Raw genomic sequence first — 57,440 nt, 5'->3', positions numbered from 1 at the left:
TTGATCGAGTGGTTCACCAACAATCACGATGAACTGGGCGTCGACGCACTCGATCAGGGAGTTGGCGTCAACGAGATCAAATCAGCTTGGGCCACATCGGATTACGAGCTCGTTCGAGTGTCGGCGGTACCGACTGCTTGGGTCATGTCCGGGGTGCTGGTCCGACTTCTTCGCCAGCTTCCCCCGGCCCTCTCGCGCATTCGACGATACGTCCAGCGCTTTCCCTGACTCGAGGTCGGAGCCGACTATCTTCAATCGAGCGAGGCGGTCCTGACAGTCGTGCCTGTTTCTGCTGCAACCTGATCGATAGGGATTCCCAAGCTTGCCGTGCCACCGAACTGTGCGAGTGCAAGGTTGGCCTCGGTGCAATCCGGTGCGCCGCCACTGTTGGAGCCGCTGGTGATTCCCAGAGCGAGCGTCCCGGTCACGATGGCGCCACCACTGTCACCCGCGAGAGTGCATGCGGTACTTGCGAAGCCGCGCACGGTCCGGCTGGTGCCGTCTTCCATGAACAGTTGGGTCTCGACGCGGTCTGCGGCAACTACCCCACAGGTGAACGAAGACGACTGACCGGACTTGCAAACGGGAGCTCCGACGACGGGGGAGGCAGTGCCGGTGATGGTCACCGTGCTGCCGTTGGCTCCGCGGACGGTCGGCTTGTCGAGACCGGAGGAGGTGCCGTTGTCGTTCAGCGAGATGACCGACCAGTCGAGTGCGCTGGGGGATCCGAGGCTGGACTCGGCGAAGGTGCCGATCTGGGTGCTCTCGTGCACGTTGGCCGGGTTGGGCAGGTAGACGGGTGCGCCGCCTGCGCCGGTGGCAGCATTCGGATTGCAATGCCCTGCACTGAGATTGACCGACTCGCCGGAGCCCGATGTGGCGTTGAATCCGAAGGAACAGACGCTGATGTCGGTGGGCGCGGTGTCCTTGATGGGGCCCGAGGTGGTGACGTAGGTGTCTCCACCCATCGGTGTTGGATCGGTGGGCTTGGGTCCACCCGGCGACAAATTGACCTTCAGGTTCGCCAGCAGTGTCGGAAGGTTCAGCGCGCTGCCGATGGGACTGTTCGCGAGGTCGATGACGATCTGATTGTCCAAAACGTCGATCGAAGTGCCGTTGACCTGACTGGCGACCTCGCGGGGCAAGGTGGAGATCCAGTTGTTCAGGTCCGAGAGGGACCGCTCCAGCCCGTCTGCTGAGACGGGGGCCTGCGCGGAGTCGTAGCCGTCTTGTGCCACGGCATGGGCGGCGTCCTGAGATGTCACTGCGACGACTGCCTTGCCGTCGGGACCTATCCAGGCACCGGCGAAGTCGCCTGGTCGGTTGGCGCGGAAGTCCGTTGCGTAAGTGGACAACTCCTGCGCACGGGCTGCGCGATCGAGGTACTCCTGGGGAGAGATTTTCAGATCGCGTTCTACAGCCTCTGCGAGTTCACGCGGCAACTGATCTGCGGCAGACTGGTCGACTCCGCTGTCGGGCTCGGCCGAGGCCGGTGCAGAGAAGGTACCGAAGAGTAAAAACGCCGTCGAACAAACCACCGCTGCGCGCAGTGCCCCCGTGTTACGCATGAAATCCCTTCATCAGGTGCTGACCGTCAGCGCCCCACCTTAGGCCATAGATCACAGAAAATTATGAACGGTATGGTCAGCGGCCCGGAAGGGAAAGATCGGGAAACGTGAAGTCGGGAAAAGTCAGCCGTGGTGGCAGCGTTTTCGTCGGCAGGAGTGGTAGTGAGGGTTCCACCGGTTCGGGCTCGACGGTCTCCGGAGCGGGCGGGGGGAGCGGCTGCGCCGGAATCGACTCGACGATCGGCGGCGCAGGGTTCGGCGGCGCCGGGGTCGGCACCGATTCAGGGCTCGGCAATTCGCTGGGTGGGGCGCCGAAGGTCGGGATCGGCACAGCAGCGGCGGGGACAGGTGTCGGCGACGGTTCGGTTGTCGGTGTGGAGCCCGCATCGGTGATCGTCGGTGGAACGACGTCGGTTCCGTCGCTGAAGGCGCCCATGGCCGAGGCGATACCGATCGAGACGAGAACGAGCGCGGCGGCGGCCGCTGTCATGATGGCGATGGGGCGCTTGGAGTTCGGTGATTCCGTCGACTGTGGGCTTTCGGGCGACGGCGGAACCTGCACCGGGATCGCCTCGGAGAATGCCAAGGCGGGCGCGGGAGTGACGACGGGCAGTGCGTCGGTATCGGCCGAATCTGCGGGAACCGGGTACATGGCTTCGACGATTCCCAAAGCGCCGCGGGTGACGGTGACCTGATCGAGGTCACCGGAGCTCGATCGAAAAAATTCCCGTGCAGCGGCCTCGTCCGAGATCAGCGTGACCTGCTCGAGGGCGATGCGGTCGAGGGCGTCCCGCACCGAGTCGATGGCGTGTGAACTCCACGTGTTCGGGTGGGTCAGGACTGCGTGCGGCACGGTGCCATGGTGCTCGGCGGTCACCGCGTTCACGAGGCAGAAGGCGGCGGTCGCGACGAGATCTTCGGCGCGGAACTCTTGACCGCTGTCCTCGGGCTCGTCGACACGGCCGAAGAATCCGACGAGGGGCGTCGAGTCCGCCGACGCATCGGCTCCGAGTCGCGCGGCGCCGTCGCCGGAGTAGGTCAGTACGGTGTCGGTGACGAACACCGACGGGTGCTCGCTTCGGTTACGTCGATGGACTGCCACCGACACCCCGTCGGCGATCGTCATCGCCAGGTATCCGGTCATGGTGTCGGCTTCAGCATGGTGTTGTCCTGCTGGCTTTCCGGGGTGGTGTCGCCGGGCTCCGTCGGCTTCTCCTCATCGATTGGATCGGTCGGCTTCTCCGGACTCGGCACGGCCACCTCCGGCTTGTCGACGTCCGGCTCCACGGTCTTCGGTGTGGTCGTTTCCGGCTCGGTTTCGACCGAGGTCTGCGGGGCGGGCTCGGTCGTCGGAGGCGTGATGACGACGTCCGAGGGCCGAGGCGGTTCCGGGGGCGTAGTGGTGGGCGCAGGGGTCGGGGCAACGATCTGTTCGGTCGATGGTTCGAGGAACGGTACGACCGTGGGGAACGGAATCTGCGAACTCGGACGGACGATCGGAACGGTGGCCTCGGCGATCTGCGCGCTGTCGATTTCTGGAATCGACGGCCCGGAAGTGTCCTGAATCAACAGTGCCGTCAGGCCGGCGCCGAGCGTCAGCAGGGCTGCGAACGCGGCCGCCGCAAGGATGGGGGTGCGTGTCCATAGGGGGCGCACCGGTGTTCGCAGCGGTATTTCCTCGGTCACGGCCTCGATCGGGAACTCGGCGGCGAGCACTGCAGCGCCACGTGCGGCTGCGATACCGGAATCCGATCCGGCCCACCGGACGTCGAGTCCGCCCGCCCAGGCGGCGCGCGCCTCGGTCTCGGAGACGAGTGCGACGTGGTCGAGACCGACGCGGCTCATAGCCATCCGCACTGCCGAGACCTGCTCCGCCGTCCACCGAGCTGGGAATGTCGCCGCAGCTGCGAGCGTGTCCACCGGGGTACCGATGGACTGGGCGACGTCGGCGAGAAGGCACCGAAGTGCCATCGCGACGAGATCGCCGGGGGCATGATCGCTCGATGCTTCTTCACCGATCGCGTCGACGAATCCGGTGAACTCGACCGCATCGGGGTCGTCGGTTCGACCGAGCGAGGCCGAACCGTCGGCATGGACGTAGAGAACAGTGTCGTGCAGGGAGGCGACGTGCAGTGAAGGACTCGAACGCGCCGCTCGCGATACCGCTGCGATTGCGCGCTGATCGTCGATGTACATGCCGACGTCGGGTAATGCCTGTGCGGGCGGATGGGCCTGCGCCGGCTCGGCGGACCGATTGATCATCGCTACTGCTACCTCGTCGTCTACATATGCCTTGTGGGCGGAGTACTGAGATAGATGTCGTGTGCAGGACCGCAGAAGTTACACAACCCGCGCACCACTACACAGTAGTTCCGTAACCCATCCCACGCAGCATCGACAGCAGTTCCGAGCGTGAGCCTGCACCGAGGCGCCGCTTGATGCGCGCGACGTGGTGTTCAACGGTCTTGGCAGAGATGTAGAGCCGATTGCCTGCCTCGCGGTAGGTGATGCCGAGGACCAGCATTTCCGCGACGTCTGCCTCGCGTGCGCTGAGCGCACCTTTCGGTTCTGCGGTTTCCGCGGTCGGTGACGCGACGGGCTGGCGAAGTGATCGAGCCACCTGGAGCAATGTGGTCGCGGCTCGGGTGTCGGCGACGCGCAGTGCGGCTTCGCCGGCGAGGCGGGCGCCGTCCCACGGCAATCCGAACTGGGTGAGCGAGTGGGCCGCGGCTTCGACGTCGGACACGTTCGGATGGCCTTGCAGTACGCCCAACCAGGCGCGACCGGCGGATGCGAGGGTGGCGCTGTACCGGTTCGATTCGGCTGCCGAGGCGAGTGCCCGCGCATGCGGAACCAGTTCGGTGGGGTTCTCGGCAGCGATAGCGGCCTGAACTCCGTACCAATGAAATGCCGACGCCCAGGCGCTCGGCTCCTCCAGCCCTGCGAGTACGGAATCGACCTGCGCAAGCAAATGCGTCATGCGGTCGGGTTGACCCACCCGCACGGACCCGAGCCAGAGTTCGCCGATCGGTAGCAGCGAGAACAAGTCGGCCGAGTATTCGGCGATGACGTCCTGCGCATCCTCCCACGCATTGATCAGTGCCCCTCGGTCCCCGGACCGGCGGGCCAACCCGACTCCGATCGCATGGAAGAAGAGTCGATTTCGACTGTGCGAAGACGGGATTCGCATCGTCTCGATGCGGGCTGCTGCTGCCGCCGTATCACCGGACAACATGCTCGCCCAGGTGTGGAGCAATGCAATTCTGGTGCCGCTCGGATGCTGCATAGGTGCGGTGGACCGCGACACCAGCGATTCGACGCGCGCGAGATCACCACAGTGGAGCGCGAACAGGATGGCGGTTGCCGACGCAGTCTCGGGGGCCGATCGCCTGACGTCGGCGCCGGACAGTGACACCGCGCGCATCAGTGTGTTCGTCGCAGCAGTGGTCTCGGCCGTCGACTCCGCAGTGATGGACTGCCGTAGTCCACCGGCCAGCAGGGTCAGCGCAGCAGTCGCCGACGTGGGCGGTGCTGTGGTCGCAGCCGTACCGGTAGGCACGACGCCTGCCACCGAGGCGACGACGGCGGCCAGTGGGGCGTCCGTGCCGGCGCGGTCGGGGCCGAGCCACTCGTAGAGTTGACGTCCACGCTCGGTCATGCCCCGCTCGGCAGCGACGGTCGCCGATGTCCTTATCGCTGTTCGCAATTCGCCCGCAGTCACCGAGTCGCTGTGCTCGAGAATGTGATCACCGAAATGCTCGGCTGCATCGAGATCGCCGAGCACCGCTGCTACATCGGCCCTTCGCGCAGCCAAGGAAAGTGGTTCGGCGCCCGCGTCGACGGCACACGAATACAGCGTCGCTGCCGATTCGGGCTCTGCGCGATCAGCTTCGACGGTGAGGAAGTGCGCCAACTGCGGATGTCGAACTCCTGCACCGGCGATGGACACTGCCATGTCGGTGTCGAGAGTGTCTGTCTTGCAACGATATTCGAGCAGTGCGGTAAGTATCTCGGAAAGTCGAGGCGCGCCGAGTGTAGCGAGTAATGCCTCGGTGACACCGGACAGTGAGGGAGGTTCCTGCGCCAATACGCCTGCTGCTACTGCACTCTCGCGCACTACTGCCGGATCGGCTGCTCCTTCGGTTGGTTCGCTCAGCACCTCGGTGTCGGATTCGGCGCCGAAATGAGCCAGCGCGACCACACTCTGCTCGGCGCGGGTCAACGCAGCGAGGTACGCCACTCGATGAGCATGGACAGCGTCGACGACGACCTTGGTGACCGACATGTCCGCGTCGACGCGTCTGCTGGCCTCCAGTGCGACGTCGACGGCATTCTCACATCCACCGGTGGCGGTCAGGATGGTCCCGGCCAGCGCACGAGAGATCGGTCTCCCAGCATCGGTTGCCCGGGCGGCGATGTCGGACTTGGTCAGCACGAAAGATGCTACTTGTTGCCGAGCAACGGGGGCACGAGTCCGACGATGCCGCCGACGGCATCGCCCGTGCCCTGAACGACACCACCGACGCCCTGACCCACACCTTGAAGCACGTTTCCTGCAGCACCTCCGGCGTCGGACAGTCCTGGACCGGTGTACGTGGGCGGTGTGTAGGCGGGCGGGGTGTATCCCGGGAGCTGCGGATTCGGTGCGGGCACATTCGGCGCAGGCACATTCGGCGCAGGGACGCCCGGTGCTGGGGCAGGGGCGCTGGGTGCGCCGACTTCGGCGGCCGGAACGGCGGATCCAGGAGCGGAGACGATCGAGCCGTCAGCGGCGATAGCCGTTCCCGGCGCCGGGATCAGGGTGCCGTCGACGGCGACGGTCGGAGCAGGTAGACCGTTTGCGGGCGTGCCCATTTCGGCGACAGTGGCGGCCGTTGCCGCCGACGGACTGGCACCTGTGCTGTTCTCCGACACCGAATCGACCGGCGCATCCTTGGTGGTCAATGCAGTTCCTACCGACAATCCGCCACCGGCGATGACCACGAGCGCGGCAACGGAAGCGAAGACGATACCGACCTTCCTGCGGCCGGATGTTCCGGTCGATTCGGTAGCGGACGCGGCGGCGGACGATGCGAACGCCGGGCGCGGCGCGGGCCGGGTGAGCGCGACGGCAGCGGCGACAGGGGCGTCGAGGACGGCCGCGCGGGCAATCTCGTTGGCGAGCAATGCTGCGCCGATGGCGGGGATGCGGTCGGGATGCGGCCCGGTGACCACCGGAACACGCATGTGCGAGGAAACAAGTTCGGCGACAAGGGGAATGCTGGAGCTGCCCCCGATGAGGAGGACCTGAGTCACATCGGAGACATCGAGGCCGGAGGTGTGCAGTACGTCGCGAATCAGCTCGATGGAATCGAGGACCGGGCGGCGGATCAAGTCTTCCAGTTCGCCACGGACGAGACGGGTCTCGGTGTGCACAGAAGGAAGGTCGATGGTCAGCGTCGTCGCCGTCTCGGAAGAGAGTTCTTCCTTCGCCTCACTGCAGCGTGCGCGAAGTTCGACGAGGGCGCCGACAGTATCGGGATCGAACGGGTCGAATTCGAACGAGGCACTACTGGCCGCGGTGTCGAGGACGTGCTCGGTGATCAGGTGATCGAACTGTGCTCCGCCGAAGTCGGTGGAGTTGGCTCCGGCTCCGATGGTTCCGGATTCGGCGCCGGTGCGCATCAGGGTGATATCGAGGGAGGAGGCGCCGAGGTCGTAGATGACGACGAGGCCGTCGCTCGCTGCACCGCGTGAACCCTCGAGCCAGCGCATCGCCGCCGCCGAGTCGGGGACGAGCGTCGCGTCGGGAACGCCTGCACGTTCCAAAGCGCCGCGGAGCACGTCGGTCGTATAGGTCGACCACCGGTCGGGATAGGTGACGACGACGGTGGGATCACAGGCGGCGCCCGCGCACGCTTCGGCAACAAGGGCCCGCGTGGCAGTGGCGAAGAGGTCCTCGGCCTGATGCGATCGTCCGTCCTCGTCGATGACGGGAACGGGGTCTCCGACGCGGTCGGCGAATCCGCTGATCAGATAGCGGTTCTGGCGATCCTGGCGCCCGGCGAGGCTGGGAGCGGCACCGGGGCGAAGGTCCAGAGCGGACCGGCGAGTGACGGTGAGCATTGCCTCATCGGTGGCGAAGTCGCGGGGCGCGTGGGGATCCTCGGAAGTATCGAGGGCAGCCACCGAGGCAGCTGTTCCAATCCGTATGCCGAGCCCTGCGCTCATATTCATCTCCGGCTTCTTGTTCGATCCGCACGTCCTATTCGATCTTGTGTCGGAAGCATCGCAACTTTCGTTACGTCTCACAGCAGGTGAAACGGTTTTGGCGGGGAAATCCCCTAACAGCTCCGAATCCCCTAACGGCTCACCCCTGGGCCTGCTGGTCCGACTAGGGGGATCGGCCCCGTTCTGCCGGGGATCGGCGGCACATAGCTTTGTGATCAACCACGAAAGACCGAGCAAAAGAATGGAGCCACTTCACATGGCCACCAACGCAGTACTCGACTTCATCCTCAGCCTGCTTCGCGACGACAAGGCAGCTGCCGCATACTGCGCCAACCCGGATATCGCGCTGGCCACGGCAGGGTTGGGCGATGTGTGCCACGCCGACATCGTCGCGGTTGCCCCCCTGGTAGCCGAGTCAGGGCTGTTCGCAGGAGCAAGCTCGCAGCTCTCGGCCATCCTCGGTGCGGGCGCATCGGGAGGCATCGAAGGCGGCCTGGCCGGTGGTGGCGCAATCGGCGGCGGTATCGGCGGTGGACTATCGACCGGCCTTGGACTGACAGCCGGTGCCGTCGCAGGCGGAGGGCTTGCAGGTGGCGGACTCATCGGAGGCGACATCGGTGGTGGTGTAGGTGGCAGCGTGGGCGGAGAGGTCGATCTGGCCGGTGACATCGCGGTCCAGATCGGTGCCTCGCTCAGTGCAGCTCTCGCCGCAGGCGGACACATCGGAGCCGACCTCGGCGCAGCATTCGGCGCCGCACTCGAAGTTGCCATCGGCGCAGGTGGATCGATCGACCTCGGTGGCGCGGCAGATATCGGCGGCGCCCTGACCGGACTCATCGGTGGCGGAATCGAGCTCGGCGGCGAGATCACCGGAGCGTTCGACGCAGCGCTCGATGCCGCATTCGGTGCAGTCGGCAGCATCGATCTCGACGTCCTTGCCGGTGTGGACGGTGCCCTGAGCGCTGCACTCGGCACAGTGTTCGGCGTCGGCGGAACCATCGGAGCCGATCTCGGCGCTGCGCTCGGTGACGTCTTCGGCGCCGTGATCGGTGAGGCCGCACTCGATCTCTCCGGCGATCTCGGTGTGGCATTGAGCGCCGGCCTCGGACTCGGAAGCGACATCGCGGTCGGCCTGGGCTCGGCACTCGACGCGGCGTTCAGTGCAGGCGGGGGAATCGGCGTCGAACTAGGCGGAGCTCTGGAGGGTGTCCTCGCCGTCGACGGTGACCTCGGCGGCACCCTGGGCGCAGTGCTCGGTGCCGTACTGGACGCCGGCGCATTGGCAGACCTCGATCTCACCGCAATCGCGAACGCCGACATCGGTGTCCTCGTCGGCGGCGCCCTCGGTACTGCCCTCGATCTGGACATCAGCGTCGTCGGCAGCCTGACCGCTGCGCTGAACACTGCGATCGACGCTTCGGGCGAGGCAAGTGTTGCGACCACACTCGAAGGTGTTCTCGGCGGTGCATTCAGCGTGGGCGGCGAGGCGGGGGCAGGCCTCGGAGCGGCCTTCGACGCTGTTCTCGACACGAGCGGTGCACTGGATCTGAGCGCAGTCCTCGGTGGCGGTACCGAACTCGAAGCAACCCTCGACGGTGCTCTCGGATCAGCTCTCGGCGCCGCAGGGGGCGTCGCAGGATCCGGCGATCTCGACCTCAGTGGTCTTACCGGTGCAGGCGTCACCGGTGGAATCGACAGCAGCATCGACGCCGTCGGCGAAGCAGGCGCGGGGGTCTCCGGTGGATTGTCCGGGCTTGCCGGGCTGGGCGGCGGCCTTGCCGGTGGGCTCGGCAGCGCGGGCAGTGAGCTGGGTGGCTCGCTGACCGGTGCGCTCGACGGCGCAGCAGCGGGTGCAGTGGACATCGGCGGCGGCGTAGCCGGAACCATCGACGCCGGCGCATCCGCTGGTGCCGACGCGGCTGTCTCCACGGGCGCAGAGGTAGCAGGCGCACTCGGTGGTGGGCTCGGTTCGGTTGTGGATCTGTCCGCCGATCTATCCGGTGCCGCTGCCGGTGGAAGCGACATGGTCGGTGCAGTCACCGGCGACATCACGAGCGGCGCGTCCGGATCGTTCGATTCGACTTCGGCCTTCGATTCGAGCGCCTGGTCCGGTGTGGATTCGAGCATCTTCGGACAAGCACAGTCCGACGCGGGTCTGCACTCGGACGCCGGTCTGCACGGAGACTTCGACAGCTCGGCACAGTCGGTCGCCGACCTGTCGACCGGTGATCACCACACCGATCTGCTCGACCCGTAACCATGCGGTTGTAGGTGGCCCCGGGCGGTTCGGTTCGCCCGGGGCGGCTCTGTCGATAGAGTTCACCCGAACGCTCGAGAAGGAACGTGTATCGGAAAGAAGGCTATGGACGGGCAATCGAAGCAGCTGGCCGATTTGCTCGATCGCACTGCGGAAGTGGCGCAGCGCGTCGGTCGGTCCGATCTCGTGTCGAGGGTGGAACTCGCGAAGGAGCGAGTGCTCGATCCCAGAAGGCGCATCGTCGTCGTCGGGCCTCTGAAACAGGGAAAAAGCCAATTCGTCAACTCGTTGCTCAACCTCGACGTCTGTTCGGTCGGTGACGACGAAACGACCGCCATCCCCACCGTCGTGCAGAACTCCGAACGTCCGTATGCAGAACTGGTGCTTGCCGATCCGGGCAACGAGGCCGTTCGGGTCGAAGTACCGCTCGAAGAACTACAGACCATCACCCCCGCGGATCCTCGAGCGCAATCCCGCGAGGTCCTTCGACTCGAGGTCAACGTACCGAGTCCGCTACTGGCCGACGGGCTCGTGCTCGTCGATACTCCCGGCGTGGGTGGCCATGGAAACCCGCATGCGGCAGGCACACTCGGGTTGATACCGTCCGCAGACGCGGTACTGGTCGTCTCCGATGCCAGTCGCGAGCTCACCGAGCCCGAAGTGTCTTTTCTCCGACAGGTTCTCGGCCTCTGCCCTTCGGTGGCCTTGTTGGTCACCAAGACCGATCTCTATCCGCACTGGCGGCAGATCGTCGACGCCAACCTCGCTCACCTGGCGCGTGAAGGCCTCGATGTGCCGATCATCGCGCTGTCCTCCTTGCTGCGATCACACGCACTTCGGCTCAGTGACGAAGAGTTGAACAGCGAGTCGGGATTTCCCGAGCTCTACACCTTCCTCCGCGAGAACGTCCTCTCGCGCGCCGATGCGACGACGCGAGCTGCCGTCTCGCTCGACATCAGGTCGGTCACCGAGCATCTCGCGCTGGCAATGGGGAGCGAGCTTGCGGCACTACGTGATCCGCAGCGAGCCGAGGCAGCTGTTGCCGGACTGCAACGGGCGAAAGCGGCGGCCGAGGAGCTGCACAAGAAGACCTCGCAGTGGCAGCACACCCTCTCCGACGGCATCGCCGACCTCGCCGCGGATATCGACCACGACCTGCGTGATCGACTGCGTCGAGTGACACGCGAGGCGGAGGAGACAGTGGACGGCGGGGACCCGAGTTCGGACTGGCTCGAGCTCGGGGACTGGCTCGAAGAGCAGATCGCGGCATCGGTGGGTGACAACTTCGTGTGGGCACACGACCGTGCGCTGTGGTTGTCCGAGCTCGTCGCGGAGCACTTCGCGGCCGCCGGTGCGGTCGCGCTGCCCGATCTCGATCTCGGCGATCTCGACGACATTCTCGAACCCGTTGCCTCGCTTGCCGATCTGGAGACGGGGAAGACCGGGATCACTCAGAAAGTCCTCGTCGGAATGCGTGGATCGTATGGAGGGGTGCTGATGTTCGGGCTCATCACCACCTTCGTCGGGCTCAGTCTCCTCAATCCGATTTCCATCGGTGCCGGCGTGCTGCTGGGCACCAAGGCTTACAAGGAAGACAAAGAAAATCAGGTCCGGGCTCGTCGTTCGGAAGCCAAGATCGCGATTCGCCGCTTCACCGATGACGTCAGCTTTCAGGTCGGTAAGGAATCGAAGGATCGTTTGCGTCTGATTCAGCGGGTGCTACGCGATCACTTCACCTCCATCGCCGAGCAGACGCTGCGATCGCTCAACGATTCGCTGCGCGCAGCGCAGGAAGCAGCAACAGTCGAAACAGCCGAAAGATCGACGAGGATAGGGCATTTGGACCGGGAGATGAAGGTCGTCGCGGAGCTCAACGAGCGTGCTTCCGCTCTAGTGCCGAACGGCCGGGCACAGTGACACCGCTCGCCGATGCCCGTGAGCTGATCTCCGCCGCACGCGCTGCCTATTCGATCGACACCTACGCCGCTGCCTCACTGACCCAGGTACTGGATCGGCTGGGTCAGCCGCTGCGCGTCGCGCTCGCCGGGTCGCTCAAGGCAGGTAAGTCGACACTGCTCAATTCTCTTGTCGGGCAGGACATAGCGCCGACCGACGCCACCGAGTGCACCAAGGTCGTCACCTGGTATCGCAACGGGGCCAGTCCGAACGTCACAGCCTGGTACGACGGAGACAAGTCCACACACGTGCCGGTGCAGCGCCGCGACGGACGCTTGGCGTTCGACCTCGGCGACCTGACCGCGTCCGATGTCGATCGTCTCGAAGTCGAGTGGCCTGCGCGCGCCCTGACACACAGCACCATCATCGATACGCCTGGCACCTCCTCTCTCTCCCGAGACGTCTCGGCTCGCACCCTGTCGATGCTGGCGCCGGGGAACTCTTCTTCCGGGGCCGACGCAGTCGTATATCTGATGCGAACACTCAACGCTACCGACGTGAGCTTTCTCAGCCAGATCGGTGCTCATGTCGGCGGTGAGTCGGGACCGCTCGGTGTGATCGGAGTTCTCTCACGTGCGGACGAAGTCGGGGCAGGCCGGATGGACGCGATGATGTCCGCGCACGAGGTCGCGGCCCGGTTCGCTGCGGAGTTGGAATCGACAGGACTGTGCCAGGCCGTCGTACCCGTTGCGGGGTTGCTCGCGCTGGCCGCTGGAACATTGCGGCAATCGGAGTTCGCGGCCTTCGAAACCCTGGCAGGTGTGCCCGACGAAGATCTGGCGTTGGCGATGCTGTCGGCCGACAGGTTCTCCCGACCCGGGCTGCTGCCGGTCGATGCGGATCTGCGGGCGTCGATCGTCGATCGCTTCGGCATGTTCGGAATCAGGATGGCGATCACTCTGATCAAACTCGGCGTCCGTGATTCGCCGACATTGGCAGCGGAATTGGTCGAACGTAGCGGGTTGAGCGAACTACGATCGGTGATCGACGTGCAGTTCGGTCAACGCGCGGACCAGCTGAAACTACATTCGGCACTCGTTGCGCTGCAGCGCATTCTAGAATCTCGGCCGATTGCACAGTCCGCAGTCTTTCGAGCCGAAGCGGGCCGGATGCTGGCCGACGTGCATGGCTTTCAAGAACTACGGCTGCTCGGACGGCTACGATCCACCGTCCCGAAACTGCCCGACGGCGATCTCGCGGAACTGCAGCGGATCATCGGCGGATACGGCATCGACACCGCCGTCCGACTTGGCTTGGATCCGGACTCCGGACCGGCCGAGCGCCGCGACAGGGCGCTCGACGCGATCTCGAAGTGGCGCAGACTTTCCGAGCATCCACTGCTCGATCAGTTCACCTCGCGCGCCTGCGCTATTGCGGCGCGCAGCGCGGAAGGTGTTGTCGCCGTGACGCGTTGATCCGTGCTTCAGCGCAGAATGACCGGCACCCCCTGGTATGGGGCGAGGGTCATCGGGAAGCTGTTGAGCTCGTCGACTACGCCGAGTTCCGAGTCCTCGAACATGTCGAAGACGCCCGCGCCGGGAGTCAGGAACTTGGACTGGATGGTGGCCGCTACCTCGTCCGAGGAGAAGTTGATGACCGTTGCCTGAATGGTGCCCTGACCCAGTTCGTGCACCATCACCAACAGGCCCTTGTGCGAGACGGTCGGTACATCGAGTTGCTGCGCGGTGGCGATGCCGAACCTGTTGCGAATCTCGATGATTCGTCCGAGCTGGCTGGCGAACGAGTTCGGATCCTTCAGCTGTGCAGGCAATGCACCATAGAGGCTGCGGCCACGGGGTATGCCCGATTCCGAGCGGACCGCGTCGGGGAAACTGTCCATCAGATCGTGGGCGCCACGGTTGATCCAGCGGGTGTCGCCTTCGCGAATCAACTCGGCTACGTCCTCGGCGTCGATAGGGAGCACACCGAGCAGGTCCCAGCCCGACAACGCGAACACGCCCGGCTGCAGGGCGTTGAACATCGCGAGCATCAGATGAACGGTTCTGACGGTGTCGATATCGGACTCGTCCATCCGATCGAGATCGCGGATACCGAGTGAAGCGGTGATGACACTGGCTGTGGTGCAGGCGATTCCGTTGGTGGTGAAGGTTCGGTTGTACGGTGCCCAACGTCCGGTGAGTCGATCGGTGAGATCGGACCGAATCAGATCGCCGAGATCCGAACCCTTCACGACGTCGCCGCAGTAGTGGAACTCGTCCTCCGCGTGCAGTGTTGCGAAGTGGATGAGCTCGAAGGTCAGCTCATCGTGGTTCTGTAGGGCGTGCACCAGCGAGGCCGGGTCGACGCCGTGGTCACGGCACAGTGTCATGGTGAGCCGGAGGAATTCGGTATTCCCCATGACGAGCGCGTGATGGTAGGCGGGCCGGTTGATGAAGTCGTACGACAGGTCGGCGCCGTTCTCGCTCATGGCCTTGATGTCGTCGATCGTCAGATTCAACTCCTGGAAGGTGAATCCGCCCATCTTGCGCACCACACTGGCGATCAGATGATTCGCAGCCTCCGACAGGGGGTGCCCCTCCGACCAGCCAGGGCCTTCCGCGCGGCGCTCGACACCGAGGAAGCCATTGGCGTCCAAGCGCAGCGCACCGGCGCCGAGGTCGGCAATGGAGTGGCATGCGTCGCCGATCACCAGGCGCATCCCGGCGAACGACGGGTCGAGCCAGTTGATCGACGGCTGCCCGGCCTTGAAGTAGTGCAGGTACACCCAGCGACGCTCGATACCGTCGATGCCGACGACGGGAGCTGTTGCGCTCCAGTTGGTTTCCTTCACTCCGAGCTCGTAGAAGATGACGCGTTGGAGCTGGCCGATGATGTAGCCGGCGCGCGCGAGATTGGCTTCGGCTTCGGCGTCGATGTTCTGCGAGTCGGCACCGGCACGGACACGCGGTAGTAGATGCCAGTCCTCCGGCTCGATCTCCACCATGTGGTAGATCCCCGGGTAGTCGGCGACCGCCATTTCGGCGAGGCGGAAATCCGCTCCCTTGCCGGTGTGCCCCGGGACGATGTCGTCGATGACGATGCCGTCGTATGCGGCGGCGACGACGCACAGGCGACGAAACTCTTCCTCCGAGCCGAACGCGGGATCGATCTGCATCCCGATGCGATCGAAGTGACCGTCTACCGAAGGCGTCGGCTTCCAACCGTGGATACCGCCGGCGACCTTGACCGGTCCGGTGTGGACGGCGGTGATGCCGATATCGGAGAAGGCCTGCCAGAGCTCTTCGCTGCCCAGGGTGTGTAGAAAGCTGGTCTGCGGAGCGTTGATCACCGAGATCGGGTAGGCGGTGAACCAGACGGGCGCGCGCTCGACGGCCCCCCGTGGGTTGGGGTCGGCATAGGGGTTCTGCCACATACTGCCTTTGCCGGAGAGCTGTTCGGCGATGAGTTTGGCGTCCCGCAGCATCGACTGCTCGGTCAGCCATTCGACGTATTCGCCATTGGCGGCGGACGGATCGCTGTCCTGGGAGGAGTTGCCGATCCGGTTGGCCCGACGGACGGAGGGGCGAAGCGGTCGAGGTCTGGCCGGGTAGAACTTCTCGTCGTAGGTGATCTCGCTTGGTTCGTGCTGCACTTCGGGATCCATGTGCCTCCGTAGCCTCGCTTTTCCTCAAACCCTACGTAGGGAACGGAAGGTCCGCAGTCTGGTACATCCCCGGTCGGGGCGCAGGCGAAACCCGGTGCCCAGTGTTCGGCCCGAGAATTACATCGATGTTGTTCCAAGACAACGTGATCGACCGGTAAGCAAAGCGTCACTCAATCGAGACCGCCTGGTATGGAATGTCTGGTTCGCATAGGTAATAGTCAATCTGGCAACAACAACATCAACTGCAACACCAACCTCATCTGTAACAGGAGATCCTCATGCGTCACATCGCCCGCGCCACCGTCCTGGCCTCGACAGCCGCTCTTGCCGCCGCCATGGGTGCGGTCGTCCTGGCGCCCATCGCCTCCGCGGAGCCCGAAGCACCCGCAAGCCCCTTCGGTTCCTCGGTCGCCGAATCACCCGACCTCGTCGTCACGATCGGAACGGCATGCGTGGCGAAAGACGGCAAGAAGCCGGAGGGGGAGAGGGTCGGCGCGCTGGAGATCTCGGTCGAGAACGTCGGCAAGGGTGCCGCATCCGCGGTGTCCGTCAACTATGCGGTGCTGCCCGATGTCAACGGTGCCGCCACCGTCGAGAAGATCGATCCGGGTAAGACGGAAAAGGTGATCGTGCCGAGTGGGGCAACCGAGTGGGTCTCGCGCCCGGGCGGCGTGGCGGTGTTCTCACCGCAGCTCGACGCCAACTACACGAACAACGTCGCTGTCGGCCTGCTCACTGTCGATTGCGCACCGGAGCCCGCCGACACCGAGGAGTAGTAGCGGAAGGTTTCACCTCGATCCTGCGCCGTGACGGCACTGCCGTCACGGCGCATCCGTGTGAGTGGGACTGCCCCGGGAACAAATCCCGTGAATCCTCCGTTAACCCTTTCGACAGCCTTGAGTGGATGAGGCTCAACTCCAGCTTGACGAATCAAAAGATGTCTTGCAGACTTGAGTGCAGTTCACTCAGCTAGGCATTTTCCACAGCAACAACAGGAGGAAACATTATGGCTCGTGCGGTCGGTATCGACCTCGGGACCACCAACTCGGTTGTGTCCGTCCTAGAGGGCGGCGAGCCGGTTGTGGTCGCCAACGCCGAGGGATCACGCACCACACCGTCGGTCGTCGCCTTCGCCAAGAATGGTGAAGTGCTCGTCGGCCAGCCCGCGAAGAACCAGGCGGTCACCAACGTCGACCGCACGATTCGTTCCGTGAAGCGTCACATCGGCACGGACTGGAACGTGGAGATCGACGGTAAGAAGTACACGCCACAGGAGATCAGCGCGCGCACGCTGCAGAAGCTGAAGCGCGACGCCGAGGCCTACCTGGGCGAGGAAATCACCGACGCGGTCATCACCGTGCCCGCTTACTTCGAGGACGCGCAGCGTCAGGCAACCAAGGAAGCCGGCCAGATCGCCGGCCTCAACGTCCTGCGCATCGTCAACGAGCCCACCGCGGCTGCACTCGCATACGGCCTGGACAAGGGCGACAGCGAGCAGACCATTCTGGTGTTCGACCTCGGTGGCGGCACGTTCGACGTCTCCCTGCTCGATATCGGCGACGGTGTCGTCGAGGTCCGTGCAACCTCGGGCGACAACCACCTCGGTGGCGACGACTGGGACGAGCGGATCGTCACCTGGCTCGTCGACAAGTTCAAGGCTCAGAACGGCATCGATCTGACCAAGGACAAGATGGCCCTGCAGCGTCTGCGTGAAGCTGCAGAGAAGGCGAAGATCGAACTGTCCTCCGGGCAGAGCACGTCGATCAACCTTCCGTACATCACGGTCGACGCGGACAAGAACCCGTTGTTCCTCGACGAGCAGCTCAGCCGCTCGGAGTTCCAGAAGATCACCTCCGACCTGCTCGATCGCACTCGTGCGCCGTTCCAGGCAGTGGTCAAGGACTCCGGCATCGCCGTCAAGGACATCGACCACGTCGTACTCGTCGGTGGTTCGACGCGTATGCCTGCGGTCTCCGAGCTGGTCAAGGAACTCTCCGGTGGACGCGAGCCCAACAAGGGCGTCAACCCGGACGAGGTCGTGGCCGTCGGTGCTGCATTGCAGGCGGGCGTGCTCAAGGGTGAGGTCAAGGACGTTCTGCTCCTCGACGTCACACCGCTGTCCCTCGGCATCGAGACCAAGGGTGGCGTGATGACCAAGCTCATCGAGCGCAACACCACCATCCCGACCAAGAGGTCCGAGACCTTCACCACCGCTGACGACAATCAGCCTTCGGTGCAGATCCAGGTCTTCCAGGGTGAGCGCGAGATCGCTTCGCACAACAAGCTCCTCGGCTCCTTCGAGCTGACGGATCTGCCACCTGCTCCTCGCGGAGTGCCCCAGATCGAGGTCACGTTCGACATCGATGCCAACGGCATCGTGCACGTCACGGCCAAGGACAAGGGCACCGGCAAGGAAAATACGATCAAGATCCAGGACGGCTCCGGCTTGTCCAAGGAAGAGATCGACCGCATGGTCGCCGACGCGGAAGCTCACGCAGACGAGGACAAGGCTCGTCGCGAAGAGGCCGAGGTCCGCAACCAGGCCGAGTCCCTCGTCCACCAGACGGAGAAGTTCGTCAAGGACAACGAGGACAAGGTCGACGCCGAGCTCAAGGGCCGTGTCGAGTCGGCAATCGAAGAGGCCAAATCGGCTCTCGCCGGTAGCGACATCTCGGCGGTCAAGTCCGCCGTGGAGAAGCTGTCCACCGAGTCGCAGGCACTCGGCACCGCCATCTACGAGGCTCAGGCCAACGAGCAGGGCGGCGCAGAGGGCGGGGCTCAGGCTGCTGACGACGGTGTCGTCGACGCCGAGGTCGTGGACGAGCCCGTCGACACGGACAAGAAGTGACGTCCGGAAACACCGAGCAGGAACCGGTTACTTTCGTGGACAAGCGAAAGATCGATCCCGAAACCGGTGAAGTTCGGGAAGGTGACGCAGTTCCGGAGCCCCTCGTGGGCACCGGGGCTGCGCCCCAGCCCGACTCGGTGGACGAAGGGGATGTCGAGGCAGAGGTGGTGGAAGATGTGCGCGATACAAAGATCGCGGAACTGACTGCCGATCTGCAGCGGGTGTCGGCAGAGTATGCCAACTACCGTCGTCGGACCGACCGCGAGAAGCAGACGGGAGCGGAGAACGCGAAAGCGTCTGTCGTCTCTCAGCTACTCCCGGTCCTCGACGATCTCGAGCGAGCTCGACAGCACGGAGACCTCGAGACGGGTCCACTGAAGGCGCTCTCGGACAAGCTCGCCAGTGTGTTCGACAACATCGGACTAGCCGCGTTCGGCGCCATCGGTGACACGTTCGATCCGTCGGTTCACGAAGCCGTCTCCCATGAGGGTGACGGTAACGAACCAGTGATCGGAACGCTGATGCGTCCTGGTTACAAGCTCGGAGATCGTGTCCTACGGACTGCGATGGTCGGTGTGGTCGATGATGCATCACAAGATTCGGGAGCCGATGCTCCCGAGGGGCAGTAAACAAAAATAGCGCGAGAGGAGGAAACGCCCGGTGAGCCAGCGGGAGTGGATCGAGAAGGACTTCTACAAGGAACTGGGCGTTTCCTCCAACGCGTCCACAGACGAGATAAACAAGGCGTACCGGAAGCTGGCCAAGGACAACCATCCTGATGCCAATCCCGGAAACGCCGAGGCCGAGCGCCGATTCAAGGCGGTCAGCGAGGCCAAGTCGGTTCTCATCGATCCGGCGAAACGTAAGGAGTACGACGAGGCACGTCGACTCTTCGCGTCCGGTGGATTCGGTCAGGGCGGAGGCGGCTTCAGCCCCAGTTCGGGCGGATTCGGTGGAGGCGGCGGCGGAGGCCAGACCTTCGACGTCGGCGACATCTTCGGTCAGGCCGGTGGTGGCGGCGACGGCGGAATCGGCGACATCTTCGGTGGACTGTTCAACCGCGGTGGGACGCAGCAGCGCCCCGCGGGCAACCGTCCACGACGGGGCAGCGACGTCGAGACCGAGACCACTCTCGGTTTCCGTGAAGCCACCCAAGGCGTCACCGTTCCGCTGCGACTCACCAGCCCGTCCTCGTGCACCACGTGTCACGGCAGCGGTGCGAAACCAGGAACCAGCCCGCGCGTGTGCCCCAGGTGCAACGGCGCAGGCGTGGTCAACCGCAACCAAGGCGCGTTCGGGTTCAGTGAGCCGTGCGACGACTGCCGCGGAACCGGTTCGATCATCGACGATCCGTGCCAGGACTGCCGCGGTACCGGAGTGCAGAATCGCACGCGCACCATCACCGTGCGTGTCCCGCCCGGAGTGTCCGACGGCCAGAAGATCAGATTGGCAGGCCAGGGTGAGGCCGGACTGCGCGGGGCGCCGTCGGGCGATCTGTACGTCACCGTCCGAGTTCGGCCCGACAAGGTTTTCGGCCGCAACGGCGACGATCTCACCGTGACGGTGCCGGTCAGTTACGGCGAACTGGTCCTCGGAGCCACGTTGTCGATCCCGACCCTCGACGGCCGAGTCGGCGTCAAAGTTCCACCGGGCACCGTCGACGGACGTGTGCTGCGTGTTCGTGGACGAGGAGTTCCCAAGAAGACGGGCACTGCAGGTGACCTGATGGTCACCGTCAAGGTCGCGGTGCCGCAGAAACTCGACGATCCTGCCATCGAGGCACTGCACGCTTATCTGGAAGCCGAGAAGGCCAGCGGATTCGACCCGCGGGCCGGGTGGGCAGGTGCGTAGTGACCGGTCACGCTGACCCCGATGCACAGGTGTTCGTCATCTCGGTCGCAGCCCAACTCGCAGGAATGCACGCGCAAACCCTGCGTACGTACGACCGCTTGGGGTTGGTGACGCCGCACCGCACTACCGGTGGGGGACGGCGTTACTCCCCGCGCGATGTGGCACTGCTGCGCGAAGTGCAGCGGCTCTCGCAGAACGAGGGCGTGAACCTGGCAGGCATCAAGCGGATCATCGAGCTGACCAATCAGGTCGAGGCTTTGCAGGCACGTGTCACCGAACTCGCCCACGAGTTGGCGAACGTGCACGCGAGCTACCGACGCGATCTCGTTCCCGTACAACGCAGTGCATTGGTCGTCTGGAAACCGCGACACCAACGCTGAGCATCCTTGTCGAAGACCGGAAGCCATCGGCTGATCGCGCACAGGCGGTGAGACCGCTTATCCTTGACGCCATGCAGACGTGGAACGCAAAAGTGGTCCAGTACAACCGACTACGCAACGACTTGGCTGTCGTCCGCCTCGTCGGGGACGCCGTTCCATTTCGAGCCGGACAGTCGATCGAGGTCGTGGTGCCGCAGAACGCAACACTGTCTCGACGGTATTCCTCGGCGCTTCCGCCGTCGGCGGACGGCAAACTCGAATTTCATGTTCGAGCAGTCCCGGCGGGCTGGGTCAGCGGGTCGATCGTCAACGAGACCCGCCCGGGTGACGTGTGGCAACTCCGCAATCCGGGCGGCAACTTTCACATCGACAACTCCGGTCGAGATGTCGTCATGATCGCCGGAGGAACCGGGCTGGCGCCGATGCGTTCGCTCATCCTGGACCTGACGCGTCGACCGTCGCCACCGCGAGTGACGTTGTACTTCGGTGGTCGATCGCCCAGCGATCTGTATGCCGCGGATCTGTTGTGGATCCTTGCGTCCGAACTGCCCTGGCTGAAAGTCGTGCCGGTGGTGGATCAATTGGCGGACCCATGGGCGCCGGACAGGTGGCACGAGGCCATCAATGCACACGTAGCGGACCCTGACGCGAAGTTCGGGGCGAAGCACTGCTGGGAAGGCAGTCTCGCCGACGTCATCGCCGTTCAGGAGCCCTTCGACCGTCATCAGGTGCTGGTGTGTGGTTCACCGGGCATGGAAGCTGCGACGCTGTCGGCGCTGGTCGACAATGGCACGCCGATGGAGGCGGTCCAGCGCTGAAGCGCTACCGCCCCTCGAACACCGGGGCCCGCTTCTCGGCGAATGCCCGGGGCCCTTCCTTGGCATCGTGGCTCTTGAATACCGCTACTCCGAGTTCGGCGTCGATCTTGAACGCCTCTTCCTCGTGGAGTCCCTCGGTGTCTCGAATGGTCTTGAGTATCGCCTGCACGGCGAGCGGGCCGTTCGCGGCGATGAGTTCGGCGAGTTCGAGGGCCTTCTCCAGCGCCTGGCCGTCGGGGACCACGTGGCCGATCAGCCCGATCTCCTTGGCTTCGGCAGCGCGAATATGCCTGCCGGTCAACAGAATGTCGGCCGCGATCGTGTACGGGATCTGCCGGACGAGCCGCACTGCGGATCCGCCGAGTGGAAAGAGCCCCCATTTTGCTTCGGAGACACCGAACTTGGCGCTTTCGCCTGCGACGCGAATATCGGTGCCCTGAAGAATCTCGGTACCGCCGGCAATAGCGGGGCCCTCGACCGCTGCGATGAGCGGCTTGGTCAGCCTGCGGCCTTTCAGCAGGGCCTCGATCTTCGACAGGTCCCACCCGCCGCCGCTGAAACTGTCACCTGGGTGAGTGCTGGTCATTGCTTTGAGGTCGGCGCCTGCGCAGAATGCGCCGCCGGCGCCGGTCAGGATGGCGACCCGAATATCGGGGTCGGCATCGACGCGATCCCAGGCGTCGCGCATGATGGCCATCATCTCGCCGCTCAGTGCATTGCGCGCTTCGGGTCGGTTCATCGTCACGATGAGGACTTGGCCGCGCTTCTCCACGAGTGCGTGCGGTGATTCCGTTCCGACTTCCGGCGCGCTCGACGTCACTGTGGCTACCTCATTCTTGTGATCTAGGTCTCAGATTGGCTATTGCCAGAAACGATAACACGTTCTACTTTTAACGCGTGGCCCTAAATATCGCAGACCTTGTCGAGCATGCAATCGACCTTGTTCCCGACCGAATTGCCCTGGTGTCGGGAGACCGAGAGATCACCTACGCGCAGATGGAAGACAGAACCAACCGGCTAGCGCACTACCTGCAGAAACAAGGCGTCAAGCCGGGCGACAAGGTCGGCGTGTACAGCCGCAATGGCATCGAAGCGATCGAGTCGATGGTCGCTGTCTTCAAGATTCGCGCAGTCGTGGTCAACGTGAACTACCGCTACATCGAGAACGAGTTGCAGTACATCTTCGAGAATTCGGACATGGTCGCACTCGTCCACGAAGCTCGCTACTCCGACAAGGTCGCTGCTGTCCTACCGACGTGTCCCCTGCTGAAGACGATCGTCGTGATCGACGGCGACGAGGGTCAGGTCTCCTACGAAGACGCGTTGGAGAGTTCTTCCCCCGAACGTGACTTCGAGGAACGCACAAAAGACGACATCTACATGCTCTACACCGGTGGGACCACCGGCAGTCCCAAGGGCGTCATGTGGACGCACGAGGATATCTGGCGTGTGCTCGGCGGTGGTATCAACTTCATGACCGGCGAGTACGTCGAAGACGAGTGGGACATGGCCAAATTGGGTGCCGAGAATCCGCCGATGACGAGAATGCCGATTCCACCGATGATCCACGGCGGGGCACAGTGGGCCACGTTCCAGAGCCTCTTCGGTGGTGGAAAGACTGTGCTGCACCCTGATTTCGAGGGCCATGCCATGTGGCAACAGGTCGACAAGTACGGGGTCAACCTCATTTTCATCACCGGCGATGCGATGGCACGACCGATGCTCGACGCGCTCATCGAGGGCGGCCCGGATGGCAAGCCCTACGACTTGTCTTCGCTTTTCCTGATAGCCAGCAGCGCAGCATTGTTCTCACCCAGCATCAAGGAGCAGCTCCTCGAACTACTCCCCAACCGCATGATCACCGACTCGATCGGATCTTCCGAGACCGGCTTCGGCGGACTGTCCGTCGTCGCCAAGGGCGCTGAACACACCGGTGGACCGCGGGTGAAGATCGACGCGTCGACGATCGTGCTCGGTGAAGACGGCCGTCCCGTCGAGGCAGGCTCGGGAGTCAAGGGACTACTGGCGCGGAGCGGGCACATCCCGGTCGGGTACTACAAGGACGAGGTCAAGACGGCCGAGACGTTCAAGGAGATCAACGGCGTCCGCTACTCGATTCCCGGCGACTACGCCAGGGTCGAAGCCGACGGCAGCGTCACGATGCTCGGTCGCGGCTCGGTCTCGATCAATACCGGTGGTGAAAAAGTGTTCCCCGAAGAGGTCGAAGGTGCGCTCAAATCGCACCCCGACGTGTTCGACGCCATCGTCGTCGGCGTACCGGACGAGCGGCTCGGCCACAAGGTTGCTGCCGTCGTACAGGCCCGAGGCACACATCGTCCTACACTCGCAGACCTCGATACCGCAGCACGCAAAGAGATTGCAGGATACAAGATTCCGCGTGCGGTGTGGTTCGTCGACGAGATCAAGCGTTCGCCGGCCGGCAAGCCCGACTACCGGTGGGCAGTGAGTCAGACCGAACAGCGCCCGGCCGACGAGACCTCCGTGTCGCGTCTCGCCAGCGCAGAGAGCTAGGCAATCATGCACACCGATCTGTCGGAGAAGTTCGGAATAGAATTTCCGATCTTCGGCTTCACTCCGTCCGAACATGTCGCTGCGGCGATCAGCCGAGCCGGCGGACTCGGTGTGCTCGGCTGCGTGCGGTTCAACGACGCCGAAGAGCTCGACGCGGTGCTGACCTGGATGGATGAGAACACCGACGGTAAGCCGTACGGTGTCGACATCGTCATGCCGGCGAAGATCCCCACCGAAGGTGCTTCGGTGGACTTGAACGAATTGATTCCGGCCGAGCATCGAGCGTTCATCGATCGGACGCTCGACCAGCTCGGTGTGCCGCCGCTCGACGACGATGCGGCACGTAACGAAGGCGTGCTCGGCTGGCTGCATTCGGTGGCCCGCTCGCACGTCGACGTCGCGCTGAAACACCCGATCAAGTTGATCGCCAATGCGCTGGGCTCGCCGCCGAACGACGTGATCGTGCAGGCACACGAACACGGCGTACCGGTCGCAGCGCTGGCAGGTACGGCGGAACACGCGCGAAGACACATCGAGAACGGTGTCGATATCGTCATCGCTCAGGGGTATGAAGCTGGGGGTCATACCGGTGAGATCGCTTCGATGGTGCTGCTACCCGAGGTCGTCGAGGCGTTGGGCGACTCGGGCGCAGTACTCGCAGCAGGCGGAATCGGCAGTGGACGGCAGGTAGCGGCCGCGTTGGCGCTCGGAGCCCAAGGTGTCTGGATGGGATCGATGTGGCTGACAGCGGCCGAGTACCGCCTCGGTGCACGTGTGGAGGGCAAGCCGTCGGCGATGCAGGAAGCGTTGTTGACGGCGACGTCGAGCGACACGGTTCGAACTCGCATCTACTCGGGTAAACCCGCGCGCTTGCTCAAGACGAAGTGGACCGAGGCGTGGAACAGCGCCGAGGCCCCGGAGCCGCTACCGATGCCGTTGCAGAACATCTTGGTCAGTGAAGCGCACCAACGAATCAACAACGCCGACAACCCCGACGTGGTGGCCATGCCGGTGGGACAGATCGTGGGCAGGATGAACGAGATTCGGGCGGTCGCGGACATCATCGCCGATTTGGTGGGCGGGTTCGAGGAAGCAGTCAGCAGGCTCGACAAGATTCGCTAGATGATTCGGCGGGCTCGCACGATCACGGGCGAGTCCGCCGAGTTATCTTGCGGGGGAGTGTGTGTCGAGGCAGATAAGTACCGTTGCGGCCGGGTGGGGGCGCTCGAGGCAAGCAACAGGTTCCGAGCCCACTAGGGTTGAGTCACACACGAATGAACGAACCGAATGGAGACTCGTAGTGGCTTCCGCGATCGCAGCAGGCGACCTGGTCCAGGCGAACGGGCACGCCGGCCCGTGGAAAGTGCTCGAGATTCGACAGGGTCTCGCACTTTTGGAACATCACGGCGGCCATCGACTCTCGGTGCGAACCACCACACTGTCGGTGGTCCGTAAGGGTTCTCCCGGGGGAGAGTCGCAGCCCGCGGGCTCCACGGCGGCCGTGGTCGACGAGGAGCCGTCACCTACTCTTTTCGACTGACTGATCGTTGGAGAGGCTGCCCGAAAATCACTGCGGGGCAGGCATTCTCGGTGTCGCCCGACCTGGCGATTACCAGGTCGGGCGAATAAGCCCGAATCAGGCAGGCACGTCGGCGAGAGCGGAACCTAGACGTCGTAGCTGAGCGGTGGCATGTCCGTAGGCGAACTCCGCACGCTTGGCGACGAGGAAGTATCGGTGCACCGGGTGATCGCGATCGAGCCCGACTCCACCGTGAATGTGCACCAGCGTGTGCGCGACGCGGTGGCCTGCGTCCGCTGCCCAGAACTTCGCGACCGCAACATCTTCGTCACCGTTGTTGCCGGCGGAGAGGCTCCACGCTGCCTTCCAGAGCGTCAACCGGGCACCCTTGACGTCGATGTACCCGTCGGCCAACCGCTGTGCGACGGCCTGGAAGCTGCCGATCGGCTTACCGAACTGAACCCGTTCACGGGCGTACTCGGCGGTGAGCCGAAGCGATTCCTCCAGGACCCCGACCTGGTATGCGCAGGTTCCGAGCGTGACGCGTGCCAGAACCCAGCGCGTGACGTCCGGATCTGCGAGCAACCGTGTCGAGTCGACCTGCACCGAGTTCAATTCGAGAACTCCGATGCTGCGGTTGTCGACGCCCTGCTGGGGTAGGACCGTGACGCCGGCGTCGTCCGCGCGAACGAGGAACGCGCCTGCGGCCGTCGTGACGAGGAAGCCGTCGGCAACGGGTGCACTGTCGACGCCGATCTTGGAGCCGGTCAAAGTCCAGCCGGTGTCGGTGCGGTCTGCTCGGGTCGACGGGTCGAGCGGCTCGCCGTGTTCTTCATCGATTGCCAACGTCAGGATCGAGCTGCCGGCAATGGCTGGGGCTGCCCACTCGGTCCGCTGCTCGTCCGAGCCGAACCGAGCGATCGCCGCGGCGACTGTCGTACTTGCCACGAACGGGACGGCGGCAAGGCCTCTGCCGAGTTCGATGGCGATCGACGAAGCTTCCAGTTCGCCGTAACCGTCGCCGCCGATGGACTCGGGCGCGGTAGCCGACAGAAGTCCGCCGGAGGTCAGCGCGTCCCAAAGGGCGCGGTCGATGGTGTCCGGGTTGGAATCCAGCTGTCGCTGAACGTCGTTCGTGCTGTATTTGGTAACGATGTCATGGGTGAGCCCGGCGAGATCGCGCTGAGCCTCGGTGGTGGTGAAGTCCATTTCATTCTCTCCCGAAAAGTCAGCGTGCAGATGCGGGCAGGCCGAGCGCGGTCATGCCGATGATGTCGCGTTGCACCTCGTTGGTGCCGCCGCCGAAGGTGAGGATCAACGAAGAGCGATGCAGCCGTTCGAGTCGACCCTGTAGTTGGGCGCCAGGCGAGCCGCGCCGGAACGTGGCGGATGGTCCGAGGATTTCCATCATCGTGCGGTATGCCTCGGTTGCCAGTTCGGTGCCGTACACCTTGTTCGCCGACGCGTCGGCCGGGCCGGGGGTGGAGCTCGCGGCGGTGATTTCCCAGTTGAGCAGTTCGAGGTAGGACGCCTTCGCGTGGACCCGAGCGAGTGCAATCTGCACCCATTCCTGATCGATGATCCGAGTGCCGTCCGGCTTCTTGGTGTTCTGCGCCCACGCACGGACCTCACGGAGAGAAGCGACGAGGGGACCGGCGGAGGTGAGAGCGACACGCTCGTGGTTGAGCTGGTTGGTGATCAGCGACCAGCCGCGGTTCTCTTCGCCCACGAGTGCGGTCTTGGGTACTCGCACATCCTGGTAGTAGGTCGCGCTGGTGTCGGGGCCTGCCATCGTGTGCACCGGAGTGGTGGAGAAGCCTTCGGCGTCGGTGGGAACGATCAGCATGCTGATTCCGCGGTGTTTGCGAGCCTCGGGATCGGTACGGCACGCGAGCCACACGTAGTCGGCGTACTTGATGAGCGAGGTCCACATCTTCTGGCCGTTGATGACGTAGTCGTCGCCGTCGTGCACTGCAGTGGTGCGCAGCGCTGCCAGGTCGGTGCCTGCTTCCGGTTCGGAGTAGCCGATCGAGAAGTGCAGATCGCCTGCCGAAATACGCGGAAGGAAGTACGCCTTCTGCTCGGGGGTGCCGAATGCCATGAGGGTCGGCGCGACGCTGTTGATGGTCAGGAACGGAACCGGAGCCCCCGCAGTGGCGGCTTCGTCGGTGAAGATGAGCTGGTCCATGGCCGAACGTGCCTGGCCACCGAACTCGGTAGGCCAGCCGAGCGCGAGCCAACCGTCGGTACCCATCTGCTTGACTACATCGCGATAAACGGTGCCCTCACCGTATTCACCGGACGTCGAGCTCAGTGCCTCGCGGCGCTCGGGAGTGATCAGGGTGGCGAAGTAGGCGCGTAATTCGGCGCGCAACTCGGCCTGTTCCTCCGTGTACATGATCCGCATATCAGTGGTCCTCTCGTGCCCGGAATCTGCAACAAGTTCACAGTGAGTCGACGTCGGAATCCTTCCGCCACCCTCAGATAAGTCGAATCATTGCACACGGGGTGGAACAGGTTCTAGTCTTGAGGGATAAGCGGCCCGTCGGCTGGGTGCGCGGCCCTCAACCGGGGACCGACCGCGATGTACCGGCGCCGACGCGGCTTCATCACTAATGAAGGTGGGTATCGACAGTGCTCGAGGTTGATTTCGATCGGTGTGAAGCGAACGGCGTGTGTGTAGGCGTAGCACCCCAGGTGTTCGACCTTGACGACGACGACCAACTGGTGGTGTCCGATGCCGCAGACCTGCCCGAGAACAAGGCGGACGTGGACGAGGCGATAGCGGGTTGCCCGCGAGCCGCACTGCGGTGGAAGGGATAGCTTGCTTGCCACAAACATAGAACACGTTCTACAGTCCGGAACGTGAACGACGAAGAGGTACGACTCGACGGCAGAGTAGCGCTCGTAACCGGTGCTGCGTCCGGACTCGGCCGCGCGGAGGCCATCGGCCTCGCGCAGGCGGGTGCTGACATAGTGCTCGGCGACATCGCGTCGGGACCCGCCGCGGACGAGACGATCGCGGCGATCGAGGCGACTGGCCGTCGGGTGGTCTTCGTGCCGGGCGACGTCAGTGAACGTTCCACTGCCGACGCCATGTTCGCGGCCGCACAGGACAAGTTCGGCCGCGTCGACATCGTCGTCAACAATGCTGGAATCGTCCGAGACCGCATGCTGTTCAACATGTCCGACGACGACTGGGACGCTGTCGTTCGAGTTCATCTGCGCGGGCACTTTCTGCTCACGCGCAATGCAGGCGCTTACTGGCGAGCCGAATCGAAGAAGTCCGGTGCCCCGGTGTACGGCAGAATCGTCAACACCTCTTCCGAAGCAGGTCTGCTCGGGCCGGAAGGGCAGGCCAACTACGGCGCAGCCAAGGCAGGAATCACTGCGTTGACGCTGTCGGCATCGCGGGCGTTGTCACGGTACGGGGTTCGCGCCAATGCGATCTGCCCACGGGCCCGTACGACGATGACCGAGGCTGTCTTCGGTGACGCCCCCACCGACGGGGTCGATCCGTTGGCGCCGGAGCACGTATCGACGTTGGTGACCTACCTGTCCTCACCCGCCTCGGACGCCGTCAACGGCCAGGTCTTCATCGTCTACGGGCCGATGGTGGCTCTCATGGCTGCCCCCGTCGTCGAGCAGCGGTTCGATGCAACTTCGGGTGCGTGGACGCCGCTGTCTCTCGGGGCCGAGCTGAGTACGTACTTCGACGGACGTGATCCTTCCAAGACCTTCTCCGCCGGCGCGGCTCTCGATCTGGACGCGCCGGAGGTCACGGCCGGTCCGTAGCTTTTCGATTTCGGTCACATAACCGACCATGTCGGGTGAAGATGATGCGGGCACGTAGGTTCCGATGTGGCGGGTGTAAAACTAGAACTTGATCTAGTTTTACACCCGTTTCTACACGGTGAACCCTCCGCTCGCAGTGGCTGAGTGGCCTCCTCGGATGTAGCGACATTCGAGTATGCGAAACCAAAACTCTTTTCCTGCAATGTAAGTGAACAGAAGGGCCGTACGCGATGTGTACGACACTCACGCGTGATTCGAACCGCCCAACATCGAGATCGGTCGATTCTTTGACTACTGAACGTGTTCTAGTTAACATGAACTGGACGGCCATGACCTGGATCACAGTGCCGCATGTATCGAGGGAGGTTTCATGAACGACGTTCTACTCGTGCCCCTTCGTGCAGTAGGCGCCTTCTTCGACATGTCGTGGTACACCTTGCGTTCGGTGTTCCGCCGGCCGTTCCAGCGTCAAGAGTTCATCGACCAGGCGTGGTTCGTCGCCCGTGTGTCGATGGTCCCGACCGTTCTGGTTGCCGTGCCTTTCACCGTGTTGGTCAGCTTCACCATCAACATCCTTCTCCGTGAGATCGGTGCAGCCGACCTCAGTGGGGCGGGCGCTGCCCTGGGCGCTGTCACGCAGGTCGGACCGATCGTCACAGTGCTCATCGTCGCAGGGGCGGGCGCGACGGCCATCTGCGCCGACCTTGCCGCACGCACCATCCGTGAGGAGATCGACGCGATGCGGGTGCTCGGCATCAACCCGATCCACCGTCTCGTCGTCCCACGGGTACTCGCCTCGACGGTCGTTGCGTTACTGCTCAACGGCTTGGTATGCACCATCGGCATTATCGGTGGCTTCGTGTTCTCCGTATTTCTCCAGGGGGTCAACCCGGGATCTTTCGTCAACGGCATCACGCTGTTGACTGGGTTCGGCGAACTCATCACCTCGCAGGTCAAGGCTGGTTTGTTCGGGATGATCGCCGGCCTTGTCGCATGTTTTCTCGGGCTGAATGTACGTGGTGGAGCCAAAAGCGTGGGCGATGCAGTGAATCAGACCGTAGTCTTCGCATTCATGGCATTGTTCGTCGTCAATGTCGTGGTCACCGCCGTCGGTATCAAATTGACAGCCGGATGAGGGGGATCTAGAAATGGCCCTCGCTGCAGCCGGCCGTTTTACGATGGTGCGCAAGCGGATCAGTCGCACTTCAGGGGCGGTGGACCGCCTAGGAGAACAGGCGATCTTCTATCTTCGTGCGCTCGCATCGATTCCGCGCGCCGCGGTCAATTACAAGAAAGAGACCCTGCGACTCGTCGCCGAGATCAGTATGGGATCCGGCGCGCTCGCCGTCATCGGTGGAACGGTGGTCATCGTCGGATTTCTGACGCTGTTCGGCGGTGGGACCGTTGCCTTGCAAGGATTTACCTCACTGGGGAACATCGGTGTAGAAGCTCTCACCGGCTTCTTTGCCGCCTTCATCAACGTGCGGATTATCGCGCCGGTCATCGCGGGCATCGGTCTTGCGGCCACCATCGGAGCAGGTTCTACGGCGCAGCTGGGTGCTATGAGGGTATCCGAAGAGATCGACGCACTGGAGTCGATGGCAATTCCGTCGATACCGTATCTGGTCAGCACTCGTGTGCTCGCCGGCATGGTTGCCATCGTTCCGCTCTACTCGCTGGCGGTCATCGCCTCGTTCATCGCGAGTCGTTTCGCCACGGTGGTGCTCTTCGGGCAGTCCGCAGGCGTCTACGACCACTACTTCGACACATTCTTGATACCGACGGACATTCTGTGGTCCTTCGCCCAGGCCATAATCATGGCGCTCGCGGTAATGCTGATCCACACGTACCACGGCTTCACTGCCAGCGGTGGTCCGGTCGGCGTCGGCGTGGCGGTCGGAAACGCAGTGCGCTCGTCGCTCATAGCGGTCGTCACCGTTACTTTGTTGATCTCGCTGGCCATCTACGGCAGCTCCGGCAACTTCAACCTGTCGGGATAACGGAACATGGACAATTCGATTACCAAGAAACTGGCCGCTGCTGGACTGGTGCTCGGCCTGGTCGCCATCGCCGCGTTCTCACTGATCACGTTCGCTGGTGGATTCACCAGCACGGTTCCCGTCACTGTCACCTCGGCACGCGCCGGACTGGTGTTGGATCCGCAGGCCAAGGTCAAACTACGCGGCGTTCAGGTTGGCCGCGTCGGGTCGATCTCGCAGGAGGACGGCATGGCCAGACTCGATCTGGATCTCGATCCGTCGACGCTCTCGCTGATTCCGTCCAATGTGGCGGTAGAGATCAGGTCCACGACGGTATTCGGCGCCAAGTACGTCAATTTCGTCGTCCCGGCAGCCCCGTCGAATCAGAGCATCGAGGCCGGTGCCGTCATCCCCGCGGACAGTGTCACCGTCGAGTTCAACACGCTGTTCCAGCATCTGTCCGAAGTTCTTCAAAAGCTCGAGCCCGAGAAGCTCAACGCCACCCTCGGCGCCGTGTCCTCGGCTCTCCGCGGTCGCGGTGAACAACTCGGGTCCTTGCTCGAGGACACCGACTCCTACCTGAAGACGGTGAATCCGAGTCTTCCAGCGCTGCAACGAGATCTGGCCGCGGCGGCAGTGGTCACCAACGTCTACGCCGACGCGACGCCGGACCTCATGCGGGTACTCGACAACGCGAGCGACACGGGAAAGACCATCGTCGAGGAACAAGCGAACCTCGACCTGCTGCTGATGAACGTGACCGGTCTGGCCGATACTGCAACGCAGGTGCTGACCGAGAACCAGCAGCCACTCGAGACCGCGCTGTCGACGCTGACCGACACCACTACGCTTCTCGACGAATATTCACCCGAGATCACGTGCTTCCTGGTGGGGCTCAACAAGGGGCGGAAAGCATTCGGGCCGATGGCAGGGGCGGGAGACAGCGCATCGATCAAACTCAGTACGAGCTTCGTGCTGGGAGATCCGGCCTACACGGTAGAGAAGGACCTACCCAAGGTTGCGGCCAGCGGTGGTCCCAACTGCTACGGACTTCCCGACTTCGATCCGAAGCAGGCCCATGCGCCGTTCGTTGTCGCGGATACCGCTGACGCGCCGTACGTGCCCGAGACGCAGCCCTCCATCAATGTGCCTACGGTGTTCCAATTTCTGTTTGCGGGGGCGTGGCCATGAGAAGCAATACGATCAAGCTCTCGATTTTCGCGTTGGTGATGGTGCTGATCTTCGGTGCATTGGCATTGGTGTTCAGCCAGTACCGGTTCGGTAGCGCCGACTCCTACCGTGTCGAATTCAGCGATGCGTCAGGTCTCAAATCTGGCGACAAGGTTCGGATCGCGGGGGTTCCTGTCGGAGCAGTGAAGGGTGTGGACGTCGGTGACGAGGACCTCGCGGAGGTCGAGTTCGACGTCGATTCGAAGTATCGACTGCTGACGAGTACGGCAGCGACCGTCCGATACGAGAACCTCGTAGGTGATCGGTACCTCGAGCTACTCGAAGGACCCGGCGGGATCGAGGAACTCGACAGCGGTGGCACGATTCCAGTGAATCAGTCCTCACCCGCGCTCGATCTCGACCTGTTGCTCGGTGGGTTCAAGCCACTGCTTCGAGGGTTGGATCCGCAGCAGATCAACGATTTGTCCGCTGCGTTGCTCGGGGTCCTGCAAGGACAGGGCGGAACTCTTGTCTCGCTTCTCGGTAACACGAGCTCGTTCACCAACACTCTCGCTGACCGCGACCAGTTGATCGGCGATGTCATCACCAATCTCAACGCGACTCTCGGCACGATCGATCGACAAGGAACCCAGTTCGAGACCACCATCGACTCCTTGCAGCAACTCGTCAGTGGACTTGCGCAGGATCGAGACCCGATTGGCGACGCTATCCCGCGTATTGCGGGGGCAACAGGAGACCTGGCCGGGCTTCTCGAGGCGACGCGTCCGGATCTGCAGTCGATGATCGCTGCCGCGAACCGGACCGCAACCCAGCTGGACCTCGGAAAAGACAACATCGATCAGGTGCTCACCCGGCTCCCGAGCGACTACAAGAAGCTGATCAGAACCGGATCGTACGGCAGCTTCTTCCAGTTCTACCTCTGCTCCAACACATTCAAGATCTCGGGCCCTGAGGGGTCACCGACACTGCTCGTCCCGACGGCGGTTCAGGATACGGGGAGGTGCGCAAACATCAATGATGTCAACTAAACCGGATAAATCGCCCAACTTCATCCACGTCGGGGTCATCGGTATCGTGTTGGCCGTCTGCATCGTGATTGCGACGCTGCAGTACGACCGCCTGCCGTTCCTGAACGGCGGCATCAACTACTCGGCAAACTTCACCGATGCAGGCGGGTTGATGGTCGGTGACGACGTCACAGTCTCCGGCGTCAACGTCGGCAAGGTCGAGCAAATCGCTCTCGCCGACCAGGAAGTCCGCGTCGAGTTCACGGTGCGCGAAAACATCGAGCTCGGCGAGGCGACTGCCGCGGCGATCAAGACCAACACGATCCTGGGCCGCAAGTCGCTGAAGGTGACACCCGATGGACCCGGTTCCATCGACGTCCACGACACCATTCCGTCCTCTCGCACCAACTCCCCGTATTCGCTGACCGACGCACTGGGTGACCTGAGCACCACCATCTCCGACCTCGACACCCAGCAGTTGGGTGACGCAATGAACGTGGTCTCGGATACGTTGTCCGACACTCCGCCGGAGTTGCGCACCGCCCTCGACGGCATCAGCAGGCTTTCCCAAAGCATCAACTCGCGCGACGAGAGCCTGCAACAGTTGCTCGAACGTGCCGAGAGCGTGACCGGAATCCTCGCCACCCGCAGCGATCAGATCAACCAGTTGATTCTCGACGGCAACGAGCTGTTCGGTGAACTCGATCGCAGGCGCACTGCGATCAGCCAGTTGATCACCAATATTTCCTCGGTGTCTCGCCAACTCACCGGTTTGGTCCAGGAGAATGCGGCGCAGATGGGTCCGACATTGGAGAAGCTCAACTCGGTGGTGGCGGTACTGCAGAAGAACAATGACAACATTGCCGGCGCGCTCGACGGCCTGGGGCCGTACATCAGCGCGCTCGGTGAAGCGGTTGCCAGCGGGCCGTTCTTCAACGCTTATATCCAGAACATCCTCCCGAGCTCGTGGTGGAAGACGATCGTGGACGGCGTCGTTGCTCCGGATCAATTGCCTGGCACTCTGCAGGACCTGATTCCGAAGAATTCGCCACCCATCCTGAAACCCCCGGGGCAATGACATGAAGAAGAAGCTGCTGTATCTCGGTGCCACCGTGCTGGCAATTGTGTTGGTCGTGGTCGGTTACAAGGTCGTCATCGGTCTGACCCAGAAGTCTGTGGTCGCTCAATTCTCCTCTACGACAGGGCTGTACGAAGGCGACGACGTCAGAGTGCTCGGCGTGACCGTGGGTAAGGTGAAGAAGATCGAACCTCAGGGTGACGATGCCCGGGTGAGTATGCAGGTTTCCTTGGACGTCTCGATCCCGGCGGATGCCAAGGCCGTGATCATCGCGCAGAGCCTGGTGTCCGCGCGGTTCGTGCAACTCACTCCGGTGTTCGCCGGCGGACCCGAATTAGCAGACGGGGAAACGATTCCCCTCGAACGCACGGCGGTACCTGTCGAATGGGACCAGATCAAAACCGAATTGACAAAACTATCGACATCGTTGGGACCGGAGGGAGTCGACGATCAAGGCCCAGTGGGTCGGTTGATCGACACCGCTGCCGACAACCTCGACGGAAACGGTGACTCGCTGCGCTCGACACTGCGGGAGCTGTCCGAGACCATGCGAATACTGTCCGACGGCCGAACAGACCTCTTTTCGACCGTCCGCAACCTGCAGGTGTTCGTCGGTGCACTGTCCAACAGCAACGATCAAATCGTGCAGTTCGGCGGCCGACTCGCGTCGGTGTCGGAGATGCTTGCCCAAAGCTCCGACGAATTCGGTACTGCCATGACCGATCTCAATGTCGCGCTCGGTGAAGTTCAACGGTTCATCGCCGATAATCAGGCAGGATTGGTCGAGGGAGTCGGCCGGTTGGCTGATGCGACCCGCGTCCTGACCGACAAGCGCCCGGAGATCGAGCGCATCCTGCATTCAGGACCGAATGCACTCGCCAACTTCAACAACATCTACCAACCGGCGCAGGGTTCGCTGACCGGTGCCATCTCGCTGAACAACTTCGGCAACCCGATCAACTTCATCTGCGGTGCGGTGGCGGGTGTGGAGAACGCTACGTCTGAGCGAAGCGCCGAACTGTGTAAGCAGTACCTCGGTCCAGTCCTTAGCTCGCTGGTCTTCAATTACCCTGCTTTTCTTGCCAATCCGACAACCGGAGCGGCTGCGAATCCGGATCAGATCGTCTACACCGAGCCCGGTCTCGAACAAGCGCAGACGCCTGCGTCCGCTCCGAAGTCCGAGCCTATGGCCGATATGCCGACCGTCCAGGTGCCAAGCCTCGGCGACCTGCTAGGAGGCGGACGATGAGAACTCGTGCACGCGCCGTTGTGAAGGTGGGCATCCTTGCCTGCGCCATGTCGATCACACTGGCAGGGTGTGAATGGGGTGGCTTGAATTCCCTGCCACTGCCCGGCACCGAAGGTCGGGGAGACGGGGCCTATCAGGTGAAAATCGAAATGCCCAACGTGACCACACTGTCGCAGAACTCACCGGTGACCGTCGACGACGTCACCATCGGAACTGTCGATACAATCACGGTTCAGAACTGGCACGCTCTGGTCACCGTGTCGCTGAACGAGGGCGTCGCGTTGCCCGAGAATGTCACTGCCAAGATCGGTCAGACCTCGCTGCTCGGATCGCAGCACCTCGCGCTGGTGCCGCCGCCCGATCCCGAGGGAAGGTTGCAGAACGGCGACGTGATTCCGCTGGATCGAGCCGGGGCATACCCGACGACCGAGCAGACCTTGTCCTCTCTGTCCGTGGTGCTCAATGGTGGTGGCCTGGCTCAAATTCAGGACATCACCACCGAACTGAACAATGCCATCGGTGGCCGTGAAGACTCGATCCGCGATCTGTTGCCGCGGCTGGACGAATTGGTCGGCAGTCTGGATGATCAGCGTGGTGACATCATTGCCGCACTGGACGGAATCGATCGGCTGGCCGTCAACGTCGAGAATCAGAGCGCCACGCTCACAAAGGCATTGAACGAACTGCCGCCGGCGCTCGACGTTCTGATCAAGCAACGTCCGAACATCACCGGAGCCTTCGTGTCGCTGGGTCAGCTCAGCAATGTCGTGTCGCAATTGGTCGAGACCAGTGGTGCAGATCTGCAGACCAATATCGAAAGCATCACGCCAGTTCTCAACGCGTTGGCCGATTCCGGTAGTGCGCTGACCGAAGTGTTGTCGGTTCTGTTGACCTATCCGTTCCCGCAGGAGGGCATCGACAACGTGATCCGCGGAGACTACGCAAACCTGGGGATGGTCATCGACTTGTCTCTCCCGAGGTTCGACTCCAATTTCCTCACCGGAACACCTCTCGCGGGCCGTATTGCTGGTCTCGAAGGCGCTCTCGGTCAACAGGCCGCGCCCACTGCGGTGACAGCGGGCGACCCACTGCGTGGACCGGTCGGCGCACCGACGCTACAAATCCCAGGACTGCCTGCAATTCCATTGCCCACCATTCCTGGACTCGGGGTGCCCGCACCATGATGCTCACCAAATTCGTCCGCGTTCAGCTGATCATCTTCTCGATCCTCACCGTCATCGGACTCGTGGTGATGGCCACTCAATATGTCGGAGTGCCGGCACTCGTCGGGATCGGTCGCTACGCGGTCACGGTGAAACTGCCGACGACCGGCGGCCTGTACCCCTACGCAAACGTGACGTATCGAGGTACCACTGTCGGTGAGGTGCGCTCTGTCGAGCTCACACCCGACGGCGTTGACGCCAACATGTCGATCGACAGCGACTTCTCGATTCCCGCAGATGTCGACGCACAGGTCAAAAGTGTTTCTGCCATCGGCGAGCAGTATGTCGATCTGATCCCGCGGAGTTCGGACGGACCCGCCCTGTCGAATGGCGATGTCATTCCGGAGGACCGGTCGTCGGTGCCGCAGGACGTCGGGCCGATGCTGGACCAGGCGGACACACTACTGAAAAGTATTTCCGATACTCGGCTGCGGACCGTCGTCGACGAGTCGTTCAAGGCGTTCAACGGGGCTGGACCGGACCTGCAGAAGCTCATCGATTCGACCCGGTTGTTCGTGCAGGAAGCGAATGCCAACTCCGGAGAAACCATCCAATTATTGGATCAGCTCGGCCCGTTGCTGGACGGGCAGGTCGTCAGCAGCGACGCTATTCGTTCCTGGACAAGTAATCTCGCTACCTTCACCGATCAGCTTCGTGCCAGCGATCCGGATCTGCGTGCCATTCTCGAGAAGGGGCCGAACGCGGCAGCGACAGCCAACAAGTTGTTCCAGGATCTACAGCCGACGCTGCCGATTCTGCTCGCCAACCTGGTCAGCATCGGTGAAGTCGGCGTCATCTACAACGCCGGCATCGAGCAGATCCTGGTGTTGTACCCGCCGATCACTGCAGCTTTGATGACCGCCGCGGGCGCCGGGCCCGCTGACGAGGGCGCCCTCGTGAACTTCCAACTCGAAGTCAACGACCCGCCCTCGTGCACAACAGGATTCCTTCCTGCCGATCAGCGACGCGATCCTAATGAAATGTCCGTTCCGGATACACCGGCTGACCTGTTCTGCAAGGTCGATCAGTCCGAGAGCACCGCGGTCCGCGGCTCGAGGAACCTGCCGTGTATGGAGGTGCCCGGTCGACGCGCACCCACGCCGGAAATCTGTCGCAGCGCGGAGGGGTATGTGCCGCTGGGCAACAACCCGCCTTGGGGCCCGGTCGAGCAGGGGGAGCCGTCGTACACCGAAATCCCCAGTGGTGAAAGCAGTGTCACTCCGGCAGTGGCAGCACGCCCGTACGATCCGCAGACCGGAATGTATGTCGCACCCGGTGGCGTCGCCTACGCCCAGCCGGGACTCAACGGCGGTGTCAACGATCTCCAGGGCCTCATGTCGGTCCAGCAGGGCACTGGTTAACAGATTGCCCTTCGAGTCCACTCCACCGCAGATGCGGCGGAGTGGACTCCGTAGGGAATCGGCTTCAGAGGTTGCGGGCAGCGAAGGCCACAGCGAGATCCAGGATCGCTTTGCCTTCCGGAAGTCCACTGGCCATGACGGGGAACGCGTGCACCTGCCCCCTCCACACATGCGTTTCGACGGTTCGGCCGGCGACGCCGAGCTTCCGGGTCATCGATTCGACGTCGGGTCGCATGATTTCGTTCTCCGCCGTCGAGAGGAACACCGGTGGAAAGATCGACGGGTCGGCATCGACGGGCGAAGCAGCGCCGGGGATCGTGTCTGGTCCGGCAAGCCAGCGTTCTTCGAGTGCCAGAACCTGCTTCATTGGAAGGTACGCATCCTTATTCATGAACTTCCGCGGATGACTCTTCAAATTCAGATTGAGCAAAGGGGAGAACCCCAACACCGCGGCGGGCGGCGTGAGACCTTCCAGTACAGCAAGTTCGGCGACCTTCATCGCGAGATATCCACCGGCAGAATCACCTGCGACGATGATCTTGGACGGATCGGCAACGGTGTCCAACGCAGCGCGGTAGGAGCGCATCGCGTCGGCGATGGACGTACCGATTCCGCCGTCGGGGATCTGTCGGTATTCGACGGAGTACACGGGCACACCTGCGCGAGCGGACATTGTGGCGCAGGCGCTCCGGTGGGTGGCCAAACCGCAGAATACGAAACCGCCACCGTGGAAGTAGAGGATGGTTGCATCGGCAAGAGATCCCGTCGCGACCCGCGGATGCGTCGTCTTCTCGCACGGCACCCCGCCGAGGGCAACCTGCTCGATCGTGACGCGCTTGGGCTTGGGGAGTCGGTCGACGGCACGGTCGAGGTGGCCGATCGCTCGGATACCGTTGTCGGTGAGTGGCCAGAGACTGAACGCCGGTTTCAGCGTCATCCGCATGGCATAGGCCAGTACCCGCGCCTGCCGGCTGACGTCGTCGTGCCACGTGAGCGTGTGAGCCATAGGGAGTGGTCCTCTCGCAATCAACAAGACAAGTGAGAGTATCAGCCTGGTGAACCAGTTCTAGTTCTCGACCGTTCTGTTACCCGCAGCGTGCACAATGTGAATGAGATGTAGGTCGATACCCGTTCTAGTCGGCACGACCACTGGACGCAACGAGGAAGGTTTTTATGGCAGACGACGAGGGCACGGCGCCGAGGCGCCCACGCCGTCGGGCAGTACGACCGGCAGGGCCTATTGCGGGCGAGACGACGTCGAAGGACACAGTCGAAGTACCGGCAACCGCACAGGACTCACCCGTCGACACCCCGGACCTGAAGAAAGAGGAGCCCACACCCTCCCTCGTCAAGGCTGACGCCGAGCAGAAGCCGACAGAGCCGACGAAAGAAGAGGCTCTGCTGGAGGAAGAAAAGCCCGAGCAGGACGTGGATGTCTCGCATCGGAAAACGAACCGGCTCGACCTAGTGCTGACGTCGTTGTTCGTGGTCGTGGTTCTCGCCCTCCTCGCTGGAGGCGTCTACCTGTTCCTGGCCAATCGAGCGACGAGCGCCGAAGACGCGCAAGCCGAGCGATTCGTACAGACCGCCCGACAGACCGTCTTGAATCTGACGACGATTCATCCCGATTCGGCGCAAGAGGACGTGGACCGGTTGCTGGCCGGTGCCAGTGGAGATTTCAAGGCCGAGTTCGAGGGCCGTGAAGGTCCGTTCGTCGACGTCGTCAAGCAGGCCCGTGTCGATTCGAACGGTGAGATCATCGAAGCTGGAATCGAGAACAGCAGCGACGATACGGCGGATGTCCTCGTGGCTGCACGGGCGATGGTGAAGAACTCCGATGCCGAAGAACCCCAGCCGCGCGACTTCCGGTTGCGCGTAACAGTCGCTGACGACGGTGACGTGATGACCGCGTCGAGAGTGGAGTTCGTGCCGTGATGAAATCTGGAATTCTTTTGCGCAGCTTGGCCGTTGTCATCGTGTTGGCGCTTGCCGCCGGTGTCGGGGTGCTGTTCTATCAGTATCGGCAGAACGAGCAGACCGAGCAGGCACGTACCGATGCCGTCGCAGCTGCTTCGGCGCAGGCGATCTCGATGCTGGCCTACGACTTCGACAATGTCGATCAGCAATTAGCTTCTGCTGCAGACGGTTTGACCGGAGACTTCAAGGACGACTACACCAAGTTGGTGACCGAAGTGATCGCTCCCAGTGCCAAGGAAAAGTCGCTCACCGTTCAGGTGACCGTGCAGGGCACCGCTGTCGTTTCGGCCGATCCGGACGATGCAACGATACTGTTGTTCCTCAATCAGATCACCACCAGCACCGATGCACCCGACGCTGCCAGCAGCGGAAGTCGGGTTCGGATGACGATGGAAAAAGTCGACGGGCGTTGGCTCGCAAGCGAGTTGGCTCCGATCTGAGCACTGTCCACTGGAGGCTGGGCGCCTCCAGTGGACAATCGGTCGAATCAGCGCTGAGTTGTCGCTTGACCGTCCTGCGGCGGATTCGACAGCGCGTCGAGGAAGGACCTGGCCCATCGGTCGACGTCGTGTGCGAGCACCTGCCTACGCATGGCGCGCATACGCCGACGGCCGTCCTCGGGCGCCTGCTCGAGCGCATCGATGATGGCGTCCTTGACGCTGTCGAGATCGTGCGGGTTGCACAGGTATGCCTGACGGAGTTCGGCAGCGGCACCGGTGAATTCGCTCAACACGAGCGAACCACCGAGGTCGCTACGGCACGCGACGTACTCCTTCGCGACGAGATTCATCCCGTCGCGTAGGGGAGTGACCAGCATGACGTCTGCTGCGACGAAGTAAGCGATGAGGTCGTCCCGTGGGATCGGTCGATGCAGATAATGCACGACGGGGTGGCCGACCTGGCCGTATTCACCGTTGATGCGGCCGACCTGCTGTTCGATCTCACCGCGCATCGCCTTGTAGCTTTCGACGCGTTCGCGACTCGGTGTGGCGAGCTGGACGATGATGTTCTCGGCCGGATCGACACGGTCCTCTTCGAGAAGCTCACGGAATGCGTTGAGCCGGACGTCGATTCCCTTGGTGTAGTCCAGACGGTCGACCCCGAGCATGATGCGCTTCGGGTTACCCAGATCCTTACGGATCTGCTTGGCACGATCACGGACTGCCTTGCGCCGTGACTTCTCGTCGAGATCCCCCGAATCGATGGAGATCGGGAACGCGCCGACGCGTACCGTCCGGAAGCCGACCTGGACGGATCCGAGCTTGGACCGCACCCCGACGGATCCGCGGGAGGTGACCTGACCGGCGAGTCTGCGGGCGAGGTACAGGAAGTTCTGTGCGCCGCCCGCGAGATGGAATCCGATGAGATCGGCCCCGAGTAGCCCTTCGACGATTTCGGTCCGCCACGGCATCTGCATGAACAACTCGACCGGCGGGAAGGGGATGTGCAGAAAGAACCCGATGGTCAGATCCGGGCGCAGCATCCGCAGCATCTTCGGGACCAGCTGGAGCTGGTAGTCCTGAATCCACACCGTCGCACCCTCGGCTGCCGCAGCAGACGTCGTCTCGGCGAACCGACGGTTGACCTCGACGTAGGCATTCCACCAGGAACGGTCGTAGATCGGTTTGACGATGACGTCGTGATAGAGCGGCCACAGGGTGCCGTTGGAGAAGCCCTCGTAGTAGTCGGCTACTTCTCGCTCGCTCAACGTGACGGGACACAGTTCGAGCTCGTCCTCGATGAACGGCTCGACCTCGACATCAGGGACGCCCGGCCAGCCCACCCAGGCGCCGTTGTTGGCTCGAAGGATCGGTTCGAGTGCCGTGACCAGCCCGCCGGGGCTTCGCTTCCATCGCGTACTTCCATCGGGAAGCGTCTCCAAGTCCACGGGCAACCTGTTGGCCACGACGACGAAATTGGAACCCTGCGAGGCGTCAGCCACTACTGTCCTATCGGTTCATCGTTCAGAAAGTGCGATTGCTGGTGCGTGCGATCACTCGGGTCGTGCCGCCGGTTCGATGCCCAGCATCGCAAACAGCATGCGGCACTCGTCTGCGTCGAGCGCGTAGGCAGCGACGACGCGCTGCGCCTGGCTGGCAGTCTCGTCGGCCAATGGGACGATCTCGTCGTCGGCGATGTCTTTGTCCGTGGTCGTATTGGCGGCCATGATCGTCTCCGTAGTGGTTGCTGGCGTACTCGACAGGTGGTGCTCACGAAAGTTTCTTTCGCGTCGCCGCCAACTCTATGAGAACTGGTCGCCCTCTCGCCACTTCCTCTGAACGAGCGCAGTGCTCGTCGAAGTGACCTGGGCCCCATCGGGGCATGGATTAGGGTCGATCAATGCACTTTTCTTCCTCGGCGACGTGATGGGTGTGTCGACGACCACGAACCCCCCTTCGACCGGTACAGCGATTCTTCGCCGGAGTGTGCGACGTCAGCGCACCCGGATGATCATCTCCACCGTGTTCCTGTGCTTGCATCAATTCTGCGAAACGATGGTTCCGGTCGCGATCGGTCTGATCGTCGGCCGCGCCATCGCCACCGGTGACGGCACCGCGATGATCATCTCGCTGCTGGCGCTGGCTGGACTGTTCGTGGTTCTGTCGTATGCGTTTCGTTTCGGAGCCCGCATCATCGTGGTCGCGATCGAACGTGAGGCGCACATGATGCGTGTCGAGGTCGCAGGCCGGGTGCTCCATCCCCGAGGCGTGCGCACCGACCTCGTATCCGGTGAACTGCTGTCCGTTTCCACCTCCGACGCCGAGAAGACCTCATGGATTCTCGATGTCATTGCGCGCACTGCCGGCGCGATCACTGCCACCCTCGTCAGCGCAATCGCGTTGCTGATCATCGACATTCCGTTGGGGTTGGCGGTCGTCATCGCCACCCCACTGATCATGTTCGGACTGCAGCGTGCCGCTCCACTTCTGACCAAGGCCGCGACGGCGCAACAAGCAGAGGTCGCGCGTGTGTCCGGCATGGCGACAGACCTGGTCGGCGGGGTGCGTCCACTACGCGGTATCGGTGCGGAGGAAGCAGCGTCGGCTCGATTCTTCGCCTCGAGCCGCACCGCATTGAGCGCGACGATGAAGATGGCCAAAGCCAACAGTATCTACCTCGGATTCTCGACGACGGTCAGTGCGCTTCTGGCCGTCGGAATTGCCGGTGCAGCAGGACTGTTCGCGCTACAGGGGCGGATCTCGGTAGGTGAGCTCATCACGGTGATCGGACTCTCGCAGTTCATCATCGAACCGCTGACCACGATGTCGCGTCTGCCGGGTGTCGCTGCAGTCGTGCGAGGTTCCGCCAATCGCCTGGCCTTGGTGCTCGGCGCGGATCACGTTCTGGCAGAGGGTGGTTCCGTTGCACCGCCGGCCACCGATATCGCGGCCGCGGGCATCGCATACCGGTCTCTCGACGGCTTCGATCTTTCGGCCGCCCCCGGGGAACTCGTAGGTGTGGTGGCACTGCGGCCCCAGGACGGCGAGGCATTGGCCGCGGTGCTGTCCGGACAGATCTGCGAGGACGACTACCTCGGCACAGTGACCATCGGTGGTCTCGGATTCGGTGAACTCGGACTGGCCGACGCGCGTCGAACAGTGCTCGTGGAACCGCACAACACCGACCTGTTCGCGGGCACCGTGCGAACGAACGTCTCCGCCGGGCGCGCCCGCGAGGACCACGAGCTCGACCGAATACTCGCCGCGTCCGCCGCTACCGACGTCGTCGCCATGCACGAGCGTGGCCTCGACCACACAGTCACCGATCGCGGGGCCAGCTTGTCGGGCGGTCAGCGTCAACGTGTCGCATTGGCCCGGGCATTGTCGGTCTCGGCCCCGGTGCTCGTCCTGCACGACCCGACAACCGCGGTGGACGCCGTCACCGAACACTCCATTGCCGCCGGGATCAAGGAACTGCGTCACAGCGGTGATCGTGCCCAGACCACCATCCTGATCACGACCAGTCCCGCCCTTCTCGCAGTGACGGATCGAGTCGTACTCGTCGACGACGGACGCGTCGTCGCCGAGGGAACGCATCACCACCTCGCAACCGCCGACGAACGCTACAAGGGGGCGGTCCTGCGATGACCACACCGGAACTTCTCCCTATCGCGACGGGTAAGCGGTCCTGGGCTTACTTGTCGGGCGAGATACGCGCCCAACGGGGACTCGCCCTCCTCACCCTCGCGATCAGTGCCGTCTCGGCGGCCATGTCGCTCATCCCCGTCTACGTCTTCGGCGTACTCGTCGACCGCGTCACCGAAGGTGCCCCGACGTCGACGATCGTGAGCGTGGTGGTCGTCATCACCACGGCCGCCGTCATCGGAGGCATCTTCACAGCACTGAGCACCTACATGATCAGCAAGCTGGGCGAGCGGACTCTCGCCACGCTGCGCGAACGGGTACTCCGACGCGCACTGCATCTCCCGATCGGCACACTCGAACGAGTCGGCAAGGGAGACTTGCTTTCCCGTGTCGGCGACGACGTCGCAGTCATGGCGAAGTCCATCGGCGAGGTCATCCCCAACATCGTCTCCGCGATTCTCCTCGTATCACTGAGCGTGGTCGCGATGCTGAGCCTGGACTGGCGTCTCGGACTCGCCGGCATGGTCGCCATCCCGATGTACGTCATGGCCCTGCGCTGGTACCTACCGAAATCGGCGCCCCTCTACGCCGCCGAGCGCGTCGCCATGGGCGAGCGGTCCCAGGCACTCATCAGCAGCATGCAGGGCGCACGCACCGTTCGCGCCTACGGACTCGAAGACACACACCTGGCCGAAATCGACAAAGCGTCGGGCAAGGCTCGAGACATCGGCATCGACGTGTTCCGACTCTTCACACGCTTCGGTTCGCGCAGTAACCGCGCCGAATGCGTCGGACTGTCGGTGATTCTGGCCGCTGGATTCCTGCTGGTCCAGGACGAGTACGTGACCGTCGGCCAGGTGACCGCTGCTGCGCTGCTGTTTCACCGGCTGTTCAACCCGATCGGCATGCTCATGTTCTCCTTCGACGACGTGCAATCGGCGGGCGCCAGCCTCGCGCGCCTGGTCGGCGTCATCGACATACCCGACGAGCGGTCGCCTGGGACAGGTGCCGTCCCGGTCGACGGCACCCTGCAGATCACCGATCTCCGGCACTCGTACGACACCGGCCACGAAGTTCTGCACGGAATCGACCTGACCGTCGGCGCGGGGGAGACCGTCGCACTCGTCGGATCCACCGGTGCAGGCAAGTCGACGATCGCAGCAATCGCAGCGGGCTCGATCGACTCGACCTCCGGCACGGTACGGATCGGCGGCGCGACACTCGCCGAACTGGGCGCGAAAGGGCTGCGCAGACATATCGCGATCGTCAGCCAAGAAGTACACGTCTTTGCAGGTCCACTGATCGAGGATCTACTACTCGCAGCACCGGACGCGAGCCGAGCGGACGTCCACGCAGCACTCGACACCGTCGGCGCCACCCGATGGGTCGACACCCTCGACAACGGCATGGATACCGTTGTCGGAGAAGGTGGACACGAATTGACCTCCGCCCAATCACAACAGCTGGCACTTGCGCGACTCCTGCTCGCCGATCCCGCCGTCGCCGTGCTCGACGAAGCGACCGCCGAAGCCGGAAGCGCCGGTGCCCGAGACCTGGAGGCAGCAGCGGCAGCCGCAACCCGCGGACGCAGCACACTCGTTGTGGCACACAGGCTTACCCAAGCAGCCGCCGCCGATCGCGTCGTGGTCCTCGAACACGGAAGAATCCTCGAACAAGGTCCACACGCCGAACTCGTCGCTGCGGGTGGGCGTTACGCCGAACTCTGGTCGGCTTGGCAGGGGCGATAGATAGGCTCTGAACCACCGAAAGCGCCCCCGGAGAGACGCTTTCGATGTTGTGTTCGGCTTTTTCAGCTGTTCTTCTCTGCCAGGAACAGCTTTTCGATACGAGCGGCTTCGGCCTTCTTGTCCGCTGCCTCTTCTTTGCTTTCAGCGGCGTCCGCCAGTTCGGATTCTGCGGGCGCGGCTGCGGCGTTCTCGGACTTGGCGATCTGCTCGTGCTGTTTCTTCTCCGCGGCGCGGGCTTGCGCTGCCCGTGATTCGGCCACCTCGTCGGCGCGCTTCTTCTCGGCGGCAGCTTTCGCTTCGGCTTCCTGAGCGGCCTGCTGCTTGCGCTGTTCGGCCTGCTCACGTGCTTTCCGTGCAGCATCGTCTGCGGCTAGGGCAGCAGCCTTGCGTTCCTTCTCGGCCGCTTCGCGAGAGGCCCTCAGCTTCTGGTCGGCGACTGCCTGGGTCGCGTCGGCGTCGGCTTCGAGCTTGCGGGCCTTGGCCAACTCTTCGCTGAGGTGGACCTGAGCTTCGCCACGTTGTTCGACATCTTTGTCGCCGAGCACACTGCCGACGGCCTTGTCGAGCGATCCGACAGTGCGCTCGTACGCAATTCGAGCGGGTGCGTCGGTGCTCCACGTCTGCACGACGCTGGTTTCGAACAGGTGCAACGGGATTCGAACGATCTTGTACTGAAATCGGAGAATGGACAGCGGGATGCTGAGTACGTTCATGGAAGGACTACTCCTGTTCACGGGTTGATGTCTTCGCGCAATGATTCGGCGTTGCGTCGAGCGCGGTCCGCTGCCGCTCGCGCAGCCTCGGCCTCGGCCACTTCTTCGCCATGCTCCTGCACGGCCTTCAGCTCGTCCTGCGTCGCGGCTGCAGCGTCGGACTGCCCCTCGGCAACCGCCTCGATCTGTTCGGCGCGGGCGTCGACCTCGGCGTCGGCAACCTCGTCTCGGACGGTCTGATGCTTTTCCTTCTCGGCCGCGACATGCTGTGCCTGCTGGACGTGGCGGGCGCTCTCGGCCGAGGCCTCGGCGCTCGCGCTGGCTGCATCGCGCTGCTGCTGGGCGGCATTTCGCACGGCAGCGAGGTCTTCGGCGGCTTCTTCGGATTGCGCCTGGGCCGCCAACTCGGTGGCGTTCGCCTCTGCTCGTTCGCGGGCCTGTGCATTTTGAAGCTGTCCCTCGGTGGTGAGGGAATCGTTGCCGGTCACTGCCCCGACAACCTCCTTGGCCTTGCCCTTCACCGCGTCGAACAGGCCTTTGCGGGCTTCTTCGGATGCGTTCTCATTGCTCACTGCAGTACCCCTCGCTTCTACTCCCCGGTGGAATTCGCCCGACAGCGATCTACATGCCGAACGCGCAACCATGGTGGACTACCCGACCGAGTGAAGCCGGAAACCCGCCGGTCGACTACTTCGCGGGCTCGGTCGTAAGCTCTTTTCCAGCCGCAGACGAGCAAAGGAGTTACATGCCGATCGCAACCGTGAACGGGATTTCGCTGAATTACCAGGTCAAAGGTGCTGGCGATTTGGTCGTTCTCATCATGGGCACCGGTAGCCCGGGCCGAGTGTGGGACCTGCATCAGGTCCCCGAACTCGTCGAAGCCGGCTACCGCGTCTGCTATTTCGACAATCGTGGGATAGCGCCATCGTCGGAGAGTGCGCAGGGCATGAAGATCGACGATCTCGTAGCCGACACCGCCGGACTCATCGAACTGATTCGTGAGGGCGACGAGAAGGCATATGTCGTCGGCACCTCGATGGGCTCACGCGTCGCGCAGGAACTGGCGCTGACGCGACCCGAACTGGTCCGTAAAGCTGTGTTCCTCGCCGGACATGCCCGTCTCGACGAGTTTCAGAAGACACTCGGCGAAGGTGAACGCGAACTCGCCGACGCCAAGACCGCCTTGCCACCGAAGTACGCCGCGGCGATCACGGCCGTGATGAACCTGTCGCCGACCACACTTGCAGACTCCCGGTCGGCGCGTGACTGGCTCGACCTTTTCGAGTTCTCGACAGCGCCGACATCCCCCGGCGTGCGGGCTCAGCTGGGCATGGACGAGAACTTCGACAGAGGTGCCGCGTACGGAAAAATCTCCGTGCCCTGCTTGTCGGTCGGATTCGAGCACGACCGGATGATCCCCCCGTACCTGAGCGAGGAGCTGGCGAAGGCGATCCCCGACGCCCAATACGTCGAGATTCCCGACGTCGGGCACTTCGGATATCTGGAGCGGCCAGAGGCGATCAACAGCGCCGTGCTGGAGTTTCTTCGAAGCTGACCTCCAGCGTCGGCACTCGAGTGCGATACTGTGCGTTGCTAGGGTCGGGGGCACTTCACATAGAAGACTGCCGATAACAATACGTTTGCGACGAGTGAGGCGAGATGAGTACCAATCCATTCGATGACGAAGACGGACGCTTCTTCGTGCTGGTCAACGACGAAGACCAGCACTCGTTGTGGCCCACATTCTCCGATGTACCGCAGGGCTGGAAGGTTGTCTTCGGTGAAGACACCCGTGCAGCATGCTTGGAGTACGTGGAGAAGAACTGGACGGACATGCGTCCCCGCAGCCTCCGTGAAGCAATGGAGGCCGACGCAGCTGCACGTCAGTCCGCAGAGGGAACCCCCGAGGCTTAGACCTTCTTCTTTTTCTTGAGCTCGACAGAACCGCGTCGCCGACGAACAACCGGGCGACGCGGTTCTTCTCTGCGTCGAAGAGTAGGACGTAGCAGTTCTTCGGTGCGAGCCAAGATGCGTGGACGACGCAACGTACGCGCACCCCACTCGCCGAGCGTGACCCCAGCAGCGAGGCCACAACCGATACCGAACGCTGCGAGCAGTGCACTGATGCCGAGCAGTAGTTGGTCGTTGAGCAGCGCGTAGAGGCCTCGGTACAGCGACAGGCCAGGCAACAGCGGCGTGATGCCGGCGACCGCGACGATCAGCGGCGGAATCAGCGCGCGACGAGCCATCAGACCACCGGCGAAACCGACGACGGTCGCCGCGAACGCCGACGCGATGATCGGCCCGGTGGACAGCGTCTGGATGAGCAGGTAGACCAGGGCACCGGCAAAGCCGCCGAGGAACGCAGCCGTCAACGCACGACGCTCCGCGTAGCAGGCCAGCGCGTAGAACAACGAGGCTGCAGCACCCGCCAGCACCTTCGTCGGCAATTCTTCGATACCAGGGGGCGGGTTGTTGGTGATCAGTGGCAGATCGCTTCCGACGATCGCGGCGATCTTCAACGACGTCGCAACACCGGCGATGATTCCGCCCGTCATCATCAGAACTTCGAAGAACCGCGCCGACGCAGTGATCGGGGCCCCGGTAATGGCGTCCTGCACCGAGCCCACCAACGACAATCCCGACAGCAACACCGTCACGCCCGCCGCGATGACCAACGACGGCGAAATCGTGATACCCAACTCGTCCTGAAAGTTGTACAGCGTGATGGCAGGGGTCGCCGCGACGAACCCGCCGACCACCTGCTGGAAAAAGAACGGCAGACCCACCCGGTTCAGAACGCGCCCGATCCGGTCGATGACCATCGTCGTCAAGAAGCTCACCACCGCCACCAGCGCATCGCCACCGACCAACACGCTGATCGCCGCCGCCATGCCGGACCACGCAAGCGTCGCGATCCACCGGTTGTACGGGTGCGGTGCCTTGGTGATGGCGTCCAACGTCTCGCGCGCAAACGCCGGCGTCACCATCTTGATGCGGACATCGCGAATCAAGTTGTCGACGGCAGCGAGACGCGTGAAATCCATCGACCGGTATTCCACGATCCGCATCGTCGACGCCGGCGGCCGCGTCGGGCCGCGGTGAGCGCTGATCGTGATCGAGTTGTAGGTGACATCGACATCGCAGCGAGCAAGGCCGTAGGTTGCCGCGATGTACTGCACCTGGGATGCCGTATCCATCGCGGAAGTCCCCGACGCAAGAAGTACCTCACCGACGCGTACCGCCAGATCCAGCACTTCTGCCACCACAGCATCGTCGGTGAGGTCGATCGGCCGCAGTGGTGAAGGTGCGGCTGTAGGGGTGTCGATGGTGGCGCGACGCTCGCCGGTGAGACGGCTGAGCGAGGCCGTCACGTCTTGCAGGAAAGTCATGACCGTCTTTACATAGCTGGGGTGATCCACGCACAAGGTACCTGCTGTTACTGAGCGAGGAGTGAGTGGATATGCTGGCTCAGCACCAACGCCTCCTTAGCTCAGCGGTAGAGCACTCGCCTTGTAAGCGAGCGGTCAACGGTTCAATCCCGTTAGGAGGCTCCACGAGACGGCTCCGACCAGATGGTGTGGTCGGGGCCTTTTCTTTTTGGACTGATTTGGCCGCTCGTTTCTTGTGCGAGCCCCCGGTTCGTCCACCTGGGTTTATGTGTCGCGTGTGACCTGGGGATTTGCCGGTACGGCGGCTCGATTCGGCGTTCGGTGTCACAGAATGTCACAACTCATTGCTAACTCACCGGTGAGCATTCGTGTGGATGTAGGTGGATGCGCTCGGACGGTGCGGGAGGTGGCCGGAGCGAAGTGCGGTGTTGGAATGAGTGTCGGTTCTGTAGGCTTTAAGCCTACGTTTCCGAGACTTTACGGAGGTGTGCGTGACTTCGGGCGATGTTCGACGCCGTCAGGCCGGGTTACCTCCGGAGTTCGCGCGGCTTCCGATGCGGGTGGTGCGGGCAGCGACGGCCGCCGATGTCTACGCGCATCCGCGCGCCGAGCTCGCGCGGCTGACGGACTTGGGTCTGCTGCATCGAGTGGCGACAGGCTTCTACGTGGCGGTGCCCGACAACAAGGTCGGTGGCGGCTGGATGCCTGGTTTGGAGGCTGCGGCGGCAGGTATCGCGGTTGCTGCCTATGGCCGCGATGAGGTTGTGGTGATGGGTGTTAGCGCGGCTCGGTTGCACGGCGCGATTCCGCGGGCGTTGGCGACTGCTGTGGTGGCTGTGCCGACGCGGCACGATCCGATCCAGTTGGCCGACCGGCAGGCAGTAGTCCGGTTTGTTGTGCGTGACACGGCACGTCTGGATGCGGAGCGCATCGATACCGAGTTGGGTGCGGTGTTGGTGACTACTCCGGAGCAGACGGTGTTGGATCTGGAAAAGCGTCCGGGGTTGGGTGATGCCGAGGGTGAGGTGTGGCCGGCGGTGGAGCAGTTGTATCGACGGTGCGATCCAGAGGTGTTGGCCGAGATCGCTGAAGTTCAGAAGATGCGAACGACGCTGGCGCGGTTGCGCGATCGGTTGGGGGAGCAGTAGTGAACCCGGACGAGTTGGCCTCGGCGGCCGCGCGTTTCGGTGTCGCGCGCGCTCAGGTCGAGAGGGATCACCTGATCTCGCATCTTCTCGGCTATCTGAGTGCGCACTTCGCGGACCGGATTGTGTTCATCGGCGGAACAGCGTTCGCCCGAACCCATTTGGTCGATGGTCGGCTCAGCGAGGACATCGATCTGATCGCGGTCGATTCCAAATCTGAGGTCGCTCGTGATCTCGATCGCGCCCTCCCACGCGCGGTGATGCGCAGCCACGGGCGACTGGTAAGGGATCCGGCGATCGGTATGTCATGGAGAACACACCGCTGGTCGGCAACGCCATCAGCGAGATCGCTTATTCGGTAATTCGTTGTGTAGGCGAGATGGGACGACTGCCGCTTATGACAGGGGGAGTGCAGGGTTGCTTTTCGACTTCGACCGTCGAGCGGGTACGCAGCTATGGCTAGGGTCGGTGCGCATTCAAGATGGTTCTCATGTTGGCGCGGTAGAACGCAAACGAGCTGTCAGACTTCAGGCCGGTGCGCAGGTGTCGAATGTCAATGCCGGCCTCGCGCAATGTTAGGAGTTTGAGAACCCAGGTCAAGGATTGGGCGCTGCAAATCAGCAGGTCGTAATGGCGGTCATCGGTACCGCGACCGACCGATGTAATTGATTGGTGCGCCATGGTGTTTCGAAATTTCGTTGTCAATTCCTCTCATGAAGCGAAGGGCAATATTCGTTCTGGGGTGAAATCGGCGAGAACCTCGTGAACGGCCGTCGAGGTGATGGTGGCTAGCTGCTCCATACGCTCCGCGAACGTGATGCGTCCGAAACCGGCGAACGAGTCTTGCAGGGCTTTCTCGACCTCGCCACGTGCAGCGTCGGTGTCGGTTGCCTCTGCTTGTAAGCCGTCGTGTGCGGCCATGCCTGCAATTCGTGCGGCCCGACGGATCGTCTTGATCTGGTTGGGCGACAGTCCCAACCGGGTGGTTCGATCGCCGAACAACCGGCTGTGAAAGCCCTCGGCCACGGCGCACAGAGTGAGCGCTCTGACCTCGATCGGCACGTCGTCAGTGCCGTTCACCGCCGGGTCTGCGATGTTTCCGAGGCTGGCCCAGTTGTTCATCCAGTGTTCGACGACATGGGGGGGTCACAGCATTGCCGGAGACCAGACGACTTCCGCGGCGGCGCACCTCGACTTCAGGGTCAAGCTGTTCGAGGACCCGCAACCACGACCCGCTCATTTCCACACTGACTTCTAGCGATTCGGCCGTAACCGGATCACCGTGACACAGTTGCGCGAGTCCGGTCATCGCGTTGACGACCCTCATGTGAAATGTGCTTAGCGATACCGGCGACCGGGTAGCGTAAGAGACGACCAACTCGCCGTAGTCATTGTGGGACAATTCGAATCGAGCTAGCTGGTCCTGGGCATCGAATGCTATCTGGTCGAAATGGCCCCATCCTTCGGGTACGTGCATGGCGAATCGCAACCGCCGGTACAGCTGATCGGCACCTGTGACGTGCGCACCCACGATCACTTGTGTGACAGATAGTTCCCCGTTCCGCTCCATGTGGATAAGAGGTCGCGAGCTGCCACGCACGTCCACCAAGGTAAGCAACGTTCCGTCGTCGCTCGTCCCGTGGACCGTGTACGGCTCGAACTCGGCGACCGCGACGTCGGGATCGGAAGCGCGGATGACGCGAAGCCCTTCGCCGACGGTTCGATGGCCAGTCGTTCGACGCTCAGTCATCTCACCGTGGACGATTGCAGAAATCTGGTTGTCGTGAATACGCACTGTTCCATGAAGCCCACGCGTCGGCGCGTCCACTCGCCAGAACTGCCCGGTGATTTGGGTCAACTCGGAATCGACCATGGCAGCCTAACCGGCGAAGTCCGCGGATCGCTCAAGGTTTTCGCGAGGGCACTCCGAACTCGCGCGCCAACCAAAGCCTGACGAGCAGTGCCCCGGATGAGGCAATGACCCATGCCCGTACAGGCTCCGGTGGCGCCTGATCCGCGTGCTTCGCCCCTTTGTACAGGGCGTTGAACGCGTCGGCCCATTCGTCGAAACCGGCGAATGGGCGGCCGGCAAGATGAAAGGCTGGCCGCACACCCTGACTCTTGAAGAGCGGGCATGCCTATTCCAGGTACAGGAAACGCGGCAGCTCAAGATCGGAACACTGTGCAAGAACATAGGATTGCAAGGATCCGCCCTCTACAAGAACCTCACCCTCGCCCGGCTCTTGCGGCCGCGAGAGGTGATTAGTGCGGTCCACTTCAGAAACAGTGCAGTCGTCTTCTGAAACTGACAACCGGATCTTGGGCGAGATGACCACCGCAGGCACTGGCGGGACGACGCTGCCCGACCTCTTCGTCGACGCCTTTGACACGGTTATCCCAGCAGCCGCGAGCCAGCACTATCAGCACGCTCGTACCGAAACGGGGGAGAGCCCACACCGCTTCCAGCTTGGCTTAGCGCGCAGTCAGATGTTGAGAGATGGGGTGGGCTGCAGTGAAATCCCTGGTATTCCACTAAAGCGTCCAGAGAGAATCTGCAATTCTGCGCGCAACGCCGGGTAGAGGTCGATCAAGGCCGCCTCGACGAACGCTGATTTCTCGTCGTCGGTGGCCTCGTCCAATGTCGATGAATCCATGTCGCCTTGGTTGCCTTGTTCCGCCTGCTCGTCGTTTGCGTACAGGCCCGTCACCGCAACCCCGACATACATGAGGTTGGGGCGGTGAAAGCGAGTTTCGAGCGTCGCGAGGACGGTTCCGTTGGTCCATCCGCGGACTGTCGCCGAACCCTCCGACATTTCCTCGTACCATGCAGGGGGCGCATCGTTTTCTGGGTAGTGACGTTCGAGTAGGAGCTTTGCCGGATCGATGTGTCGTAGGGTCAGCGCAGCGAGTTTGGTGATCATGCTGACGTGATCGCAGCCGGGAATGGCTGTGCCGAGAACTGGCGACGCAGTACGGTCGCCGATGGAACTAGCGGCGTCGTCGCAGATTGCATGTCAGGCTCGGATAGCTCAGCGGCAGACCAGGTTGCAATGAGGGCGTCGGCACGCGCACTCACTGTCTTTTTCCGATGCTCCTCTCGGGAGCAGACCTCGTAGGTCACCATTGCCTCGACTGCTTTCGCGTAGCGACGGATGGTGGCAAGGGTCGCGTTGGTTCCTCCTCGCTCGAACCTCGACACCACACTGGGGTCGACGTTCATTCGTTCGGCGACCTGTGATCCAGATAGGCCGAGCTCGATGCGCCGGTCTCGCAATAGCCGGACCAACCGGTTTTGGGCGCGCGCGAGATCGACGCCGAGAAGCTCTGTGGCATCTGCGCCCTCCATGCCGGGAATCATCACCGCCACGCCACCTCTTCCATATTCGGGACTGACCTGCCGTCTTGATTTATAACGCAAGGGTAGCAGTGGTTAGTCCCATGTCCGCCAGTACCGCATAGGTTCATGCTTGTCACACCAGTGGATGCCCCGCCACATCGCATCACGCATGTGCTCGGTCTGCTGATCTTTGTCGTACTCACCGGCGACGCCCTTGCCTGCAATCGGGAGGGAAGACCCGAGGATGAGGGTAGTTTCCTCACCAGAGGCGGCTGTCGTCTCGAGGAAATATAGGCGGAAGTCTTGCGGCTTACGCCCGTGGGTGCTTTCCACCTTCAGCTCGCCCAGCCAGGGCATGGGTTTGCGACTGAAGTGTCTGCGCTGATCGACCGCCTGACCGACTGGCACGCGGTAGGTACTGCCACCGTTTTCCTCGGCGTCGAGACCTATCTCGACCGCGTCGAGAATGAGTGCGACCAGTACTTCGTAGGCGTCAGCGTCAATGCTCTTCAGTTCGAGAAGTTCAGCTTTGCAGGCATCGGTGTAATCCCAGGGGCAGCCTGGTGTGTGAATGCGGCTGCTTTTGAGGTTTTCAGAGACAGGACCAGTGCCGGATCTACGTTGCTGCGGCACGGTCGTATTCCCTCCGAAGGCTACGAGGCGTGGCACTGAGCGGTGCCGGCCGGTGGCATGAAGACGATATCTCACGTCCCCTGCAGGATCCGGGCTGACATGCGTCCCCATCGTCCGTCAGGAACGGATTCGTTCCGATGCGAAAGACAGCACTGGGGATTTCCCTTTCCGTGACAACGAGCCTCGAGGCGACACTCGGCCTTTCGCGCTGAACCGCATGTCTATTGCCAGTAACGACCGCCGACGGCGACGCGCCGATCGATAGTGAGCTTTTTATGTCGAAAACTAAAGTGATATGTTAGCGTCCCTGTAGACAGATGAAGGGAGTGCGAGGTGGCGATCGACGAGGGACGTGCATGGGCTTTGCGGACGCTAGGAGCCGATGGGGCATTGGTGCGAGAGCAGATCTCGGCCGTCATCCGCGACTGCCACGAGAAGATGGCGAACGCGCAGGCGGAAGCGGACATGAAGCACACTGGGGTGTACGGGCAGATCTGGCGCAAGTGCCTAGATGAATTCGTGGCGGTGCTCGGGCGGCTTCCCTCGGCTGAGATCATCCCGCGGCGGGGTTACAAGCTGGTCTCGTTCAACGGCGCGGTCCTCTTCCCGTGGCGCTTCGCCCGGGAGCGTTCCACAGACATCGGATCGCGTCCGTTCGCGGTGTCGGACACGCGCATCTCCCTCTTCAAGCAGGAACGGGATCTCGCGCAGCAGCGCCTCGAGATCGAGTTCGAGCACCCGGAACTGACCGAGGAGGAGCGGGAGCTTCTCGACGCCGAAGCCAAGGCGCTCGAAGAGACGCTGACATCTCACCGTGTGGTCGTCGTGCCCTACGCGAGCAATCCGTCTGCGCTTCACAGCATCGACTGGGGCGAGGCGACTCTGGGAGCCGATGGCTACCTCACCTTCGCGTCGATGGAGTCGTTGCTCGACGTCGGATCGGGCTCATTGGTGGATGTCGCGCCTGCGGAGGACGAGAGCTTCTCGGACGGCCCTATCCCGCGCCCTCAGCTGGGGGTGAAGGAGGAAGAGACAGACGGAGGCGCTCATGGATGACCGGGACACCCTGTTCTCCCTGGTCGAGCCATCCGATCGCCCTGACCTCGGTACTGTCGCGGGCAGCTTCGATCCTGCACGCCTAACGCAGGCGCGCTTCGCGGCAGGTCTGTCGAAGGCAAAGCTCGCAGACCTCGTCGGGGTGACTCCCGCGGCCATCGGTCAGTACGAGTCACAGTCCTCCACCCCGCGACGTGACCTCCTGCCCGTGCTCGCACGCGAACTGCACGTGCCCGTGGACTACTTCGCAACCGGCCGTCCGATCGGTCGAGTGGACGGGTCACAAGCGCACTTCCGGAGCCTGCGTTCGACGTCCGCGCGGGACCGCGCGAAGGCGATCGCGTTCATCGAGCAGGTGTGGGAGCTGACGTTCGCGCTGGAGAAGAAGGTCCGCTTCCCGGAGGTCGATCTGCCACCGGTCGACCGAGAGAAGGCGGACCCGCATTCGGCCGCTCAGGCTCTCCGTGCGCGATGGGGGCTCGGCGGGAAGCCGGTGAAGCATCTGGTCGCCCTTGCGGAGTCACACGGGATCGTCGTCAGTCTGCTCACAATGGCGAACGCGGACGTCGCTCGTGTTGGCGCGTTCTCTACGTCGCACCTGGCAAGGCCAGCCATCGTCGTCACCCCGGAGCGGGCGAAGTCAGTGTTCGTCTACCGGTTCACGATTGCGCACGAGCTTGGGCACGTGCTGCTGCACGGCGAGGCGGCACCGGGAGACAAGCAGCAGGAACGCGAAGCGGACCAGTTCGCCGCTGAGTTCCTCACGCCGCGTTCACAAATCGAAAACCTGCTGCCCCGCACGGTGAACTTGTCGCGGCTGGACGAGTTGTCGCGACACTGGGGTGTCTCCGTCGACTCGCTGCTGCTGCGGATGAAAGAGACCGGCACCGTCTCTGACGCGTCGATCCGGCGCGGCTACCAGAAGTTG

53 protein-coding genes and 1 tRNA gene (2 of these 54 only partly in view) are annotated in these 57,440 nt (G+C 63.0%); 34 read left to right on the top strand and 20 right to left on the bottom strand.

The window, feature by feature from the left end; genetic code table 11:
* On the top strand, positions 1-228 hold the final stretch of the coding sequence (locus ABIB36_RS02460) for a GNAT family N-acetyltransferase (protein WP_179142317.1). The gene continues 843 nt to the left of window position 1, outside the view; only the last 228 of its 1,071 coding nucleotides appear in the window; its start codon lies off the left edge, out of view; the stop codon is at positions 226-228.
* Positions 229-251: 23 nt separating this feature from the next.
* On the opposite strand, the gene ABIB36_RS02455 is transcribed toward ABIB36_RS02460, so the two are convergent.
* The 5 genes from ABIB36_RS02455 to ABIB36_RS02435 form a co-directional block, all read right to left on the bottom strand.
* The gene (locus tag ABIB36_RS02455; protein ID WP_354559028.1) at positions 252-1,568 is read right to left on the bottom strand and encodes a S1 family peptidase; all 1,317 of its coding nucleotides are present in this window, start codon (positions 1,566-1,568) and stop codon (positions 252-254) included.
* A gap of 76 nt (positions 1,569-1,644) precedes the next feature.
* Positions 1,645-2,712 carry a hypothetical protein gene (locus ABIB36_RS02450; RefSeq protein WP_354559027.1) on the bottom strand — a complete coding sequence of 356 codons (1,068 nt, stop codon included), beginning with the start codon at positions 2,710-2,712 and terminating at the stop codon, positions 1,645-1,647.
* Positions 2,709-3,830 carry a hypothetical protein gene (locus ABIB36_RS02445; RefSeq protein WP_354559026.1) on the bottom strand — a complete coding sequence of 374 codons (1,122 nt, stop codon included), beginning with the start codon at positions 3,828-3,830 and terminating at the stop codon, positions 2,709-2,711. The genes ABIB36_RS02450 and ABIB36_RS02445 overlap by 4 nt, the downstream gene beginning before the upstream one ends.
* 97 nt (positions 3,831-3,927) lie before the next feature.
* Positions 3,928-6,003 carry a helix-turn-helix transcriptional regulator gene (locus ABIB36_RS02440; protein ID WP_354559025.1) on the bottom strand — a complete coding sequence of 692 codons (2,076 nt, stop codon included), beginning with the start codon at positions 6,001-6,003 and terminating at the stop codon, positions 3,928-3,930.
* Between the two features lie 8 nt (positions 6,004-6,011).
* Positions 6,012-7,778, bottom strand: coding sequence for an Hsp70 family protein (locus ABIB36_RS02435; protein ID WP_256895652.1), 1,767 nt, complete (start codon positions 7,776-7,778; stop codon positions 6,012-6,014).
* Between the two features lie 256 nt (positions 7,779-8,034).
* Here ABIB36_RS02435 and ABIB36_RS02430 point away from each other — a divergent pair, with 256 nt between their 5' ends.
* The 3 genes from ABIB36_RS02430 (at position 8,035) to ABIB36_RS02420 (ending at position 13,406) form a co-directional block, all read left to right on the top strand.
* Complete coding sequence (locus tag ABIB36_RS02430) at positions 8,035-10,035, top strand: IniB N-terminal domain-containing protein (protein ID WP_354559024.1); 2,001 nt, start codon at positions 8,035-8,037, stop codon at positions 10,033-10,035.
* Between the two features lie 105 nt (positions 10,036-10,140).
* Positions 10,141-11,952 carry a dynamin family protein gene (locus ABIB36_RS02425; RefSeq protein WP_354559023.1) on the top strand — a complete coding sequence of 604 codons (1,812 nt, stop codon included), beginning with the start codon at positions 10,141-10,143 and terminating at the stop codon, positions 11,950-11,952.
* Positions 11,949-13,406 (top strand): dynamin family protein, encoded by a 1,458-nt coding sequence (locus tag ABIB36_RS02420; protein WP_354559022.1) that lies wholly within the window; start codon positions 11,949-11,951, stop codon positions 13,404-13,406. Before ABIB36_RS02425 ends, ABIB36_RS02420 begins: the two co-directional genes overlap by 4 nt.
* A gap of 8 nt (positions 13,407-13,414) precedes the next feature.
* Here ABIB36_RS02420 and treS read toward each other — a convergent pair whose 3' ends face one another.
* Positions 13,415-15,595, bottom strand: coding sequence for a maltose alpha-D-glucosyltransferase (treS, locus tag ABIB36_RS02415; protein WP_084347202.1), 2,181 nt, complete (start codon positions 15,593-15,595; stop codon positions 13,415-13,417).
* A gap of 278 nt (positions 15,596-15,873) precedes the next feature.
* On the opposite strand from treS, the gene ABIB36_RS02410 reads away from it, so the two are divergent.
* The 6 genes from ABIB36_RS02410 (at position 15,874) to ABIB36_RS02385 (ending at position 21,492) form a co-directional block, all read left to right on the top strand.
* The gene (locus ABIB36_RS02410) at positions 15,874-16,371 is read left to right on the top strand and encodes a Pro-kumamolisin, activation domain family protein (RefSeq protein WP_084347203.1); all 498 of its coding nucleotides are present in this window, start codon (positions 15,874-15,876) and stop codon (positions 16,369-16,371) included.
* A gap of 230 nt (positions 16,372-16,601) precedes the next feature.
* The gene (gene dnaK / locus ABIB36_RS02405) at positions 16,602-18,443 is read left to right on the top strand and encodes a molecular chaperone DnaK (RefSeq protein WP_354559021.1); all 1,842 of its coding nucleotides are present in this window, start codon (positions 16,602-16,604) and stop codon (positions 18,441-18,443) included.
* The gene (grpE, locus tag ABIB36_RS02400) at positions 18,440-19,072 is read left to right on the top strand and encodes a nucleotide exchange factor GrpE (protein ID WP_084347205.1); all 633 of its coding nucleotides are present in this window, start codon (positions 18,440-18,442) and stop codon (positions 19,070-19,072) included. The genes dnaK and grpE overlap by 4 nt, the downstream gene beginning before the upstream one ends.
* Positions 19,073-19,103: 31 nt before the next feature.
* A complete protein-coding gene (gene dnaJ / locus ABIB36_RS02395) occupies positions 19,104-20,294 on the top strand; it encodes a molecular chaperone DnaJ (RefSeq protein ID WP_084347206.1) in 1,191 nt (396 codons plus the stop codon).
* On the top strand, positions 20,294-20,674 hold the full coding sequence (locus tag ABIB36_RS02390; RefSeq protein WP_179142319.1) for a heat shock protein transcriptional repressor HspR: 381 nt from the start codon (positions 20,294-20,296) through the stop codon (positions 20,672-20,674). The genes dnaJ and ABIB36_RS02390 overlap by 1 nt, the downstream gene beginning before the upstream one ends.
* Positions 20,675-20,745: 71 nt before the next feature.
* Positions 20,746-21,492, top strand: coding sequence for an FAD-binding oxidoreductase (locus tag ABIB36_RS02385; protein ID WP_084347208.1), 747 nt, complete (start codon positions 20,746-20,748; stop codon positions 21,490-21,492).
* 4 nt (positions 21,493-21,496) lie between these two features.
* Here the strand turns inward: ABIB36_RS02385 and ABIB36_RS02380 are convergent, their stop codons facing one another.
* On the bottom strand, positions 21,497-22,231 hold the full coding sequence (locus tag ABIB36_RS02380) for a crotonase/enoyl-CoA hydratase family protein (protein ID WP_256895657.1): 735 nt from the start codon (positions 22,229-22,231) through the stop codon (positions 21,497-21,499).
* 158 nt (positions 22,232-22,389) lie between these two features.
* Between ABIB36_RS02380 and ABIB36_RS02375 the strand changes: the two genes are divergently transcribed.
* The 3 genes from ABIB36_RS02375 to ABIB36_RS02365 all read left to right on the top strand — a co-directional run bounded on the left by ABIB36_RS02375 (position 22,390) and on the right by ABIB36_RS02365 (position 25,564).
* A complete protein-coding gene (locus ABIB36_RS02375) occupies positions 22,390-24,024 on the top strand; it encodes an acyl-CoA synthetase (RefSeq protein ID WP_084347210.1) in 1,635 nt (544 codons plus the stop codon).
* 6 nt (positions 24,025-24,030) lie between these two features.
* Positions 24,031-25,146, top strand: coding sequence for an NAD(P)H-dependent flavin oxidoreductase (locus ABIB36_RS02370; RefSeq protein WP_354559020.1), 1,116 nt, complete (start codon positions 24,031-24,033; stop codon positions 25,144-25,146).
* 178 nt (positions 25,147-25,324) lie between these two features.
* Positions 25,325-25,564 (top strand): hypothetical protein, encoded by a 240-nt coding sequence (locus ABIB36_RS02365; protein ID WP_084347212.1) that lies wholly within the window; start codon positions 25,325-25,327, stop codon positions 25,562-25,564.
* Between the two features lie 96 nt (positions 25,565-25,660).
* On the opposite strand, the gene ABIB36_RS02360 is transcribed toward ABIB36_RS02365, so the two are convergent.
* Together ABIB36_RS02360 and ABIB36_RS02355 are read right to left on the bottom strand one after the other, a co-directional pair.
* Positions 25,661-26,752 carry an acyl-CoA dehydrogenase family protein gene (locus ABIB36_RS02360; RefSeq protein WP_354559019.1) on the bottom strand — a complete coding sequence of 364 codons (1,092 nt, stop codon included), beginning with the start codon at positions 26,750-26,752 and terminating at the stop codon, positions 25,661-25,663.
* Positions 26,753-26,771: 19 nt separating this feature from the next.
* Entirely contained in the window at positions 26,772-27,950 is a 1,179-nt protein-coding gene (locus ABIB36_RS02355) for an acyl-CoA dehydrogenase family protein (RefSeq protein ID WP_084347214.1), read from the bottom strand.
* 227 nt (positions 27,951-28,177) lie between these two features.
* Between ABIB36_RS02355 and ABIB36_RS02350 the strand changes: the two genes are divergently transcribed.
* From ABIB36_RS02350 to ABIB36_RS02305, 10 genes are all read left to right on the top strand, one after another.
* On the top strand, positions 28,178-28,366 hold the full coding sequence (locus tag ABIB36_RS02350) for a ferredoxin (RefSeq protein ID WP_084347215.1): 189 nt from the start codon (positions 28,178-28,180) through the stop codon (positions 28,364-28,366).
* Between the two features lie 42 nt (positions 28,367-28,408).
* Positions 28,409-29,338: a 3-oxoacyl-ACP reductase gene (locus tag ABIB36_RS02345; RefSeq protein WP_084347216.1), complete on the top strand. Its 930-nt coding sequence runs from the start codon at positions 28,409-28,411 to the stop codon at positions 29,336-29,338.
* Positions 29,339-29,708: 370 nt separating this feature from the next.
* A complete protein-coding gene (locus ABIB36_RS02340) occupies positions 29,709-30,473 on the top strand; it encodes an MlaE family ABC transporter permease (protein ID WP_084347217.1) in 765 nt (254 codons plus the stop codon).
* Positions 30,474-30,516: 43 nt separating this feature from the next.
* Positions 30,517-31,338 (top strand): MlaE family ABC transporter permease, encoded by an 822-nt coding sequence (locus ABIB36_RS02335; RefSeq protein ID WP_256895658.1) that lies wholly within the window; start codon positions 30,517-30,519, stop codon positions 31,336-31,338.
* 6 nt (positions 31,339-31,344) lie between these two features.
* A complete protein-coding gene (locus tag ABIB36_RS02330) occupies positions 31,345-32,508 on the top strand; it encodes an MCE family protein (RefSeq protein WP_354559018.1) in 1,164 nt (387 codons plus the stop codon).
* A complete protein-coding gene (locus tag ABIB36_RS02325; protein ID WP_084347250.1) occupies positions 32,505-33,536 on the top strand; it encodes an MCE family protein in 1,032 nt (343 codons plus the stop codon). Before ABIB36_RS02330 ends, ABIB36_RS02325 begins: the two co-directional genes overlap by 4 nt.
* Entirely contained in the window at positions 33,523-34,593 is a 1,071-nt protein-coding gene (locus ABIB36_RS02320) for an MCE family protein (RefSeq protein ID WP_373270538.1), read from the top strand. The genes ABIB36_RS02325 and ABIB36_RS02320 overlap by 14 nt, the downstream gene beginning before the upstream one ends.
* A 1-nt stretch (position 34,594) precedes the next feature.
* Entirely contained in the window at positions 34,595-35,842 is a 1,248-nt protein-coding gene (locus tag ABIB36_RS02315) for an MCE family protein (protein WP_354559017.1), read from the top strand.
* Positions 35,839-37,026: an MCE family protein gene (locus ABIB36_RS02310; RefSeq protein WP_084347222.1), complete on the top strand. Its 1,188-nt coding sequence runs from the start codon at positions 35,839-35,841 to the stop codon at positions 37,024-37,026. Before ABIB36_RS02315 ends, ABIB36_RS02310 begins: the two co-directional genes overlap by 4 nt.
* Positions 37,023-38,426 carry an MCE family protein gene (locus ABIB36_RS02305; protein ID WP_084347223.1) on the top strand — a complete coding sequence of 468 codons (1,404 nt, stop codon included), beginning with the start codon at positions 37,023-37,025 and terminating at the stop codon, positions 38,424-38,426. The genes ABIB36_RS02310 and ABIB36_RS02305 overlap by 4 nt, the downstream gene beginning before the upstream one ends.
* 64 nt (positions 38,427-38,490) lie before the next feature.
* On the opposite strand, the gene ABIB36_RS02300 is transcribed toward ABIB36_RS02305, so the two are convergent.
* Positions 38,491-39,432 (bottom strand): alpha/beta hydrolase, encoded by a 942-nt coding sequence (locus ABIB36_RS02300; RefSeq protein ID WP_354559016.1) that lies wholly within the window; start codon positions 39,430-39,432, stop codon positions 38,491-38,493.
* A gap of 167 nt (positions 39,433-39,599) precedes the next feature.
* Here ABIB36_RS02300 and ABIB36_RS02295 point away from each other — a divergent pair, with 167 nt between their 5' ends.
* A complete protein-coding gene (locus ABIB36_RS02295) occupies positions 39,600-40,361 on the top strand; it encodes an Rv1363c family protein (protein WP_354559015.1) in 762 nt (253 codons plus the stop codon).
* The gene (locus ABIB36_RS02290) at positions 40,361-40,843 is read left to right on the top strand and encodes an Rv1363c family protein (protein WP_084347225.1); all 483 of its coding nucleotides are present in this window, start codon (positions 40,361-40,363) and stop codon (positions 40,841-40,843) included. The genes ABIB36_RS02295 and ABIB36_RS02290 overlap by 1 nt, the downstream gene beginning before the upstream one ends.
* A gap of 47 nt (positions 40,844-40,890) precedes the next feature.
* Here ABIB36_RS02290 and ABIB36_RS02285 read toward each other — a convergent pair whose 3' ends face one another.
* On the bottom strand, positions 40,891-42,345 hold the full coding sequence (locus ABIB36_RS02285) for an alpha,alpha-trehalose-phosphate synthase (UDP-forming) (RefSeq protein WP_084347226.1): 1,455 nt from the start codon (positions 42,343-42,345) through the stop codon (positions 40,891-40,893).
* A 51-nt stretch (positions 42,346-42,396) separates the two neighbouring features.
* The gene (locus tag ABIB36_RS02280) at positions 42,397-42,570 is read right to left on the bottom strand and encodes a hypothetical protein (RefSeq protein ID WP_179142320.1); all 174 of its coding nucleotides are present in this window, start codon (positions 42,568-42,570) and stop codon (positions 42,397-42,399) included.
* 280 nt (positions 42,571-42,850) lie between these two features.
* Between ABIB36_RS02280 and ABIB36_RS02275 the strand changes: the two genes are divergently transcribed.
* Together ABIB36_RS02275 and ABIB36_RS02270 are read left to right on the top strand one after the other, a co-directional pair.
* Positions 42,851-44,491 carry an ABC transporter ATP-binding protein gene (locus ABIB36_RS02275; RefSeq protein ID WP_354559014.1) on the top strand — a complete coding sequence of 547 codons (1,641 nt, stop codon included), beginning with the start codon at positions 42,851-42,853 and terminating at the stop codon, positions 44,489-44,491.
* Positions 44,488-46,236, top strand: a complete 1,749-nt coding sequence (locus ABIB36_RS02270) for an ABC transporter ATP-binding protein (protein ID WP_354559013.1) — start codon at positions 44,488-44,490, stop codon at positions 46,234-46,236. Before ABIB36_RS02275 ends, ABIB36_RS02270 begins: the two co-directional genes overlap by 4 nt.
* A 62-nt stretch (positions 46,237-46,298) precedes the next feature.
* On the opposite strand, the gene ABIB36_RS02265 is transcribed toward ABIB36_RS02270, so the two are convergent.
* Both ABIB36_RS02265 and ABIB36_RS02260 read right to left on the bottom strand, forming a co-directional pair.
* A complete protein-coding gene (locus ABIB36_RS02265) occupies positions 46,299-46,949 on the bottom strand; it encodes a hypothetical protein (RefSeq protein ID WP_354559012.1) in 651 nt (216 codons plus the stop codon).
* Positions 46,950-46,966: 17 nt separating this feature from the next.
* Entirely contained in the window at positions 46,967-47,521 is a 555-nt protein-coding gene (locus ABIB36_RS02260; RefSeq protein ID WP_084347228.1) for a CsbD family protein, read from the bottom strand.
* A gap of 173 nt (positions 47,522-47,694) precedes the next feature.
* Here ABIB36_RS02260 and ABIB36_RS02255 point away from each other — a divergent pair, with 173 nt between their 5' ends.
* Together ABIB36_RS02255 and ABIB36_RS02250 are read left to right on the top strand one after the other, a co-directional pair.
* On the top strand, positions 47,695-48,504 hold the full coding sequence (locus ABIB36_RS02255) for an alpha/beta fold hydrolase (protein WP_084347254.1): 810 nt from the start codon (positions 47,695-47,697) through the stop codon (positions 48,502-48,504).
* A 104-nt stretch (positions 48,505-48,608) separates the two neighbouring features.
* Positions 48,609-48,863, top strand: a complete 255-nt coding sequence (locus tag ABIB36_RS02250) for an MbtH family protein (protein ID WP_084347229.1) — start codon at positions 48,609-48,611, stop codon at positions 48,861-48,863.
* Here ABIB36_RS02250 and ABIB36_RS02245 read toward each other — a convergent pair.
* Positions 48,860-50,341, bottom strand: a complete 1,482-nt coding sequence (locus ABIB36_RS02245) for a threonine/serine exporter family protein (protein ID WP_084347230.1) — start codon at positions 50,339-50,341, stop codon at positions 48,860-48,862. The genes ABIB36_RS02250 and ABIB36_RS02245 overlap by 4 nt on opposite strands.
* 90 nt (positions 50,342-50,431) lie before the next feature.
* Between ABIB36_RS02245 and ABIB36_RS02240 the strand changes: the two genes are divergently transcribed.
* The 3 genes from ABIB36_RS02240 (at position 50,432) to ABIB36_RS02230 (ending at position 51,848) form a co-directional block, all read left to right on the top strand.
* Positions 50,432-50,506: transfer RNA gene (locus ABIB36_RS02240), tRNA-Thr, on the top strand.
* A 389-nt stretch (positions 50,507-50,895) separates the two neighbouring features.
* On the top strand, positions 50,896-51,489 hold the full coding sequence (locus ABIB36_RS02235) for a type IV toxin-antitoxin system AbiEi family antitoxin domain-containing protein (RefSeq protein ID WP_354559293.1): 594 nt from the start codon (positions 50,896-50,898) through the stop codon (positions 51,487-51,489).
* On the top strand, positions 51,489-51,848 hold the full coding sequence (locus ABIB36_RS02230) for a nucleotidyl transferase AbiEii/AbiGii toxin family protein (protein ID WP_354559011.1): 360 nt from the start codon (positions 51,489-51,491) through the stop codon (positions 51,846-51,848). The genes ABIB36_RS02235 and ABIB36_RS02230 overlap by 1 nt, the downstream gene beginning before the upstream one ends.
* 349 nt (positions 51,849-52,197) lie before the next feature.
* On the opposite strand, the gene ABIB36_RS02225 is transcribed toward ABIB36_RS02230, so the two are convergent.
* The 5 genes from ABIB36_RS02225 to ABIB36_RS02205 form a co-directional block, all read right to left on the bottom strand.
* Entirely contained in the window at positions 52,198-52,608 is a 411-nt protein-coding gene (locus ABIB36_RS02225; protein WP_354571515.1) for a hypothetical protein, read from the bottom strand.
* On the bottom strand, positions 52,553-53,359 hold the full coding sequence (locus ABIB36_RS02220) for an ApeA N-terminal domain 1-containing protein (protein ID WP_354559009.1): 807 nt from the start codon (positions 53,357-53,359) through the stop codon (positions 52,553-52,555). Before ABIB36_RS02220 ends, ABIB36_RS02225 begins: the two co-directional genes overlap by 56 nt.
* A gap of 610 nt (positions 53,360-53,969) precedes the next feature.
* Positions 53,970-54,407, bottom strand: a complete 438-nt coding sequence (locus ABIB36_RS02215; protein ID WP_354559008.1) for a hypothetical protein — start codon at positions 54,405-54,407, stop codon at positions 53,970-53,972.
* Entirely contained in the window at positions 54,404-54,844 is a 441-nt protein-coding gene (locus ABIB36_RS02210) for a helix-turn-helix domain-containing protein (RefSeq protein WP_354559292.1), read from the bottom strand. The genes ABIB36_RS02215 and ABIB36_RS02210 overlap by 4 nt, the downstream gene beginning before the upstream one ends.
* 72 nt (positions 54,845-54,916) lie before the next feature.
* Positions 54,917-55,456, bottom strand: coding sequence for a hypothetical protein (locus ABIB36_RS02205; protein ID WP_354559007.1), 540 nt, complete (start codon positions 55,454-55,456; stop codon positions 54,917-54,919).
* A gap of 333 nt (positions 55,457-55,789) precedes the next feature.
* Between ABIB36_RS02205 and ABIB36_RS02200 the strand changes: the two genes are divergently transcribed.
* The gene (locus ABIB36_RS02200; RefSeq protein WP_354559006.1) at positions 55,790-56,512 is read left to right on the top strand and encodes a hypothetical protein; all 723 of its coding nucleotides are present in this window, start codon (positions 55,790-55,792) and stop codon (positions 56,510-56,512) included.
* Positions 56,505-57,440 carry the 5' portion of a helix-turn-helix domain-containing protein gene (locus tag ABIB36_RS02195; RefSeq protein ID WP_354559005.1) on the top strand. Its footprint extends 243 nt past the window's final position, so 936 of the gene's 1,179 nt are visible here — the first part of the coding sequence; it begins with the start codon at positions 56,505-56,507; its stop codon lies off the right edge, out of view. Before ABIB36_RS02200 ends, ABIB36_RS02195 begins: the two co-directional genes overlap by 8 nt.

Origin of the sequence: Rhodococcus sp. UYP9 (genome assembly GCF_040547235.1) — a bacterium.
Lineage (GTDB): Bacteria > Actinomycetota > Actinomycetes > Mycobacteriales > Mycobacteriaceae > Rhodococcoides.
The sequence above is the reverse complement of the archived record's forward strand: the minus strand, read 5'-3'. Positions and strand labels throughout refer to the sequence as shown.

Bases quoted from the DNA above. Each gene is read 5' to 3' on its own strand.
- ABIB36_RS02455 (WP_354559028.1), bottom strand. From the start codon at position 1,568: ATGCGTAACACGGGGGCACTGCGCGCAGCGGTGGTTTGTTCGACGGCG.
- ABIB36_RS02450 (WP_354559027.1), bottom strand. From the start codon at position 2,712: ATGACCGGATACCTGGCGATGACGATCGCCGACGGGGTGTCGGTGGCA.
- ABIB36_RS02445 (WP_354559026.1), bottom strand. From the start codon at position 3,830: ATGATCAATCGGTCCGCCGAGCCGGCGCAGGCCCATCCGCCCGCACAG.
- ABIB36_RS02435 (WP_256895652.1), bottom strand. From the start codon at position 7,778: ATGAGCGCAGGGCTCGGCATACGGATTGGAACAGCTGCCTCGGTGGCT.
- ABIB36_RS02430 (WP_354559024.1), top strand. From the start codon at position 8,035: ATGGCCACCAACGCAGTACTCGACTTCATCCTCAGCCTGCTTCGCGAC.
- ABIB36_RS02425 (WP_354559023.1), top strand. From the start codon at position 10,141: ATGGACGGGCAATCGAAGCAGCTGGCCGATTTGCTCGATCGCACTGCG.
- treS (WP_084347202.1), bottom strand. From the start codon at position 15,595: ATGGATCCCGAAGTGCAGCACGAACCAAGCGAGATCACCTACGACGAG.
- ABIB36_RS02410 (WP_084347203.1), top strand. From the start codon at position 15,874: ATGCGTCACATCGCCCGCGCCACCGTCCTGGCCTCGACAGCCGCTCTT.
- dnaK (WP_354559021.1), top strand. From the start codon at position 16,602: ATGGCTCGTGCGGTCGGTATCGACCTCGGGACCACCAACTCGGTTGTG.
- ABIB36_RS02385 (WP_084347208.1), top strand. From the start codon at position 20,746: ATGCAGACGTGGAACGCAAAAGTGGTCCAGTACAACCGACTACGCAAC.
- ABIB36_RS02380 (WP_256895657.1), bottom strand. From the start codon at position 22,231: ATGAACCGACCCGAAGCGCGCAATGCACTGAGCGGCGAGATGATGGCC.
- ABIB36_RS02370 (WP_354559020.1), top strand. From the start codon at position 24,031: ATGCACACCGATCTGTCGGAGAAGTTCGGAATAGAATTTCCGATCTTC.
- ABIB36_RS02360 (WP_354559019.1), bottom strand. From the start codon at position 26,752: ATGGACTTCACCACCACCGAGGCTCAGCGCGATCTCGCCGGGCTCACC.
- ABIB36_RS02355 (WP_084347214.1), bottom strand. From the start codon at position 27,950: ATGCGGATCATGTACACGGAGGAACAGGCCGAGTTGCGCGCCGAATTA.
- ABIB36_RS02340 (WP_084347217.1), top strand. From the start codon at position 29,709: ATGAACGACGTTCTACTCGTGCCCCTTCGTGCAGTAGGCGCCTTCTTC.
- ABIB36_RS02335 (WP_256895658.1), top strand. From the start codon at position 30,517: ATGGTGCGCAAGCGGATCAGTCGCACTTCAGGGGCGGTGGACCGCCTA.
- ABIB36_RS02330 (WP_354559018.1), top strand. From the start codon at position 31,345: ATGGACAATTCGATTACCAAGAAACTGGCCGCTGCTGGACTGGTGCTC.
- ABIB36_RS02325 (WP_084347250.1), top strand. From the start codon at position 32,505: ATGAGAAGCAATACGATCAAGCTCTCGATTTTCGCGTTGGTGATGGTG.
- ABIB36_RS02320 (WP_373270538.1), top strand. From the start codon at position 33,523: ATGATGTCAACTAAACCGGATAAATCGCCCAACTTCATCCACGTCGGG.
- ABIB36_RS02315 (WP_354559017.1), top strand. From the start codon at position 34,595: ATGAAGAAGAAGCTGCTGTATCTCGGTGCCACCGTGCTGGCAATTGTG.
- ABIB36_RS02310 (WP_084347222.1), top strand. From the start codon at position 35,839: ATGAGAACTCGTGCACGCGCCGTTGTGAAGGTGGGCATCCTTGCCTGC.
- ABIB36_RS02305 (WP_084347223.1), top strand. From the start codon at position 37,023: ATGATGCTCACCAAATTCGTCCGCGTTCAGCTGATCATCTTCTCGATC.
- ABIB36_RS02300 (WP_354559016.1), bottom strand. From the start codon at position 39,432: ATGGCTCACACGCTCACGTGGCACGACGACGTCAGCCGGCAGGCGCGG.
- ABIB36_RS02295 (WP_354559015.1), top strand. From the start codon at position 39,600: ATGGCAGACGACGAGGGCACGGCGCCGAGGCGCCCACGCCGTCGGGCA.
- ABIB36_RS02290 (WP_084347225.1), top strand. From the start codon at position 40,361: ATGAAATCTGGAATTCTTTTGCGCAGCTTGGCCGTTGTCATCGTGTTG.
- ABIB36_RS02280 (WP_179142320.1), bottom strand. From the start codon at position 42,570: ATGGCCGCCAATACGACCACGGACAAAGACATCGCCGACGACGAGATC.
- ABIB36_RS02275 (WP_354559014.1), top strand. From the start codon at position 42,851: ATGATCATCTCCACCGTGTTCCTGTGCTTGCATCAATTCTGCGAAACG.
- ABIB36_RS02270 (WP_354559013.1), top strand. From the start codon at position 44,488: ATGACCACACCGGAACTTCTCCCTATCGCGACGGGTAAGCGGTCCTGG.
- ABIB36_RS02265 (WP_354559012.1), bottom strand. From the start codon at position 46,949: ATGAACGTACTCAGCATCCCGCTGTCCATTCTCCGATTTCAGTACAAG.
- ABIB36_RS02255 (WP_084347254.1), top strand. From the start codon at position 47,695: ATGCCGATCGCAACCGTGAACGGGATTTCGCTGAATTACCAGGTCAAA.
- ABIB36_RS02250 (WP_084347229.1), top strand. From the start codon at position 48,609: ATGAGTACCAATCCATTCGATGACGAAGACGGACGCTTCTTCGTGCTG.
- ABIB36_RS02245 (WP_084347230.1), bottom strand. From the start codon at position 50,341: ATGACTTTCCTGCAAGACGTGACGGCCTCGCTCAGCCGTCTCACCGGC.
- ABIB36_RS02235 (WP_354559293.1), top strand. From the start codon at position 50,896: ATGCGGGTGGTGCGGGCAGCGACGGCCGCCGATGTCTACGCGCATCCG.
- ABIB36_RS02225 (WP_354571515.1), bottom strand. From the start codon at position 52,608: ATGAACAACTGGGCCAGCCTCGGAAACATCGCAGACCCGGCGGTGAAC.
- ABIB36_RS02220 (WP_354559009.1), bottom strand. From the start codon at position 53,359: ATGGTCGATTCCGAGTTGACCCAAATCACCGGGCAGTTCTGGCGAGTG.
- ABIB36_RS02215 (WP_354559008.1), bottom strand. From the start codon at position 54,407: ATGATCACCAAACTCGCTGCGCTGACCCTACGACACATCGATCCGGCA.
- ABIB36_RS02210 (WP_354559292.1), bottom strand. From the start codon at position 54,844: ATGATTCCCGGCATGGAGGGCGCAGATGCCACAGAGCTTCTCGGCGTC.